At 71.9% G+C, this 56,225-nt stretch carries 55 protein-coding genes and 1 riboswitch (1 of these 56 only partly in view); of the genes, 27 read left to right on the top strand and 28 right to left on the bottom strand.

All coding sequences use genetic code 11. From position 1 onward, the window contains the following. Positions 1 to 211 precede the first annotated feature (211 nt). On the top strand, positions 212 to 1,735 hold the full coding sequence (locus ACNKF0_RS11955; protein WP_416952390.1) for a PucR family transcriptional regulator: 1,524 nt from the start codon (positions 212 to 214) through the stop codon (positions 1,733 to 1,735). On the opposite strand, the gene ACNKF0_RS11950 is transcribed toward ACNKF0_RS11955, so the two are convergent. After that, positions 1,721 to 2,959, bottom strand: a complete 1,239-nt coding sequence (locus ACNKF0_RS11950; protein ID WP_416952388.1) for an NAD(P)/FAD-dependent oxidoreductase — start codon at positions 2,957 to 2,959, stop codon at positions 1,721 to 1,723. The two genes, ACNKF0_RS11955 and ACNKF0_RS11950, sit on opposite strands and share 15 nt — an antisense overlap. Before the next feature lie 222 nt (positions 2,960 to 3,181). Here ACNKF0_RS11950 and ACNKF0_RS11945 point away from each other — a divergent pair, with 222 nt between their 5' ends. From ACNKF0_RS11945 to ACNKF0_RS11935, 3 genes are all read left to right on the top strand, one after another. Next, entirely contained in the window at positions 3,182 to 3,379 is a 198-nt protein-coding gene (locus tag ACNKF0_RS11945) for a hypothetical protein (protein WP_416952386.1), read from the top strand. Between the two features lie 272 nt (positions 3,380 to 3,651). Next, positions 3,652 to 3,933, top strand: coding sequence for a TraR/DksA family transcriptional regulator (locus ACNKF0_RS11940; RefSeq protein WP_416952384.1), 282 nt, complete (start codon positions 3,652 to 3,654; stop codon positions 3,931 to 3,933). Positions 3,934 to 3,938: 5 nt separating this feature from the next. Further along, positions 3,939 to 4,172 (top strand): hypothetical protein, encoded by a 234-nt coding sequence (locus ACNKF0_RS11935; protein ID WP_416952382.1) that lies wholly within the window; start codon positions 3,939 to 3,941, stop codon positions 4,170 to 4,172. 59 nt (positions 4,173 to 4,231) lie between these two features. Here the strand turns inward: ACNKF0_RS11935 and ACNKF0_RS11930 are convergent, their stop codons facing one another. Further along, on the bottom strand, positions 4,232 to 5,056 hold the full coding sequence (locus ACNKF0_RS11930) for a hypothetical protein (protein ID WP_416952380.1): 825 nt from the start codon (positions 5,054 to 5,056) through the stop codon (positions 4,232 to 4,234). Continuing rightward, positions 5,053 to 6,243 carry a cation:proton antiporter gene (locus tag ACNKF0_RS11925; RefSeq protein WP_416952378.1) on the bottom strand — a complete coding sequence of 397 codons (1,191 nt, stop codon included), beginning with the start codon at positions 6,241 to 6,243 and terminating at the stop codon, positions 5,053 to 5,055. Before ACNKF0_RS11925 ends, ACNKF0_RS11930 begins: the two co-directional genes overlap by 4 nt. Before the next feature lie 153 nt (positions 6,244 to 6,396). Between ACNKF0_RS11925 and ACNKF0_RS11920 the strand changes: the two genes are divergently transcribed. The 4 genes from ACNKF0_RS11920 to ACNKF0_RS11905 all read left to right on the top strand — a co-directional run bounded on the left by ACNKF0_RS11920 (position 6,397) and on the right by ACNKF0_RS11905 (position 10,152). Continuing rightward, the gene (locus ACNKF0_RS11920) at positions 6,397 to 8,748 is read left to right on the top strand and encodes a sulfatase-like hydrolase/transferase (RefSeq protein WP_416952376.1); all 2,352 of its coding nucleotides are present in this window, start codon (positions 6,397 to 6,399) and stop codon (positions 8,746 to 8,748) included. Positions 8,749 to 8,840: 92 nt separating this feature from the next. Then, positions 8,841 to 9,410, top strand: coding sequence for a hypothetical protein (locus tag ACNKF0_RS11915; protein WP_416952374.1), 570 nt, complete (start codon positions 8,841 to 8,843; stop codon positions 9,408 to 9,410). Positions 9,411 to 9,518: 108 nt separating this feature from the next. After that, positions 9,519 to 9,989 carry a DUF6325 family protein gene (locus tag ACNKF0_RS11910; RefSeq protein WP_416952372.1) on the top strand — a complete coding sequence of 157 codons (471 nt, stop codon included), beginning with the start codon at positions 9,519 to 9,521 and terminating at the stop codon, positions 9,987 to 9,989. Position 9,990: 1 nt separating this feature from the next. After that, positions 9,991 to 10,152, top strand: coding sequence for a hypothetical protein (locus ACNKF0_RS11905; protein WP_416952370.1), 162 nt, complete (start codon positions 9,991 to 9,993; stop codon positions 10,150 to 10,152). Positions 10,153 to 10,437: 285 nt separating this feature from the next. Here ACNKF0_RS11905 and ACNKF0_RS11900 read toward each other — a convergent pair whose 3' ends face one another. The 5 genes from ACNKF0_RS11900 to ACNKF0_RS11880 all read right to left on the bottom strand — a co-directional run bounded on the left by ACNKF0_RS11900 (position 10,438) and on the right by ACNKF0_RS11880 (position 13,817). Then, a complete protein-coding gene (locus ACNKF0_RS11900; protein WP_299928231.1) occupies positions 10,438 to 10,866 on the bottom strand; it encodes a DUF7144 family membrane protein in 429 nt (142 codons plus the stop codon). 100 nt (positions 10,867 to 10,966) lie between these two features. Further along, a complete protein-coding gene (locus tag ACNKF0_RS11895; RefSeq protein WP_416952368.1) occupies positions 10,967 to 12,268 on the bottom strand; it encodes a threonine/serine ThrE exporter family protein in 1,302 nt (433 codons plus the stop codon). A 40-nt stretch (positions 12,269 to 12,308) separates the two neighbouring features. After that, the gene (locus ACNKF0_RS11890; RefSeq protein ID WP_416952366.1) at positions 12,309 to 12,842 is read right to left on the bottom strand and encodes a DUF1269 domain-containing protein; all 534 of its coding nucleotides are present in this window, start codon (positions 12,840 to 12,842) and stop codon (positions 12,309 to 12,311) included. Positions 12,843 to 12,964: 122 nt separating this feature from the next. Continuing rightward, a complete protein-coding gene (locus tag ACNKF0_RS11885; protein ID WP_416952364.1) occupies positions 12,965 to 13,372 on the bottom strand; it encodes an ATP-binding protein in 408 nt (135 codons plus the stop codon). A 55-nt stretch (positions 13,373 to 13,427) separates the two neighbouring features. Beyond that, positions 13,428 to 13,817 (bottom strand): DUF1622 domain-containing protein, encoded by a 390-nt coding sequence (locus tag ACNKF0_RS11880; protein ID WP_416952362.1) that lies wholly within the window; start codon positions 13,815 to 13,817, stop codon positions 13,428 to 13,430. Between the two features lie 516 nt (positions 13,818 to 14,333). Between ACNKF0_RS11880 and ACNKF0_RS11875 the strand changes: the two genes are divergently transcribed. From ACNKF0_RS11875 to ACNKF0_RS11865, 3 genes are all read left to right on the top strand, one after another. Next, the gene (locus ACNKF0_RS11875; protein ID WP_416952360.1) at positions 14,334 to 15,650 is read left to right on the top strand and encodes a phospholipase D-like domain-containing protein; all 1,317 of its coding nucleotides are present in this window, start codon (positions 14,334 to 14,336) and stop codon (positions 15,648 to 15,650) included. A gap of 194 nt (positions 15,651 to 15,844) precedes the next feature. Continuing rightward, entirely contained in the window at positions 15,845 to 17,320 is a 1,476-nt protein-coding gene (locus ACNKF0_RS11870; protein ID WP_416952358.1) for a phospholipase D-like domain-containing protein, read from the top strand. Positions 17,321 to 17,469: 149 nt separating this feature from the next. Further along, entirely contained in the window at positions 17,470 to 18,762 is a 1,293-nt protein-coding gene (locus tag ACNKF0_RS11865; protein ID WP_300639430.1) for an ISL3 family transposase, read from the top strand. A 225-nt stretch (positions 18,763 to 18,987) separates the two neighbouring features. Here the strand turns inward: ACNKF0_RS11865 and ACNKF0_RS11860 are convergent, their stop codons facing one another. Further along, complete coding sequence (locus tag ACNKF0_RS11860; protein ID WP_416952356.1) at positions 18,988 to 20,097, bottom strand: SLC13 family permease; 1,110 nt, start codon at positions 20,095 to 20,097, stop codon at positions 18,988 to 18,990. A 4-nt stretch (positions 20,098 to 20,101) separates the two neighbouring features. Next, entirely contained in the window at positions 20,102 to 21,634 is a 1,533-nt protein-coding gene (locus ACNKF0_RS11855) for a sulfatase (protein WP_416952354.1), read from the bottom strand. Between the two features lie 257 nt (positions 21,635 to 21,891). On the opposite strand from ACNKF0_RS11855, the gene ACNKF0_RS11850 reads away from it, so the two are divergent. The 13 genes from ACNKF0_RS11850 to ACNKF0_RS11790 all read left to right on the top strand — a co-directional run bounded on the left by ACNKF0_RS11850 (position 21,892) and on the right by ACNKF0_RS11790 (position 34,456). Then, complete coding sequence (locus ACNKF0_RS11850; protein ID WP_416952352.1) at positions 21,892 to 23,241, top strand: hemolysin family protein; 1,350 nt, start codon at positions 21,892 to 21,894, stop codon at positions 23,239 to 23,241. Next, the gene (locus tag ACNKF0_RS11845) at positions 23,231 to 24,295 is read left to right on the top strand and encodes a hemolysin family protein (RefSeq protein ID WP_416952350.1); all 1,065 of its coding nucleotides are present in this window, start codon (positions 23,231 to 23,233) and stop codon (positions 24,293 to 24,295) included. The genes ACNKF0_RS11850 and ACNKF0_RS11845 overlap by 11 nt, the downstream gene beginning before the upstream one ends. A gap of 14 nt (positions 24,296 to 24,309) precedes the next feature. After that, positions 24,310 to 24,915, top strand: coding sequence for a CDP-alcohol phosphatidyltransferase family protein (locus tag ACNKF0_RS11840; RefSeq protein WP_416958494.1), 606 nt, complete (start codon positions 24,310 to 24,312; stop codon positions 24,913 to 24,915). Next, positions 24,908 to 25,816 carry a DUF881 domain-containing protein gene (locus tag ACNKF0_RS11835; RefSeq protein WP_416952348.1) on the top strand — a complete coding sequence of 303 codons (909 nt, stop codon included), beginning with the start codon at positions 24,908 to 24,910 and terminating at the stop codon, positions 25,814 to 25,816. Before ACNKF0_RS11840 ends, ACNKF0_RS11835 begins: the two co-directional genes overlap by 8 nt. Next, positions 25,813 to 26,145: a small basic family protein gene (locus ACNKF0_RS11830; RefSeq protein ID WP_172261349.1), complete on the top strand. Its 333-nt coding sequence runs from the start codon at positions 25,813 to 25,815 to the stop codon at positions 26,143 to 26,145. The genes ACNKF0_RS11835 and ACNKF0_RS11830 overlap by 4 nt, the downstream gene beginning before the upstream one ends. A gap of 108 nt (positions 26,146 to 26,253) precedes the next feature. Beyond that, a complete protein-coding gene (locus ACNKF0_RS11825; RefSeq protein WP_416952345.1) occupies positions 26,254 to 26,871 on the top strand; it encodes a DUF881 domain-containing protein in 618 nt (205 codons plus the stop codon). A 51-nt stretch (positions 26,872 to 26,922) separates the two neighbouring features. After that, on the top strand, positions 26,923 to 27,309 hold the full coding sequence (gene gcvH / locus ACNKF0_RS11820; protein WP_416952343.1) for a glycine cleavage system protein GcvH: 387 nt from the start codon (positions 26,923 to 26,925) through the stop codon (positions 27,307 to 27,309). Between the two features lie 141 nt (positions 27,310 to 27,450). Beyond that, positions 27,451 to 27,963: an FHA domain-containing protein gene (locus tag ACNKF0_RS11815; protein ID WP_299928288.1), complete on the top strand. Its 513-nt coding sequence runs from the start codon at positions 27,451 to 27,453 to the stop codon at positions 27,961 to 27,963. Positions 27,964 to 27,966: 3 nt separating this feature from the next. After that, entirely contained in the window at positions 27,967 to 28,707 is a 741-nt protein-coding gene (locus ACNKF0_RS11810; RefSeq protein WP_416952341.1) for a MerR family transcriptional regulator, read from the top strand. Between the two features lie 53 nt (positions 28,708 to 28,760). After that, positions 28,761 to 29,228, top strand: coding sequence for a bifunctional nuclease family protein (locus tag ACNKF0_RS11805; RefSeq protein WP_299928294.1), 468 nt, complete (start codon positions 28,761 to 28,763; stop codon positions 29,226 to 29,228). Positions 29,229 to 29,470: 242 nt separating this feature from the next. After that, a complete protein-coding gene (locus ACNKF0_RS11800) occupies positions 29,471 to 30,037 on the top strand; it encodes a MerR family transcriptional regulator (protein WP_416958492.1) in 567 nt (188 codons plus the stop codon). Between the two features lie 93 nt (positions 30,038 to 30,130). Next, positions 30,131 to 30,237: riboswitch (glycine riboswitch) on the top strand. A 159-nt stretch (positions 30,238 to 30,396) separates the two neighbouring features. Beyond that, on the top strand, positions 30,397 to 33,165 hold the full coding sequence (gcvP, locus tag ACNKF0_RS11795) for an aminomethyl-transferring glycine dehydrogenase (protein ID WP_416958491.1): 2,769 nt from the start codon (positions 30,397 to 30,399) through the stop codon (positions 33,163 to 33,165). A 1-nt stretch (position 33,166) separates the two neighbouring features. Beyond that, positions 33,167 to 34,456 (top strand): serine hydrolase domain-containing protein, encoded by a 1,290-nt coding sequence (locus tag ACNKF0_RS11790; RefSeq protein ID WP_416952339.1) that lies wholly within the window; start codon positions 33,167 to 33,169, stop codon positions 34,454 to 34,456. 12 nt (positions 34,457 to 34,468) lie between these two features. On the opposite strand, the gene ACNKF0_RS11785 is transcribed toward ACNKF0_RS11790, so the two are convergent. From ACNKF0_RS11785 to ACNKF0_RS11765, 5 genes are read right to left on the bottom strand one after another with little or no spacing between them, the layout of a single operon-like run. Next, complete coding sequence (locus ACNKF0_RS11785) at positions 34,469 to 35,866, bottom strand: metallopeptidase TldD-related protein (RefSeq protein WP_416952337.1); 1,398 nt, start codon at positions 35,864 to 35,866, stop codon at positions 34,469 to 34,471. Continuing rightward, positions 35,866 to 37,401 carry a TldD/PmbA family protein gene (locus tag ACNKF0_RS11780; RefSeq protein WP_416952335.1) on the bottom strand — a complete coding sequence of 512 codons (1,536 nt, stop codon included), beginning with the start codon at positions 37,399 to 37,401 and terminating at the stop codon, positions 35,866 to 35,868. The genes ACNKF0_RS11785 and ACNKF0_RS11780 overlap by 1 nt, the downstream gene beginning before the upstream one ends. A gap of 58 nt (positions 37,402 to 37,459) precedes the next feature. Next, positions 37,460 to 40,444, bottom strand: a complete 2,985-nt coding sequence (locus ACNKF0_RS11775) for an AAA family ATPase (RefSeq protein ID WP_416952333.1) — start codon at positions 40,442 to 40,444, stop codon at positions 37,460 to 37,462. Continuing rightward, a complete protein-coding gene (locus tag ACNKF0_RS11770; RefSeq protein WP_416952331.1) occupies positions 40,441 to 41,625 on the bottom strand; it encodes an exonuclease SbcCD subunit D in 1,185 nt (394 codons plus the stop codon). Before ACNKF0_RS11770 ends, ACNKF0_RS11775 begins: the two co-directional genes overlap by 4 nt. 59 nt (positions 41,626 to 41,684) lie before the next feature. Next, entirely contained in the window at positions 41,685 to 42,515 is an 831-nt protein-coding gene (locus tag ACNKF0_RS11765) for a formate dehydrogenase accessory sulfurtransferase FdhD (RefSeq protein ID WP_416952329.1), read from the bottom strand. A gap of 172 nt (positions 42,516 to 42,687) precedes the next feature. On the opposite strand from ACNKF0_RS11765, the gene ACNKF0_RS11760 reads away from it, so the two are divergent. Further along, positions 42,688 to 42,831, top strand: coding sequence for a hypothetical protein (locus ACNKF0_RS11760; protein WP_299928320.1), 144 nt, complete (start codon positions 42,688 to 42,690; stop codon positions 42,829 to 42,831). Positions 42,832 to 42,916: 85 nt separating this feature from the next. Then, a complete protein-coding gene (locus tag ACNKF0_RS11755; protein ID WP_299928323.1) occupies positions 42,917 to 43,348 on the top strand; it encodes an OsmC family protein in 432 nt (143 codons plus the stop codon). Here the strand turns inward: ACNKF0_RS11755 and ACNKF0_RS11750 are convergent. From ACNKF0_RS11750 to ACNKF0_RS11695, 12 genes are all read right to left on the bottom strand, one after another. Beyond that, positions 43,338 to 43,799: a GyrI-like domain-containing protein gene (locus ACNKF0_RS11750; RefSeq protein ID WP_416952327.1), complete on the bottom strand. Its 462-nt coding sequence runs from the start codon at positions 43,797 to 43,799 to the stop codon at positions 43,338 to 43,340. The two genes, ACNKF0_RS11755 and ACNKF0_RS11750, sit on opposite strands and share 11 nt — an antisense overlap. Before the next feature lie 114 nt (positions 43,800 to 43,913). Further along, on the bottom strand, positions 43,914 to 44,630 hold the full coding sequence (locus ACNKF0_RS11745; protein ID WP_299928329.1) for a peptidylprolyl isomerase: 717 nt from the start codon (positions 44,628 to 44,630) through the stop codon (positions 43,914 to 43,916). Between the two features lie 38 nt (positions 44,631 to 44,668). Then, a complete protein-coding gene (locus tag ACNKF0_RS11740; protein WP_416952324.1) occupies positions 44,669 to 45,508 on the bottom strand; it encodes an aldo/keto reductase in 840 nt (279 codons plus the stop codon). 24 nt (positions 45,509 to 45,532) lie between these two features. After that, a complete protein-coding gene (gene mnhG / locus ACNKF0_RS11735) occupies positions 45,533 to 45,898 on the bottom strand; it encodes a monovalent cation/H(+) antiporter subunit G (protein ID WP_416952322.1) in 366 nt (121 codons plus the stop codon). Continuing rightward, positions 45,895 to 46,200, bottom strand: a complete 306-nt coding sequence (locus ACNKF0_RS11730; protein ID WP_299928338.1) for a monovalent cation/H+ antiporter complex subunit F — start codon at positions 46,198 to 46,200, stop codon at positions 45,895 to 45,897. Before ACNKF0_RS11730 ends, mnhG begins: the two co-directional genes overlap by 4 nt. Then, positions 46,197 to 46,757 carry a Na+/H+ antiporter subunit E gene (locus ACNKF0_RS11725; protein WP_416952320.1) on the bottom strand — a complete coding sequence of 187 codons (561 nt, stop codon included), beginning with the start codon at positions 46,755 to 46,757 and terminating at the stop codon, positions 46,197 to 46,199. Before ACNKF0_RS11725 ends, ACNKF0_RS11730 begins: the two co-directional genes overlap by 4 nt. Next, the gene (locus ACNKF0_RS11720) at positions 46,754 to 48,448 is read right to left on the bottom strand and encodes a Na+/H+ antiporter subunit D (protein ID WP_416952318.1); all 1,695 of its coding nucleotides are present in this window, start codon (positions 48,446 to 48,448) and stop codon (positions 46,754 to 46,756) included. Before ACNKF0_RS11720 ends, ACNKF0_RS11725 begins: the two co-directional genes overlap by 4 nt. Next, positions 48,445 to 48,942 carry a Na(+)/H(+) antiporter subunit C gene (locus ACNKF0_RS11715; protein WP_416952316.1) on the bottom strand — a complete coding sequence of 166 codons (498 nt, stop codon included), beginning with the start codon at positions 48,940 to 48,942 and terminating at the stop codon, positions 48,445 to 48,447. The genes ACNKF0_RS11720 and ACNKF0_RS11715 overlap by 4 nt, the downstream gene beginning before the upstream one ends. Beyond that, positions 48,939 to 51,815 (bottom strand): Na+/H+ antiporter subunit A, encoded by a 2,877-nt coding sequence (locus ACNKF0_RS11710; protein WP_416958489.1) that lies wholly within the window; start codon positions 51,813 to 51,815, stop codon positions 48,939 to 48,941. The genes ACNKF0_RS11715 and ACNKF0_RS11710 overlap by 4 nt, the downstream gene beginning before the upstream one ends. 301 nt (positions 51,816 to 52,116) lie before the next feature. Beyond that, entirely contained in the window at positions 52,117 to 52,326 is a 210-nt protein-coding gene (locus ACNKF0_RS11705; RefSeq protein WP_416952314.1) for a helix-turn-helix domain-containing protein, read from the bottom strand. A gap of 32 nt (positions 52,327 to 52,358) precedes the next feature. Then, positions 52,359 to 52,721 carry a DNA polymerase ligase N-terminal domain-containing protein gene (locus ACNKF0_RS11700; RefSeq protein ID WP_416952312.1) on the bottom strand — a complete coding sequence of 121 codons (363 nt, stop codon included), beginning with the start codon at positions 52,719 to 52,721 and terminating at the stop codon, positions 52,359 to 52,361. Further along, positions 52,718 to 53,119 carry a PaaI family thioesterase gene (locus ACNKF0_RS11695; protein WP_416952310.1) on the bottom strand — a complete coding sequence of 134 codons (402 nt, stop codon included), beginning with the start codon at positions 53,117 to 53,119 and terminating at the stop codon, positions 52,718 to 52,720. The genes ACNKF0_RS11700 and ACNKF0_RS11695 overlap by 4 nt, the downstream gene beginning before the upstream one ends. 109 nt (positions 53,120 to 53,228) lie before the next feature. Here ACNKF0_RS11695 and helR point away from each other — a divergent pair, with 109 nt between their 5' ends. After that, positions 53,229 to 55,442, top strand: coding sequence for an RNA polymerase recycling motor ATPase HelR (gene helR, locus ACNKF0_RS11690; RefSeq protein ID WP_416952308.1), 2,214 nt, complete (start codon positions 53,229 to 53,231; stop codon positions 55,440 to 55,442). Between the two features lie 64 nt (positions 55,443 to 55,506). Here helR and mmuM read toward each other — a convergent pair whose 3' ends face one another. After that, a protein-coding gene (mmuM, locus tag ACNKF0_RS11685; protein ID WP_416952306.1) for a homocysteine S-methyltransferase crosses the window boundary here: on the bottom strand, positions 55,507 to 56,225 show its 3' portion. Its footprint extends 184 nt past the window's final position; 719 of the gene's 903 nt are visible here — the last part of the coding sequence; the start codon falls outside the window, past its right edge — the gene reads right to left on this strand; it ends in the stop codon at positions 55,507 to 55,509.

The following is a 56,225-nucleotide window of genomic DNA, read 5'->3' as shown; positions in this document are numbered from 1 at the left end:
GTCTCCGAGTCCACTACACGATCTATGGTGGAGGGTGCCTCAGCGGCACTCCAGCACAACATCGGGCTAGGTGGCTCGGCGGTGGTCACCGCCTACCGGCCGGCGAACCGCTGATGACCACTCGCGCGGCTTCCCGGTCCACGACCCCGTTCGGGGAGCGGAACACGCAGGGTTGGGCCCGAAGGCGACGGCCAGGTGGGAGGGTGGGTCGGTGATCACCGCATCCACCCTGTGTGACGCGTTGACTTCGGCGTTCGTCGAGGTGCTGCCGGGCGCAGAGCGCTCTGTAGTGGGACTCGAGCTGGTCGAGCCCGGAGACGCGGTGCTGCTCGAGGCCGGCGACCTGGTCGTGCTGGTCGGTGCCCGCACGGAGGACGACGTGGTGGGGGTCGTGCAGCGTGCCGCCCCCGCCTCGGGCATCGTGCTGAGGAGGCAACAGGCAGCAAGCCCGCGCGTGCGGGAGCTGAGCCAGCAGCTGGGCCTGTCCGTCCTGGTGGTGGAGGACGATGCGCCGTGGTCGTGGGTGGTGAGCTCGCTCCGCACAGCGGTGGACAGGCCGGCGGCGCTGGTGAGCCAACGTCGTGTCGACGTGTACAGCGACTTGTTCGAGCTGGCCGACGAGCTCAGCTCCGTCCTGGGCGCTCCGGTGACGATCGAGGACGCCACCTCACGAGTCCTGGCCTACTCGTCCGGCCAGGACGACGTCGACGAAGCGCGCAGGTCCACGATCGTGGGCCGGCAGGTGCCGCGCGAGGTGCGCTCCCACTTCCGAGCGCTGGGGGTGTTCCGAAGGCTCGCCAGCACGGACGAACCGTTCCTGGTCCCGGGGACCGACGCCGGGGTCCTCGCCCGCTACGTCGTGCCCGTCCGGGCGGGAGGTGAGTGGCTCGGTTCGATCTGGGCCGTGGTGGACCAGCCGGTCCCGCCCGAGAAGCAGCGTGAGGTGTGCACGGCCGCGCAAGTCGTCGCCCTGTACCTCCTTCGGTTGCGTACCCAGAGCGAGCTGCAGCGCCAGGTGCAGCTCGACAGCGTGCGGAACCTGCTGGCCACGCCGGCCGACGACAACCCGGGCTGGCTCGCTGCGGGACCGTGGCGGGTCGTCATCCTCCGCGGGCCGGCAGATCTCGACCCCGAAGCCCGATGCGAGGTCTGGCTCGCCCTGGCACGGCGGCACGGCTGGCGGCAGCCGCTCCTGGCTGATCTCGGAGGCGTCGTCTACGCCATCGTCGCCGCGGCCGGTGATGGAGCAGGAACCTGGCCGTGGTTGCGACGACTCGTGACCCAGGAGGCTCGCACCGGCATGCAGGCGAGCGCCGTCGGTGGACGCCCGACCGGGGCCGTGTCCGGTCTGCCGGCGTCGCGTGCGCTCGCTGACGAGCTCACCGCACAGCTCGGGGGCGAGCAGTCCTCGGTCGTCGCCGTCGAGGAACGGTGGTCGGACATGGTGGTCACCCGTGCGGTGGCCGGGCTCGAGGGGGCCACGCTGCTGTCGCCGGCGGCTGCCCTGCTCGGCAGCGAGCACGCCGCTCTTCGCGAGACGCTGCGCGCCGTGCTCGACCACTGGGGCAATCCCCGACGAGCCGCAGAGGTGCTCGGCGTCCACCCCAACACCGTCCGCTACCGCATGGCTCGGTTGGGTGAGGTGTGCGATCTCGACCTGCACGACCCGGTGCAGCGCCTGGCGGTACGCCTCGAGCTCGAAGCCGTCAGCCGGGGCGACCTAACGAACGGGTGAGAAGGGCAGGAGCTGCGGCGGCGTCGTGCCGGTGGCGACGAGGTCCGCGAGCAGCTTGCCGGTGACGGGGCCCAACGTGATGCCCCACATCCCGTGACCCCCAGCGGCGAACACCCGCGGAGTGCTGGTCGCCCCGATGAGCGGGAGACCGTCGGCGGTGCACGGTCGAGCTCCCACCCACTCGTCCTCGCGGTGGTCGAGGTGTGCGCCGCGGAGGAGCTGCCCGGCCTCGCCGACCAGGGCCTGGATGCGTCGCGGGTCCATGGGCGCCTCAGGGCGTCGGAACTCCATCATCCCCGCGATGCGAAGTCGGTCGCCCACGGGTGTGCAGGCGACCCGTTGCGTGGGGAAGTAGACGGGTCCGCTCGGCAGGTGGTCGATCTTGACGGTGAACGAGTAACCACGACCCGCCTGCACGATCTGACGGATCCCGTGGTGTCTGCCCAGCTCGTTGAGCCGGGCGCCGGTTGCCAGCACGACGGCGTCGTACGACTCGTCCCCCACCTGCACCCCGTGCGCCCGACGCTGCACCTCGGTGATGCGAACGTCCTCGCGAACGGTCCCGCCACGAGCGCGAACCGATTGCGCGATGGAGTCCACGTACGTGGACGGGTTCAGGAAGCGCTCCTCACGGATGCGGATGGCCAGCTCGATGTCGTCGCCCACCGCGGGTTCGTCCGCACGTGCTTGCGCGCCATCGATGACGTCGTGGACGACCTGCTGACCGGAGGCCTCGATGTGCGCGAACTCCTCCAGCAGCGCGTCCGCGTCACGGGCGTCGCGGAAGGCAGCCGTGAAGGGATCGGCCGCCTTGGTGCGCTCCTCGACCCCCGCGTCCTCCATCTGCTGGAAGGACGCCAGGGCATCCCGGTTCAGCGCGACGAGCGCGCGCATCGCCCCTTCCCACCTGCGGGTCGTGCAGTTGCGCGCGAACGTCACCAGGAAGCGCCACAGCCGAGGGTCGAGGGATGGGGGTACGAAGACGGGGGAGGACGCGTCAAGCACCGCTCTCGCGCCGTACCTCAGCACGCTCGGCTCGGGCAGCGGCACCGCGATGCTCGGCGTCAACCAACCCGCGTTCCCCCAGCTGGAGCCCGCGGCGACGCCGGCCTCGTCGAGGACGGTGACGTCCACGCCGTGTTCCTGCAGGTACCAGGCGGTGGACAGTCCGACCATGCCGGCGCCAAGGACAGCCACGCGCTTCGGCGTCGTAGTCGAGGTCATGGCGTCCATGGTCGACGACGCCCACGCCACGACGGTTGTTCAACGGACACGATCGGCGCCCCGGCGATTGTGTCCCGACCACAAACCGCATCGGGCTTGTTGCGGCGGGCTCGCGGGGACGGGAGACGAGTGGCTTTTCGTGCGGGAGTTGCCTATGGTCCAGCCATCGACCTCGGGTGAGGTCGCCCATCCCCGGGACGGAGGGCCGACATGGCACACGGCATGTCTGCTCGCGTCTCCGACGACGAGTGCAGCGACCCGCGCACGCTGGCCCACCTCCTCGGAGCCGTCGTCGTCCCTGGGCTCGTGCCCACCGGCGCCGCCCTCGCGGCCCTGAGGCTGAGTGAGGAAGCGCGCGGACTTCGTGGTCTCGACGTGCTGCGTCGCAGCGTCGACCGCGCCCCTCCCGCCGTGGCCTGATCGGAACGACCCACGACACCAGGTCCTGGCGACCTGATGTCGACGCTGCTCACCCCGAGCACGCAGGCACCGCGGCGACCCCGCGGCTGGTCGCCTGCGCCCACACGACTTTCGCGAAGGACATCCACGTGCGCACCCACACCTACCAGTACGCGTTGACCACCCCCGTGCCTGACTCCACCCCACCGGAGCACAGGCCGAACACGGACGACACGTCCACCCCGTCCCGTGAGCCGCGACGCTCGGTCCGTCGTCGGCCCACCGCGGCAGACGTGGCACGGATCGACGCGAGCCTGACCGAGCTCGAGCTCAAGCGTGAGGAGCAGCTGGCTTCTCTCCGCGATGCGCGGGGGGACCTGGTCGCCATCGCCTACCAGGAGTCGGTCGCGCGGATCCTGGCCGAGATCCGCGAAGCCCGGCGCAGGTTGCGCGAGGGGAAGCACGGGGTGTGCGTCGCCTGCCACGGCATGGTCTCCGAGGAGCGGATGGAGGCGCTGCCGTGGGCGACCCAGTGCGCCGACTGCGCCCGCCGCCACTCCAGCTGGTTGCGATGAACACCATGCAGGACCGCAAGAGCCACCAAGCTCGCCCACCCGCCCTCCTGCGTGTCCTGGGGCTCGGCGTAGCGGCGCTCGCGACGGGGCTCGTCGTCCCGGTGATGACCTGGGCGGGCCATCCCGTCTCGGACAGCACGTCCCTGCACATCGTCGTCGCGTGCGTGATGCCCGTGCTGGTCGGGACGACCTTCTGGTCCGCTGCGCGCACATTCACGTCCAGCGCGACGTCTCGATGACGAGCGCGCCGAGCGGGCCGGGGCGGGCCGGCGGGAGTCGCGGACGAGCAACCCAGCGCTCAGCGTGGGGTGGCCCGCAGCAGCGCCGCGATCTCGTCGTACCCGCGCTGCTCGGCGTGCTGCAGCGCCGTGACGCCGTCGTGGTCGGCGATGCCCGGGTCGACGCCGGCGTCGAGGGCGAAGGGGTCTCCGAAAGCCGGCCCAGAGTGCCGGTGCGGGGCCGCGCCCGGACTCCCTGGCGGCAGCGTGACCAGCACGGTCATCACGTCAGTGGGGGTCGGGACAGGAGGCGCTTCGGTCTTTTGCCAGCATCTCGACGATCGGGTCGTTGCCATCTGGCGGCTGAGGAATGTTGTCTGACATGAGGTCCTTCTCGGTCGGTTCGCACCCCGTCCGGAGCGCTCTTCGCCGGTCTGACCACAGGGCCGTTTCCGTTGTGACGAACGGCGCACCTTCGGCTTGGTGCACATCCTTCTGACGTCGACACACATCGACGCAGACACGTCACCTACCCGCTCAGCAGACCCGAGCGTCGTCCGGGCCGCCTCACCGCCGAGGAGGTAGTAGACGACGGGACCCCCGATCGTGAGGCTGCCGACGACGACGAAGACGATCAGGGAGACCACTGCGTCTGAGGTCGGCAGCCCGAGTCCCGCCAGCGCCGCGCCGGCGCCCGCCGCGAGGAGCAGGTTCTTCGGGTTGACGCCAGCGAGCAGTACGCCGAGCGCGACGGCCCAACCCACCAGGAACATCGGCCCGTTGATCTTCGCCCGGCCCGAGAAGAGCATCAGGATCACGGCGATGATCGGCACCGGGCTGATCGCGACGCCGATCGCGAAGGTGAGGACTTCGGCAATACCTTCCGTCATGGCGGACACCTTCACTTCGGGACGGGGGAGTGGGTGCGGCCGTAGCGTGCGGCCAGGGGAGCGGCGCTGAGTCCGTGAGCGATCACGCTGAGCAGCACGGTCACGCCGATCGCGGCAACGGCGTGCTCCACACCCGTCCCGAGCTCCTCGAGTGCGAGCAGCGCGAACACGAGGGAGGCCAGGCCACGGGGCCCGAACCAGCCGATGAAGAGGATCGTGCTGCGGTCGAAGCCCGCTCCCAGACAGGCCAGGGCGACCGAGAGCATCCGGATGAGCGTGAGGCTGAGCACGGCGTACACCACCATCATCGGTGTGACGAGGTCGAGCATGACGGGCCCGGCGACCGCCCCGAACGCCAGCCACACCAGGAGGGACACCAGGCCTGCCGACTGCTCCACGAACACGAGCTCGGCCGGCCCGCGAGGCCCGGCTGCGGCCCCGAAGGCGAGCCCGCCGCAGAAGGCGGCGACGAATCCGTTGGCGTCCACGGCGAGTGCTGCGGTGTAGGCGATCAGCGCCAGCGCGAGCACCGCGATCCCGGCGAAGTCCTCCGCAGCCCAGCCCCGCTGGCGAGCCCACCGGAGCGCGCGGCCACCGAGCAGGCCCACCACGCCGCCGACGACCGCGCCGGCGAGCAGCGACACCAGCGCCGTACCCAGCCCGGAGGCACCGGCGAGCTCCTCCTCGGCCGCCACGGCCGCGATCGCGAGCATCACGACCGGTGTGGCGATGCCGTCGTTGAGGCCGCTCTCCACGGTGATCAGTCGACGGACACGGGCGGGCACCACCGGGTTGGTCACGACCGGGATCCCGAGGGCGGCATCGGTCGGCGCGAGCGCCGCGGCGACGAGCAGCGCGCCCCACACCCCGGCGGCCGGGAAGAACCACCACGCGAGTCCCCAGCCCGCCAGCATGGTCAGCGGCAGCCCCACGGCGAGCAGCCGGACGTACGGCCCGAGGTCGTGGCGGAGCTCCTTCACCGGGACGCGGGCAGCGTCGGAGAACAACACCCACACCAACGTGATCTCGACCAGGATCTTCAATCCTTCGGGACCCTCCGGTGCCTCGACCAGGTCCAGTCCGGCCAGCAGCACACCGACGGCGACGAAGACGACCGGCGCGGTGAGGTCCGCGCGCTGGAGACGCACCGACAACGCGCCCCACAGGAAGATCGAGCCGGCGATGATGAGTGCCCCGGTCACGTCCACGGCGACACCTCTTCCGGCCGACGGTGGCGACGGTCTCGGTCCAGTCTCATCGCACTCGGCGACGCCGGCCCTCATCCCGTCCGGGTGATGCGCCGGGTGAGCCACCTCGCTGCAATGGCTGCACGTCTTCACGAGGAGTGGTGGGCCATGGCCTTGACCGAGTACGACCCGGGTTCGACCTTCCCGGGCACCGCAGGCCGTACGACCGACGAGTCGTCACCTGCCTGGCCCAGACCGACCCGCGCCGTCCCAGGCGCGCCCAACGTGCTGACGGTGGTGCTGGACGACACCGGTTTCGGGCAGCTGGGCTGCTACGGGAGCCCCATCGAGACCCCGACCTTCGACGCGCTCGCCGCCGACGGTCTGCGCTACAACAACATGCACACCACGGCTCTGTGCTCCCCGAGCCGCTCGTGCATCCTCACCGGACGCAACCACCACAGCAACGGCATGGCCTGCATCACCGAGTTCGCCACCGGGTTCCCCGGCTACGACGGCGTGATCCCGTTCGAGAACGGCATGCTGTCGGAGATGCTCCTCGGCCACGGCTACAACACCTTCATGGTCGGCAAGTGGCACCTGACACCGAGCCACCAGGAGACCGCCGCCGGGCCCTACGACCGCTGGCCCCTGGCACGCGGCTTCGAGCGCTTCTACGGCTTCCTCGGCGGGGACACCAGCCAGTGGTACCCCGACCTGGTCTACGACAACCACCAGGTCGAGCCCCCCGCCACGCCCGAAGAGGGCTACCACCTGACCGAGGACCTGGTCGACCGGTCGATTGAGTTCATCGCGGACTCGAAGCAGATCGACCCGGACAAGCCGTTCTACCTGCACCTGTGCTTCGGGGCCACCCACGCCCCCCACCACGCGCCCAAGGAATGGGCCGACAAGTACGCGGGCAGGTTCGACGACGGGTGGGAGGTCTACCGCGAGCGGGTGTTCGCCAAGCAGAAGGAGCTGGGCATCGTGCCCGCCGACGCGGTCCTGTCGCGCCACGATCCGGACGTCCCCGAGTGGGACGCCCAGCCCGCGGAGGCCCGTCGCCTGTACAGCCGGATGATGGAGGTCTTCGCCGGCTTCCTGTCCCACACCGACCACCACCTCGGCCGGCTGATGGAGTTCCTGCGTGAGGAGGGCATGCTCGACAACACCATCGTGATGGTGATCTCCGACAACGGGGCGAGCGCCGAAGGTGGTCCGACCGGCACCACGAACGAGGCACAGTTCTTCAACAACGCCCAGGAGCCGCTCGAGGACAGCCTCGCGCTGATCGACGAGATCGGAGGGCCCAAGCACTTCAACCACTACCCGTGGGGCTGGACCTGGGCGGGCAACACGCCGTTCCGGCGGTGGAAGCGCGAGACCTACCGGGGTGGCTCCTCCGACCCGTTCATCGTCTCGTGGCCGCAGGGGATCCGGGCGAGGGGCGAGGTGCGCCCGCAGTACGCACACATCATCGACATGGTCCCCACCCTCCTCGACCTGTTGGACATCGAGCCGCCCGCCACCATCAGGGGCGTGACGCAGTCGCCGATCCAGGGCATCAGCTTCGCCCACACCCTGGACGACGCCGAGGCGGCCACCAACCACCACACGCAGTACTTCGAGATGCTCGGCCACCGGTCGATCTACCACGACGGCTGGCGGGCGGTCTGCCCCTGGCCCGGGCCCTCGTTCGCCGAGGCCGGCGTCGGGTTCGGACAGCCCATCTCGGCCGATCGGCTCAGCGAGCTCGACGCCACGGCCTGGGAGCTCTACCACGTGGAGAAGGACTTCGCGGAGACCCACGACCTCGCCGGCGAGCACCGTGACAAGCTCATCGCCCTGATCGGTCTCTGGTACGCGGAGGCGGGGAAGTACGACGTCCTGCCCGTCGACGGCAGCGGCCTCGGTCGGCTCATGGCCGAGAAGCCCTTGGCAGCGGTGCCGCGGGACCGCTACGTCTACCGCCCGGGCACCCAGTCCGTGCCGTTCAACGCGGCACCGAGGGTCCTGAGCCGTCCGCACAGCATCACCGCGAAGGTCGAGATACCCGACGAGGGCGCAGAGGGGGTGCTGCTCTGCCAGGGCAGCGCCGCCGGCGGCTACTCCCTCTACGTGCAGGACGGGCGGCTGCACTACGTGCACAACTACGTGGGGCGCAGCCTGCACAAGGTGTCCTCGCCGGATCCGGTGCCTCCCGGGCCACACGAGCTCCGCTTCGAGTTCGAGCCGACGGGACAGCCTGACCTGGCCCGCGGGCTGGGGGCTCCCGGCCGCATCCAGCTCTACGTCGACGGCACGCTGGTGGCCGACGCGGAGGCCTCGACGACCACGCCCTTCATGCTCAATCCCGGCGCCCTGACGTGCGGCGCCAATCCGGGGTCGCCGGTGACCCCGGACACCCCGTCCCCGTTCCGGTTCACCGGCATCCTCCACTCGGTCACGGTGGACGTCTCGGGCGAGCTGATCACCGACCCCGAGGGGGAGCTACGAGCGGCGATGGCCCGGCAGTAGGGCAGTCGCCGGGGGCGCAGCGCGGGAGACTCACCACTCCGCGGTCAGCGGGCCTGGCGGGTGTCGTGTTCGCGGCCACGTTCAGCGCGAGCATGATCCTGCTCCGCACCTCCATGCCCGAGGACCCCCTGACCCAGCCCGAGTGGTCCGACGCCGCCGCGACCCGGCTCAAGATCGCGCTCGCGCTGGTGCCGATCGCGGGCATCGCCTTCCTGTGGTTCGTGGGTGTGGTCCGCGACCGGCTGGGCGACCTGGAGGACCGCTTCTTCTCGTCGGTGTACTTCGGCAGCGGTCTGCTCTTCCTGGCGATGGTCTTTGTCTCGATGGCGTTGGCGGGCGCCATCGTCGCCACCGCTGACTGGGACGCCAGCCGGTCCAGCCGTCCGGAGATCGTGGCCTTCGGCCGTGCCGTGATGCTCCAGGTCACGAACGTCTACGCCCTCAGGATGGCCGCGGTCTTCATGATCTCGCTGGGCACCACCTGGCACAGGTCCGGTACGGCGCCTCGCTGGCTGGTGATCACCACCTACGTCATCGCGCTGTGCCTGCTGGTGATCACGAGCCTGAGCCTGTGGGTCGCCCTGGTCTTCCCGGGCTGGGTCCTCCTGGTCAGCGTCTACGTGCTGGTCACCGTCCGGCGGGCCGGGTCGAGGCTGCTCTGAGCGGTCTGGGGTCACCCACATGGGATGACGCGTGCACCGGCGGCACCGCCGAGACTCGAGGAGACGCGGCGCCGCGGCGGCGCCCGCATGCAGAGCTGGAGGTGGTGCATGACAGACCAGATGACCGTGACGGAGGAGGAGACCCTCGACGAGCTCGGTCCCGTGGACTGGATCGTGGTGGAGTTCCCCGGCAGCCGGTTCGACGGAACGATCGCACCGACGCTGACCGACCTCGTCGACCGGGGGATCATCCGCGTCCTCGACCTGTTGATGATCCGCAAGGACGAGGACGGGGAGTTCGAGGCGTTCGAGATCAGCGACCTGGACGACAGCGAGATCGGTCAGATCCGGGAGCTCGAGACCGCGATGGCCAACCTGCTGAGCCAGGAGGACGTGCAGTCGGTCGCGGAGGCAGTCGAGCCGGGGAGCACCGCTGCCCTGCTCGTCTGGGAGAACCTCTGGGCAGCGCCCTTCGGGTCCGCTGTCCGCCACGCCGGGGGTCAGCTCGTGGCGAGCGGCCGGATCCCGGTGCAGGCGCTCATCGCCGCCGTCGAAGCAGATCTCAAAGAGGAGGAGTGACATGCCGATCGGACGCAGGGCAGGAAGAGGAGTCATCGGGCCGCGACCCGTGGCCAGGACCGCCGCGGTGGTCGGGACCGCGGCCGTCGTCAGCCACGGCGTACGTCGTCGGGGCGAGCGCCGCGAGGACCGCCGCGACGACCGTCGGGACCGGCGACGCTGACGGTCAGCGCCCCGGCGGCTCTCCACGTGGTGGGAAGCCGACCGGGGCGATCGGCGTGAGGGTGTCGACCACTGTCCCGTTGGACTGGAGCGAGGTGTGGTTCACCAACTGCCCGATGGTGTCGGCGAACAACGTCGACCAGGAGCTCGGCTGGTGCCGTGAGGAGCTCAAGAAGACCTGATCCGCCTCGGCGGCCTGAACCCGCCGATCCACGTGAACGCAGACATCCGTCGCACGGTGCTTCTCGGGGTGCCCTGGGTCTCCGGGCAGCGGAGGGTCGGGACGTCAGAGCCTGAACGCGCGCGCCTGGGTGGCCAGGGCCCAGATGACGAAGACGTCCAGGGCGATGATGGCAAGGGACCAGAACGGGTAGTAGGGGATGAAGGCGAAGTTCACCAAGGCACTCACGGAAGCAAGGATGATGCCCACCACGCGCGCCCAGGTCTGACCGGAGAGCAGTCCGTACCCGGCGAAGACCACGACCAGCCCGAGCACGAGGTGGATCCACCCCCACGCGCTGACGTCGAACTCGAGGACGTAGTTGGGGGTGACGGTGTAGAACTCGTTCTCGAAGATGGCCGCCAGCCCCATGATGGCCTGGAAGCCGCCGCCGACGAACATCATCACGGCGGCGAACAGGATCAGTCCCTGTGCCCCCACGCCGGGCTCCTCGCGAGCTCCGGTCTGCTGGTGCGACCCGGTCGATTCGGTCATGGTTGTCTCCTTGTCGCGTGACGGGACCCGTCTCATCGGCAACTTAGGACGCCCCGACGGGTCAACCCTCATCCTGCGGGGGTGAGATCTCGCGCGTCCGTCAGTTCCAGGTACGTCGGCCCTGGCGCCTAAGCAGTGGACCGACCAGCGGGGGACTGGTCAGCAGTCCATCCCGCCGGATGGGCTGGGCGAGGTACTGGCCGAGGATGACGCCGGCTGCGAGCGCGACGGCCGTGGCCCCGGCAGCCGCCAGGTCCAGGACCCCGTCCTCACCTTCGGCGAGCAACGCCAGCCCGCGGTAGATGGAGAGCCCGGGCAGCAGCGGCACGACGGCGGGGACGATGAGGACCAGTGGCGGCACGCGCACCGGGCCGGCGATCCCGTGGCTGAGCGTCCCGATCGCGACTGCGGCGACGGCGGCGGCCCAGGTCTGCCCCAGCGAGAGCCCCTCGACCGCCAGGAAGATCGCCTGGCCGCAGGCGCCCACGGCGGCTGCCGCGGCAGCCGCGCGGAGCGGCGCGTAGCACGCCAGGCCGTAGGCGGCGGCCGCGAGCCCGGCGCCGAGCGTCATGGCCGACCCCTGGGCCAGTCCGGTCGCCCCGGGCTCGACGCGACCGAGGTCGGCGCCGGAAAGCTCAGCGACCGTCAAGCCGGCGGCCACCCCGGCGATCACGCCGGTGGTCGCCATCAGGGCGTCGAGCAGCCGGGCGCTCGCCGTGAGGGGGTAACCGGTCAGCGCATCGGCCATGGCGCCCATGAGCCCGATGCCCGCAAGCAGGATGATGATGCCCGCGGTGACGATCAGGGAGGGGTCGGCGTCGACCTCCGTCGCAGCGGCGCCGACCGCGACGAGCGTGGCGAGGAACCCGCCGGCGATCTGCTGGTAGAACAGCGGGACCCGGCCCCGGGTGGAACGCCCGACGAGGTCGATGCCACACGCCGCGACGAACGCCAGGCAGCTCACCACCGCTCCGCCGCCGAGGGTGACCGCAAGCGATCCACCCACGGCGCCCCAGCTGACCGTCACCAGCCAGCGAGCCCGCCGGTGCTCGGAGGAGTCGATGTCGGCGATCCGTCTGCGTGCCTCGTCGCGCGTGGTCGTCCCGTCCAGGAGGTCCTGGACGAGCCGGTCGACCTCGATCAGCTCGGCGTAGTCCGCCGGCCGGCGCTTCACCCGCCGCACCAGGATCGACGCCGGCCTCCCGATGCCGTAGCGCTGCTGCAGCGACAGCTCCGTGAAGGTGACGTCGGCGTCGACACCGCTCAAGCCACAGGCGTGCGTGACGGCGAGCATCGTGGCCTCGACGTCGGCGGCGCCCCCTCCCGAGGCAAGCAGGAGGTCACCGATGCGGAGGGCCAGGTCGAGGGTGCCGTAGACCTCGCGTGGCGCGGACACGGCCATCCGACGCTCGGGGCCCGGTCAGCTCACCACGGCGCTGCCGCTAGGAGCCGACGGCATCGTGCGCGTCGCGTTCGAGAGCCTCCACGTCTGCCTCGAGCCGCTTCTTCTGGAGCTTCTCCGAGCGGCGCATGGACTCCTCGATCCTCGCCTCCATGTCCATCACACCGACGACGACCAGGCCCGCCTCTCCGCTGTCGAGGGACTCGCCGAGCTCCTTCAGGTCGTTCCTGCTCATGCCGGCCGCCGCATGACCCGCCACCGCCCCCAGGATCGCCCCGCCTGCGGAGGTCGCCGCGAGCAGGCCGCCGCCGACCGCCGCGAACGGGAAGAGCGCGACGACGAGCCCGGTGGCCAGGCCGGCACCCCCGCCGAGCACGCCACCGACCCGGGTCGGCGTCTCGTGCTTGCGCGTGATCTTCACCTTGCCGTCGTCGCGGCGGTGGATGACCGCGGCGTCGTAGGCATCCAGGAGGCCCTCCTGTGTGTGGAGCTCCTTCACCCGGTCGTAGTCGGCCTCCGCGGACGCGAGGTCGGGGTAGACGCCGGCGAACACCATGAGTGTGTCGAATGCCATGTGAGGTTCTCCCAGTCGATCAGGCCACGAGGTCGCCGCCCGCAGGATCCGGAAGCGGGCGGTCCGCGCCCAAGGTCCCACCACGACAGCGGAGGTGCCTCCTCCGCGACGGGTGACTCCGGCTAGGGCGACGCGTGCTCGTCGACGGCAAAGGACGCCCACACCGCCTTGGGGGACCGGCGATCCGCATCGACACCCCAGTCCCGGCTCGTCGAGGCGACGATCTCCAGCCCGCGACCGGTCGACTCCGTCACTGCCGTCGCTCTCCGGACCGGTGCCTCGGGGGAGTCGTCGATGACGGTCAGCACGAGCACGTCCTCGACCCGCTCGAGCGTGACCGTGAAGGACGTGCGCGCGTGGACGATGGCGTTGGTGGCGAGCTCGCTGGTCACGAGCCGTACCGGATCGATCAGGTGGGGCAGCTCGTGCTGCAGGAGCCGGTCCGCGACGAACGAGCGTGCCAGGGAGGCGCTGGCCGGGTGCGGGTCGAAGCGCTCGCGATGGGTCCAGACCGGCCCACGGTGTTCCATCTTCACCCCACCCTCCGAAGGGCGTCGCTGAGCGGGTTGGCCGACGCCCGTCGGGTCACGACGATACGCCGGGCGAGCCGTCCACGCGCGGGGCCTCCCGGGACCGCCGCCACGGCAGCGTGCCCTCCAGCTCCACCTCGAGGGAGAAGCTGAGGAACGTGCGTACGACGACGATGAGGCCCAGCGCCAGCGCGCTCTCCAGCGTGGGGTCGACCGTGATCGTGAGGACGATGTCCGCGATGATCAGCAGCTCGAGGCCGAGGAGGATCGCGCGTCCCACGCCGCGGCGGACCCGTTCGTAGGCCACCGCTGCTCCGGTGCGTCTCGCCGTGACCAGCGCGGAGACGAAGGCTGCCACGGCCCCGACCACGAGCACCGCGACTCCTGCCACCTCGAACCCGTGGACCACCAGCTCCATGAGCGCGTCGAAGTCTTCGTCCTCCATGTGGCCCAGACTGACACGCTCGCCCGTGCTGCCGACACGGGTGCCGCGGATGCGACGCGGCCAGCGCGTCGCGGCCTAGACAGCGTGGCGGGCCGTGGGGGTCCGGCGTAGCGTCGATCGCGGCGGGTGCAGGAGCCCTTGGACAGCAGATCGGGGCTACGGGGAACTGCCCGTGGGGCTCGTCCAGCCAGCCCCGCGGGCAGCCGCACCCCGTCGTCCCACTGGCGTCGTCCACCTCCGTCGTCGACGCAGTCACTCTCGGTCCGTCGGCCGATCTCGGGTCGTGCCGCGGTCCTGCCCGTCTGGGTCGCACGTCCCGGTTGCCACCGGGATCGCCAGGACGGGAGGACCCGGGCGCGGTCACCGGTGCCCGCGCCCGGAGACGGCCTTCCCGGGTGCGTGTCGAAGGATCCCGTCGTGGTCGAGATCCCGGGCCCGGGCCCCCGGAACGTCCTCGGCGTGACGGTCGATCCACGAGGCGGGAGTCCTCCCGCCGGACGGGATCGGGTGATCGAGATGCGGACCTCTCTCCTGGTGGGAACTGCGGTGCTGGGTGTGGCCGCGGCGGTGGCGGCACCGGTGCTGGCCGTTGCGGTCGGCGGCGAGTCGTCGAAGACGTCGTACGTCGTCGAGCACGCGGCGCGCCTGGCGGTCGCCGGCGCGGTCGAGGCTCCGGTCGCCGACGTCGTCTTCAACGACCCGACGGGCGACGAGGCCGCGCAGGACCGGATCGCCGACCACGTCCGACAGGCGATCGACGCGACGCCCGACCACGGCACGATCCGCATGGCGGCGTACAGCTTCGACCGGCCCGACATCGTCGACGCCCTCGAGCGGGCGTGCACCCAGCGACAGGTCACGGTGCAGGTCGTGCTGAACGACAACTTCGTGGCTGCGCCCGTGCGGCGCCTGCGGCGCCTGGTCGGGCCGGACGGGGCCACGAGCAGCGGAGCCTGCCACGCCCGCGGCGAGTCGCGGGGGAGGAGCACGGAGCCGAGCTTCGTCACGGTCTGTCACGCCAGCTGCCGCCTCGGCGACCGCGGCAACCAGCACATGAAGCTCTACCTGTTCTCCGGGGGAGGCGGCGCCGCGCCGGTCGTCATGCTGGGCTCCGCCAACCTCACCGGCTACGCAGCCGGCGTGCACTGGAACGACCTGGTCACCTTCACCGGCAGCCAGCCGCTGTACGACGACTACAGCTCGGTCTTCGCCGAGCTCGCGGCCGATCGCCTGGTCTCCGAGCCGGCCGTGGACGTGGCCCACGGCGACGTGACGACGAGCGTCCCGCCCGGCCGGTCGGACACCGCTGACGACGACACCGTCGCCCAGCGACTGGCCAAGGTCGACTGCCGTGCGCTGCCCGGGAGCGGGATGGGCGGTCGGACCGTCGTCCGGATCAGCATGTACGGCTGGCGCGGGGAGCGCGGCGCCGACCTGGCCCGGCGGGTGGCCGGGCTGCACCGCCAGGGGTGCCGCGTCCAGGCGCTGGTGAGCGCCGCCGGTCCGGACGTGGTCGAGACCCTTGTCGCCGCCGGCGTCCGCGTGCGGAGCGCGTCGCTCGACGTCGACGGCGACGTCGCGACGGGTTTCGAGGACTCGGGGTGGGAGCACTTCGTGCACGAGAAGTGGATGTCCGTCGACGGGACCTGGGACGGCTCGCCCACCCGGGCGGTGTGGACCGGCTCGGAGAACTGGTCGGACGTCTCCCTCCTCAACGACGAGCTGGTGGTGATGATCCCGCGGGACCGCGTCCACGACGCGTACGTCGAGCACTTCGACGACGTCTGGAGCGACCACTCGAAGGCGTTCGCACCGGCGGCCGGTCGGATGTGAGCCTCGTCTCCAGATCTGTACCCCCCGGCCCGACAACTTTGTCGGGTCGGGGATCGTCACCCCTTGGACGGGACCGGACCTGCGGACTGCGCGGGTCCGGTCGACATGCCCTTCCCATGCCCTGACAGCAGGGTCGTGGGGCCGGGCCTGAACGTGACGACGCCACCGACGGTGGCGGTCGGGAAGGCGAGTTCGTGCCGAGGTTGTTGGTCCTGTTCTCTCTGTGCCTGGTCCTGGGCACCCCGCTGGCAGCGGTCCCCGCCGCAGCCGCCCCCGCCGGCGTGACTGCCTCGGCCGGGACCGCGACGACTGCCTCGACGGCGGCCGCCGCCAGGACGACGCAGTCGGCCCGCAAGCGCTGGAAGGCCCCGCAGGGCCCGTTCTTCAACGACCCGCGCCGCAAGAAGGGCTGGTTCCGCATCGAGCGGAAGGTCATCGACACGATCAAGCACACGCGGAAGGGCTCGACGATCCGGATCGCGGTCTACTCCTTCGACCGGATGCCGGTGGCGAAGGCGCTCATCGCCGCGCACCGGCGCGGCGTCAAGGTGCAGATGATCCTCAACGACCACCAGTACACGAGGGCGATGCGGGCGGTCCGCAAGGAGATCGGGGCCAAGCGCTATCGCTCGAGCTTCATCTACCGGTGCACGGCCGGGTGCCGCAGCAAGCAGAACCAGTACAACAACATGCACACGAAGTTCTACTCCTTCTCCCGGGCCGGCAGGTCGAAGGACGTGCTGGCCGTGGGGTCGGCCAACCTGATGCTCAACGCCGACAAGCACCAGTGGAACGACCTCTACTTCACCTCCGGTGACCACGAGCTGTTCCGCCAGTTCGTCCGGCTGTTCAACGACATGCGCAGGGACTACGACACCCGGCAGCCCCCGCAGCTCTTCTGCGGCACGCCCGCCAACGGCGTCGCGTGCGACGACTCGGTCGACAAGCACACGGTCTGGGCCTGGCCCAAGCCGTCCGGCCCGAAGAACGACCTCGTGCTCGACCTGCTCGGCAAGGTCCAGTGCCTGACCCCCGACGGTGCGGGCGGGCAGAAGCGGAGCCGCATCGCGGTGTCGATGCACACCATGCGAGGCAACCGCGGTGACTACCTGGCCTCGGCGATCCGGCAGAAGTGGATCGAGGGGTGCAAGGTGCGCGTGATGTACGGCCTGATCGGCTACCACACCAAGCGCGTCGTGGGTGCTCCGACGCCGCGCGGACGGATCCCGCTGCGCTCGACCGGCCTGGACTTCAACCCCGACGACGACTACGACCTGAACAAGGACGGCAAGGACGACCTGATCCTCAGCGTCTACAGCCACCAGAAGTACGTCGCGATCCAGGGCACCTACAACGGCGTCCCCGACACCCACATGACCGTCACGGGCTCGGCCAACTGGGCGAGCCTGAGCCCGGGCAACGACGAGCTCTGGATGACCATCCGCGGCAAGAAGCTGACCCGGAAGTACGTCAAGAACTTCAACTACCAGTGGCGCAACAAGCGCAACTCGCGCAACGCCTACACAACGACGTACGTCAACTTCCGCGTCGCGCGGACCGTGGTCGACGAGGACGGCTCGCCCCGCACCGTCTGGCGGACCGTCCGGCGTCCGGTCACGACGATCGAGCGCGACCGCTACCGCAAGGGTCCCTACTGGGAGTCCGACTGAGGGGTCGGGAAGCGGCGGACCAGCTCGGGAAAAATTCTGGCTCATCTGATGCTTCCGTGGGTGGTTGATCGCGTCTGAATGGCCGCACGCCGTTCCCGCTCTAGGTTTCTGGCTTGTCGAGAGTCAGGAACCACGGAACGGAGAACGGCGTGCGAAACGCCAGCCTATGGCGCGCCCTCTTGGGCGTCGAGAACACCGTCATCGAGGCAATCGAGTTCAGCGAGGTCGAGGACATCGTGATCGCGCACGTGCGACCACGGCGAGCTGCTCGGGGCCGCTGCGGACGATGCGGCACCAGAGCCGCCTGGTACGACCACGGAGAAGGACGCCGACGGTGGCGAAGCCTGGATCTCGGAACAGTCGAGGTCTTCCTCGAGGCCGACGCGCCAAGGGTCAACTGCCCGGTCCACGGGCCGACGGTGCGGCATGTGCCCTGGGCGCGTCACGCGGCCGGTCACACGTTCAGCTTTGACCAGCAGGTCGCCTGGCTGGCCACCCAGTGCTCGAAGTCCGCGATCACCCAGTTGATGCGGATCGCGTGGCGGACCGTGGGATCGATCATCGCCCGGGTCTGGGCCGACACCGCCGAAGGGATCGACGCCTTCGCCGGACTGCGCCGCATCGGCATCGATGAGATCTCCTACAAACGCAACCACAAGTACCTGACCGTCGTGGTCGACCACGACACCGGCCGGCTGGTGTGGGCCAAGGCCGGACGCGACCGCGCCACCCTCGAGGAGTTCTTCGACGCACTGGAAGCCTCCGGCGAAGGCAGGTGCGCCCAGATCACCCATGTCACAGCCGACGGCGCGGACTGGATCGCGGACGTTGTGCGGCGACGCTGCCCAGCCGCGGTCCGGTGCGCCGACCCCTTCCACGTCGTCGGCTGGGCCACCGATGCCCTCGACGCCGTGCGACGAGACGCCTGGAACCAGGCCAGACGCGCGGGCCACACCCGCCCCGCCGGTTGGCAGAACGGCCGGGCGGTTACGGTCGCAACCGGACACGCTCGCGCTCTCAAGCACGCCCGCTACGCACTGTGGAAGAACCCCGAGAACCTCACCGACAAGCAGCAGACGAAGCTTGCGTGGATCGCCAAGACTGATCCTCGGCTCTACCGCGCCTATCTGCTCAAAGAAGGCCTGCGTACCGTCTTCAAGCTCCCAGCAGACGAGGCCGCCGAGGCGCTGGACCGATGGGTCGCGTGGGCACGGCGCTGCCGGATCGCATCGTTCGTCAAGCTCCAGCAGCGCATCACCAAGCACCGCGCCGAGATCCTCGCCGCCATCGACCACGGCCTATCCAACGGCCTCATCGAATCGGTCAACACCAAGATCCGGCTCATCACCAGGGTGGCCTTCGGATTCCGCTCACCCGACGCCCTCATCGGCCTCGCGATGCTCAACCTAGGCGGACACCGACCGCTGCTGCCCGGCCGATGACCCACGGATCAGTCAGAAGAGCCAAAATTCTCCGCCGACCCCGTAACACCAGGGAACGGTCCGGCGCTGAGCAAGTAGCGGCCGCGTTCCGCTGGGTCCAACACCGCTCACCCGTGCCTCGACCTCCCGCCGTGGCACGGATCCCCCCAGATGCGGTGGGACGGCCCGTTCAACGCGCAGACCAGCGGTGTGGCCCTCCGGGGCCACGCCGCTGCTGCGTCTGGCTCAGTGGATCGCGAGGGTCGCAGCGGTGACGCAGAGCGTCGCGCACACCGCACCCCACCCGGCGAGGCGGAGCAGCGGGATGCGCAGACCGGCGGAACGACAGCGCTGGAGCCAGAGCAGCGTCGCGAGCGAGGCCCAGGGCGTCACCAGCGCTCCGGTGTTGACCCCCACCAGCGTGGCCATGAGACGGCGTACGTCGTCGGCTGCCGCGGGCTCGACGAGCAGGTAGGCCGGAAGGTTGTTGACGAGGTTGGCCGCGACCGCGGACGTGGCGGAGAGGTGGAGCAGGTCGAGCGGGCGGATGCCGGAGCCGACCGCGGGCGCCAGCCAGTCGAGGAGGCCCTCGCCCTGGGCGAGGCGCAGCGCCCCGGCCACGACCACGAAGCCGCCCGCCATCAGCCAGGGTGGGCGGACCTCGCGCAGCAGACCCGGTGCCCGCCACAGCAGCGCTGCGAGCAGGACGCTCGCCGACCCGAGCGCCACGACGGCAGGTTCGACGCCGACGGCGAAGAGCGGCCCGACCACGACGCACACGACGGAGCCGATGACGAGCAGCACGCGGTCGTGCGGATCCGCCGGAGGCTCGACGGCGTAGGTCCCGCGCAGCGCGCGACGCTGCAGGACGGCGATCAGGACCAGGGTCACGACGATGGCGGTCACCGCGGGCGCGGCCGCCGTACGGACGTAGTCGCCGTGGTCGGCCCCGAGGTCCTCGAAGCGGTACACGGCCAGCAGGTTCGTCAGGTTGGACACGGGGAGCAGCAGCGAGCCGGTGTTGGCGATCCAGAGGGTGGTGAGCGCGAAGGGCAGGGGCGCCACCCCGGTCTGGCGGGCGATGGCGAGACCGACGGGCGTCAGCAGGACGGCGGTGGTGTCGAGGCTCAGCACGATCGTGCAGCCGACCGCCAGGGTGGCGAAGGTCAGCCACAGCAGCACGACCCGGTGCCGGGCGCGGCGCGCGAGCGCGTGCGCGGCCACGTCGAACACGCCCGCCAGCTGTGCGACCTCCGCGGTCACCGTGATCGCGAGGAGGAAGACCGCGACCGGCAGCACCTGGGCCAGGACGGGCGTCAGGTCGGGGTGGAGCAGGGAGCGCAGGGCCTCGGTCACGCCGTCACGACGAGCCGCGGGCCACGTCGGACGCCGTTCCCGTCACCGGCTCGGGGACCGGACCGAACTGCTGGTTGCAGGTCCAGCCCGCGCAGTCGACGAGCTCGCGGTGGCGCATCTCGAGCGTGGACCGCACGCCGGCGTAGGCCGGGTCGTCGGCGAGGTTGACCATCTCGTAGGGGTCGAGGAGCCGGTCGTAGAGGAACGTGTCGGCGCCGTCGGTGCCGTAGAGGTAGCGCTCGGTGCGCACGCCCCGGTGCGACCAGCCGTTGCCCAGGGTGCGCCCGGTCTGGATCAGGGTCGTGTCACGGAACGACTGGGGCTCGCCGCGCAGGGTCGGCGCCAAGGACGTGCCGTCGACCTGCCACTGCGGGGTGACTCCCGTCAGGGCGGCGAAGGTGACGGGGAGGTCGACCAGCGTCGCGGGCAGCGAGGACGTGGCACCGGGGACCACGCCGGGACCCCGCACGAGCAGCGGGACCTGCAGGGCCTCGTCGGTCAGGACGTCCTTGCCGACGAAGCGGTGCTCACCGAGGGAGTAGCCGTTGTCGGACGTGAAGACGATGTAGGTGTCGTCGAGGACGCCCTCGTCGTCCAGCGTCTGGACCAGGGACCCGACCGCACGGTCGACCGCCTGCAACGACTGCAGCCGGGCGGTGTTCTCCGCGGCCACCTCGTCGCGCGACACGGGGGCGCGGTGCCGCAGGTAGGCGGGCTGGTCGGTGACGTCCTCCTCGTTGAAGGAGGGGTCGTCGAACGCGGACGGGCGCTCGTCGAGGAACAGGTCCTGGTCCTGCGGCGCCGCGGGAGGCAGGCTGCGTCCGCCCTCGGGGCTGATCCGGTAGTGCGGCGCGAGGTGCCACGCGTAGACGACGAAGGGGTCGCCGGTGCGCGCGAAGTCGCGCACGGCGTCGTTGGTGCGGTCCTCGATCACCGAGGTGATGTAGCTGTCGGTGTAGCGGCGGGGGTCCCCGTCACCGGTCATCGTGAAGTCGACGTAGTCGTAGACCCCGCGGGTCAGCGCGTCCCACCGCGACCACCCGGCGGGACGCACGTCGCCGGGGTGGTAGCCGTTGAGGAACTTGCCGGCGAACGCGGTGCGGTAGCCGTCGGCGCGGAACCAGACGCTCGCCTCCTGCGTCGGGTCGAGCGCGTCGAAGCCGCCGTGCACGCCGCGGTTGTGCTGGACGCCGTTGTTCTGCGCGTACTGGCCGGTGGCGAGCTGGGCGCGGGCCGGGCAGCAGAGCGGGTGCGGCGAGATCGCGTCGGTGAACTCCATGCCCTGGTCGGCCAGGAGGCGCCGGGTGATCGGCATGTGGTCGAGGTCGTCGTCGCGCATGTCGTCGGTGAGGACGAACACCAGGTTGGGACGGGTCGTCTCGTCGGCTCCGGTGCCGGGGGACTGGGTGCCCTGCACCATCCGCACCGTGCCCGCCTCACGTGCCTCGCCCGTGTCGCCGGTCGCCGTGACCGTGGCCAGGGTGGCGACGAGGACGACCAGGAGGGCAGCCGTGATCGACTGTGCCCACGCTCGCATGCTGCCCCTCGCCGAGACCCTGAGGGCCTGCTCGTCCACCCGTGTCGGCGCAAGAGTAGGGCGCCGGGGGCCGCCTCCCCAAGGCGACACGACGACTGGGGTGACAATGGACCCGACCGCTACCCTGTGGACTCGCCGACGCCGCTCACCACGGCTCGGCGCATGCCCCGATCGCACGAGATGAAGGAACCCGCAGCAGCCGCCATGGACGAGAGTCAAAGTCCCCGCACGACCGCACTGACCACCGGGTGCGCGTCGTGACCCCCCTCCTGCTCCTGCTCGTGTCGCTGGCCCTCGTGGCCGCCTGCGGCCTCTTCGTGGCCGCGGAGTTCTCCTTCGTCACCGTCGACCGGCCCAGCGTCGAACGCGCCGCGGCCGCCGGCGACGAGGGCGCCCGCGGCGTCCAGCTGGCTCTTCGCTCGCTGTCGACGCAGCTGTCCGGAGCCCAGGTCGGCATCACCGTCACCAACCTGGCCATCGGCTTCCTCGCCGAGCCGGCGATCTCCGACCTGATCGACGGCCCGCTGGCGTCTGCGGGGGTGCCCGAGAGCGTCGTGACACCTCTCTCGCTCGCGCTCGGCCTCGCGATCGGCACGGTCGTCACGATGATCTTCGGCGAGATGGTGCCCAAGAACATCGCCATCGCCCGCCCGCTGGAGACCGCCCGCAACACCCAGGGCTTCATGCGCGGCTTCACCGCTCTCACCCGCGGCCCCATACGGGCGCTCAACGGGTCGGCAAACGCGATCGTGCGCCGCCTCGGCATCGAGCCGCAGGAGGAGCTCCGCTCCGCCCGCAGCTCCCAGGAGCTCTCCTCGCTCGTCCAGCGGTCCGCCGACCAGGGCACGCTCGACGCCGACACCGCCGAGCTCGTCGAGCGATCGGTCGAGTTCGGCACCCGCACCGCGGGCGAGATCATGACCCCCCGCGTGCGGACCACGACCGTCGAGGACGGCGACCGGGTCTCCGCGGTGATCGAGCTGGCCCGCCAGACCGGGCACTCCCGCTTCCCGGTCCTCGACGCCGAGGACACCGTCGTCGGCACCGTGCACGTCAAGCACGCGGTCGCCGTGCCGGTCCACGAGCGCGCGACGACCCGCATCAAGCACGTCATGGTCCGCCCCGTCGTCGTGCCCGACAGCCTGCGGCTCGACCCGCTGCTGGCCCTGCTGCGCCAGGACGGCTTCCAGATGGCCGTCGTCCTCGACGAGTACGGCGGCCACGCGGGCATCGTCACGCTCGAGGACGTCGTGGAGGAGATCGTCGGCGACATCTCCGACGAGCACGACCGCCTCGGCGCGCGGATCCGCCAGCGCCGCGACGGCAGCTGGACCCTGTCGGGGCTGCTGCGTCCCGACGAGGTCGAGGACGTCACCGACATCGAGCTGCCCGACCACGACGACTACGACACCGTGGCCGGCCTCGTCATGCGCGAGCTCGGCAAGATCCCGGAGCCCGGCGACCGCGTCGAGCTCCCGGTGCCCGACCGCAGCGACCCCCACGAGGTGCGCGAGCGCCTGGTGACCCTGACCGTGCAACGGATGGACGGCCTGCGCATCGACCGGCTCGACCTCGTGCTGGTGGGGGAGGCCGACCATGAACAGTGACCTCCTCGGCGTGGGCCTCGCCGTCGTGCTGCTCGCCCTCAACGCCTTCTTCGTGGGCGCGGAGTTCGCCTTGCTCGCCGCTCGCCGCAGCCAGATCGAGCCGCGCGCCCAGGAGGGTTCGCGGGCCGCCCGCACCACCCTGCGCGCCATGGAGAACGTCTCGCTCGTCATGGCCGGGGCACAGCTCGGCATCACCGTCTGCTCGCTCGGCCTGGGTGCCATCGGCGAGCCGGCCGTCGCCCACCTGCTCGAGCCGCTCTTCCACGCCGCCCGGTTGCCCGACGACCTGCTGCACCCGGTGTCGTTCGTGGTTGCGATGTCGATCGTGGTCTACCTGCACGTCGTGCTCGGCGAGATGGTGCCCAAGAACATCGCGCTCGCCGGGGCCGACCGGGCCGCGATGGTGCTCAGCCCGCCCATGATGGCGATCGTCACCGTGCTGCGCCCGGTCATCGCCGGCATGAACATGGCCGCCAACGGGGTGCTGCGCCTCCTGCGCATCGAGCCCAAGGACGAGGTCCACTCCAGCTTCACCCGCGAGGAGGTCGCCGCCCTCGTCGAGGAGTCGCGGGGCGAGGGACTCATCGAGGCCGACGAGTACGACCGGCTCGCCGGCGCGCTCGGCTTCACCGAGAAGTCCGTCGCCGCCATCGTGATGGCGCCCGACACCCTGTCCACGGTGGCCCCGGGCTCGACCGTGGCCGACGTCGAGGCCGTGTGCGCGGCCACCGGCTTCAGCCGGTTCCCGGTCGCCGGCGACGACGGCACGCTGCTGGGCTACCTCCACATCAAGGACGCCCTGGAGTCCGACGACGACAAGCGCTCGCGCGTCATCGAGGACAAGTGGATCCGTCCCTTCGCCTCCATCCACCCCGACGACCTGCTCCACGACGCCCTCGAGAGCCTGCAGGTCAAGGGCGCCCACATGGCGCGGGTCGTGGAGCGCGACGGGAGCGTCATCGGCCTGGTCACGCTCGAGGACGTGCTCGAGGAGCTCGTCGGTGAGATCCGCGACGCCGCGCACCACGACGTGTCCGGCGTCGAGGCTCACTGAGCGCTGGATAGGGTCTGACCGTGTCCGAGGGAGCATCTCGCGTCTGGACCGTGCCCAACATCATCAGTGTGGTGCGGCTCGCCGGCGTACCCCTCTTCCTGTGGTTGGTGCTCGGTCCCGAGGCCGACGCGATCGCCCTCGTCGTGCTCATGGTCGCCGGGTTCACCGACTTCCTCGACGGGTGGCTGGCGCGCCGGCTCGACCAGTACTCCACGCTGGGCGAGATCCTCGACCCGGTGGCCGACCGGCTCTACATCCTGGCCGTCGTGGTCGGCCTCTTCCTGCGCGACATCATCCCGTGGTGGGTCGCCATCGCCCTGCCGCTGCGTGACCTCTTCCTGTGGGGCCTCGTGCCGATCCTCCGCACCCGCGGCTTCTCGGCGCTGCCGGTGCACTTCCTCGGCAAGGCGGCCACGTTCAACCTGCTCTACGCCTTCCCGCTGCTGCTCCTCGGCGAGGGTGACGGCATCGTCGCGACGCTCGCCCGCAACTTCGGCTGGGCCTTCGCCTGGTGGGGGATCGGGCTCTACTGGTGGGCAGGGGTCCTCTACGCCTGGCAGGTCCGCACCCTGGTGCGCGAGACACCGCGTCGTACGTCCCCGGCGACCGACCATGGCTGAGTCGCAGCCGCGTCCCGGGCCGGGAGCGGCGCACCCCGAGACCGACCGCCCGCTGCCCGAGCACGTCACGACCCCGCTCCTGACGTTGATCACCGCGCGGTCGATGGACGAGGACTACGCCCACGTGGCCCAGAAGCGGGCCGCAGACGGCGACGTACGCCCGCAGGTGGCGCGACCGCACTGGTCCAGCCTGCTCGCGGTGGCGGCGCTCGGCGTGATGGCGGCCGTCGTCGCCGTGCAGACCGACCGCGAGGCGCCGGCCAACGAGCTGAGCCGGACAGCGCTGGTCGAGCAGATCGACAGCCGCAGCGAGGAGGTGCGCGGCCTGCAGGGGGAGGTCGCGGAGCTGAACCGGTCCAATGCCGCGCTCGCGAGCAGCAGCACGAGGAACCAGGCGAAGCTCGACGACATCGAGACGCGTCTCAGGCGCGCCGAGCTCGTCTCCGGCTTCTCCGCCGTCCACGGTCCCGGAGTACGGATCACGGTGGACAACCGGCCCGGGGGCGACGTGGACGGGGAGGTGCTCGACGAGGACCTCGCCACGCTGGTCGACGGGCTGTTCGCGGCCGGGGCCGAGGCCGTGGCGATCAACGACCAGCGGATCAACGCGCTGGGAGGCATCCGCAACACCAACCGCGCCGTCCACGTCAACGGCCGCCCGGTCAACGCCCCCTACGAGGTCTCGGCCATCGGTGACCCCCAGACGCTGCAGGCCCGCCTCGTCGAGAGCTCGCAAGGTCAGCAGTGGTTCGCCCGCGTCTCCAACTACGGATTTGTCTACGACGCCCAGAATGTCGATGACATCCGCTTGCCGGCTGCGCCCGAACGCGTCCTTCGTGATGTGATCGAGCTCGACGCCGATCCCAACAACGGGCCTGAACGAGAAGGGAGCTCGCCGTGATAGCCGCCCTCGGCCTGCTCCTGGGCATCATCGCCGGGCTGGTCTTCGCCCCCGACGTGCCGCTCAGCCTGCAGAACTACCTGCCGATCGCCGTGGTGGCCGCGCTCGACGCGGTCTTCGGTGCGCTGCGCGCCTACCTGGACGGCATCTTCGACGACAAGGTCTTCGTCGTCTCCTTCGTCAGCAACGTCGTGGTCGCGGCGGCGATCGTCTACCTCGGCGACCAGCTCGGTGTCGGCTCGCAGCTCAGCACCGGCGTGATCGTCGTGCTGGGCATCCGTATCTTCTCCAACGTCGCAGCCATCCGCAGGCACGTCTTCCATGCCTGAGCACCGCACCGATCCCGAGCCCGAACCCGGTCGCGACCGGCTGCGGAAGGCCGTGGTGCGGCCGTCGCGGCGCTCCTGGCCGTCCTGGGCTTCGCCTTCGTCGTCCAGGTGCGCGACACTGCGGCCAACGACACCTATGCGGGTCTCCGCGAGAGCGAGCTCGTCGAGGTGCTCGACGGGCTCACCGGCACCGCCGAGCGCGCACGCCGCGAGGTCGACCGGCTCGAGGCACGGCGCGACGAGCTCGCCAACGAGAACCAGGCCAGGTTCGCGGCCCTCGACGAGGCCGAGCAGCGGGTGCGGACCCTCAACATCATCGCCGGCCTCGTGCCGGTCACCGGACCGGGCATCCGGATGACCATCAACGAGTCGTCCACCCGCGTCAACGTCGGGTCGCTGCTCGACACGGTGCAGGAGCTGCGCACGGCGGGTGCCGAGGCGATGGAGCTCAACGACTCGATCCGGCTCGGCGCGGACACCTCCTTCGACAACGGCGTGGGTGGCATCGAGGTCGACGGCCAGCTCCTCGAGCCGCCCTACGTCCTCGAGGTGATCGGCGACCCGCACGTGCTCCGTACGGCTCTCGAGTTCTCCACCGGACCCATCGAGACCCTGGAGACCTACGACGGCGCCACGGTCGACGTGGAGGAGCTCGAGGCCGTCCAGATCACCAGCGTCCGCGAGCCCACCCGACCGGAGCAAGCAGAGTTCGGCACCGGCCAGTAGCCTGCCGCACACCCGCGCAGCCACCCACCACCACTGCACCTAGGAGTCCCCGTGTATCCGGAGAACCTCAAGTACACCAGCGAGCACGAGTGGGTCCGCACCCCCGGCGACACCGAGGGCTCGGTCCGCATCGGGATCACCGACTTCGCCCAGGACGCCCTCGGCGACATCGTGTACGTCTCCCTCCCGCAGGTGGGCGACCAGGTGACCGCGGGGGAGACCTGCGGCGAGCTCGAGTCCACCAAGTCGGTCAGCGACATCTACGCCCCGGTGACGGGGGAGGTGGTGGCGACCAACGCCGCCCTCGACTCCACGCCCGAGCTGGTCAACAGCGACCCCTACGAGGCGGGCTGGCTGTTCGAGGTCGGGGTCGCCGACGGCTCGCAGGTCGACGGCCTCATGGACGCCTCGACCTACCAGGCCACGCTGGACGGCTGACCCGCAACCCCTGTCCCACCACCTGCCCACCCGTGTTCCCCGACCGCCCGCCGTCGCCAACGGCGGGCTGGTAGGTTCGGGGAAACCGTCAACCTCAACTCTCGGCTGAGGGTTGGGCGTCGATCCGTCGAGGAGCTTTCCATGCCGTTCTGCACCGCCTGTGGCAAGCAGAACCCTGACGATGCCCGCTTCTGTGCCCAGTGCGGCACCAAGCTGCTCGCTGGGGAGGACACGGGCGCGAGCCCGGTCGAGTCCACTGCGACCATCACCTTCGGGGTCCCCGACCAGCGGGAGTCGTCCGACCGCCAGCTGAGCGCCGTCGACGCGGCAGCGGTGGACGCCCTCCCCGAGGGCCACGCCCTCCTGGTCGTGCAGCGCGGACCGAGCGCCGGCAGCCGGTTCCTCCTCGACGTCGACGTCGTGGGCGCCGGCCGCCACCCCGACAGCGAGATCTTCCTCGACGACGTCACCGTCTCGCGCCGCCACGCGGAGTTCCGCCGGTCGGGGTCGGGCTACACCGTCAGCGACGTCGGCAGCCTCAACGGCACCTACGTCAACCGTGACCGGATCGACTCCGTCGAGCTCAACGACGGCGACGAGGTGCAGATCGGCAAGTACCGGCTGGTGTTCTTCTCCTCCCACCCGGACAGCTGATCCGTGAGTGCCTCGACGGCCTCGGGTGCGAGTCGCGGCGCCCGCTACAACATCGGGCAGGTGCTCGACCAGCTGCGGGCCGACTTCCCGGGGGTGACCATCCCCAAGATCCGCTTCCTCGAGGACCAGGGCCTCGTCAAGCCCGAGCGGACGGCCGCCGGCTACCGCAAGTTCTCCACCGACGACGTGTCGCGGCTGCGCTACATCCTGACGATGCAGCGTGACCACTACCTCCCGCTCAAGGTGATCGGCGACCACCTCGACGCCATCGACCGCGGGCTCGAGCCGCCGGCGATCGAGTCGGTCGTGCCGACCGTGCCCAAGGTCGCGCTCAGCGCCGACGGACTGCCGAGCCCCGAGTCGTTCCGGCGTAGCAGCGACCTGCGCCTCTCACGTCGCGAGCTGCTCAAGGTGGCCGAGATCTCCGAGGACCTGCTGACCGATCTCGAGCAGTACGGACTGGTCAGCGCCCGCAGCGGCACGGGCCACTTCGACAGCGACGCGCTGGTCGTCGCGCAGACCGCCCGTGAGCTCGCCGACTTCGGTTTCGAGCCGCGCCACCTGCGTGCGTTCAAGACGGCCGCCGACCGCGAGGTCGGCCTGGTGCAGCAGGTGGTCGCCCCCCTCGCCCGCGGCCGTGACGCGGCTGCGCGGGGCCGGGCCGAGGACGCCACGTCCGAGATCGCGGCCCTGTCCGTACGCCTGCACGCGACCCTCGTGAAGGCCGGTCTCGACCGCGGCTGAACCGGCCGCCCCACCCACGCGATCGCGTCAGGACACGTGAGTAGGGTGGGCGCATGCGCGAAATGGACGTCGTGGGAGTCCGCGTCGAGATGCCCTCCAACCAGCCGATCGTGCTGCTGCGCGAGGTGACGGGTGAGCGCTATCTCCCGATCTGGATCGGGGCGGTCGAGGCGACGGCCATCGCCTTCGCCCAGCAGGGCGTCACGCCCCCGCGCCCGCTGACGCACGACCTGATGCGCGACGTGCTGGAGGCCACCGGGCAGCGCCTCGACGAGGTGCGCATCGTCGACATGAAGGACGGGGTGTTCTTCGCGCAGCTCGTCTTCGACGGCGGCGCCGAGGTCGGCGCCCGTCCCTCGGACTCGATCGCGCTCGCCCTGCGCACCGGCACGCGCATCGTGTGCGCCGAGGCCGTCCTCGACGAGGCCGGCCTGGCCGTGCCCGCCGAGCAGGAGGACGAGGTGGAGCGGTTCCGCGAGTTCCTCGACCACGTGTCGCCCGACGACTTCGAGTCTCCCTGACCCTCGCCGAGACCCTCACCCTCAAGTGAAGGTTGAGGGTTGCGACACGCCGCTCGATGGATGGACAACCCGTCGGATCGGGCTTACGTTGAACTGTCTCTGTTGTAACTCCACCGTTGTGGTTGTCGGTCCTCCGGCGCCGGGCGGGCCCTTCCCCCAGGAGTTACCGCTCAGCGGAGGAACTGACCTGGAGGGTCACTGTGGCTAGCAACGAGAACGAGAACGGCGCCGACGCCGCCCGCATGAAGGCTGCGGCCGAGGCGACCGACCTCGCCGAGGAGCAGGGCCTGCTCTTCGACGACGACGTCTCGCCCCTCCCGAGCGACACCGGCTACCGCGGCCCGACGGCGTGCAACGCCGCCGGCATCACCTACCGCCAGCTCGACTACTGGGCGCGCACCGGGCTCGTCGAGCCCAGCGTGCGGGGCGCGGCCGGCTCGGGCTCGCAGCGTCTCTACTCCTTCCGCGACATCTTGATCCTCAAGGTCGTCAAGCGACTCCTCGACGCCGGCATCTCGCTGCAGCAGATCCGCACCGCGACCGCCCACCTCCGCGAGCGGGGCACCGACGACCTGACCCGCGTGACCCTCATGAGTGACGGCGCCTCGGTCTACGAGTGCACCAGCAACGACGAGGTCATCGACCTCCTCCAGGGCGGCCAGGGCGTCTTCGGCATCGCCATCGGCGGAGTCTGGCGCGAGATCGAGGGCACCCTCGCCGCGCTGCCGTCGGAGCGCACCGCGGAGCAGGCCGCGCCGTCGCCCAGCGACGAGCTCGCCGCCCGTCGCGCCGCGCGGCAGACCGGCTGACCCCACCCGACCCTCCCGTTCCACCCACAGGCCGCCCGTCCACCGGGCGGCCTCGGGCATTTCGGGGCCCTCCCGCTAGACTCGGTGCCGCCGACATCCCATGCGGGAGAGTCGCGGCGCACGGTCCCCGACCGGACGTCGTGCGCCGAAGGGGCAATTCCTCCCCGGAACCTCTCAGGCACCCGGACCGCACTGGGTTGGCACTCTGGAGGTCACCGGGCTGACAGAGGGGGAGGTCAAGCGTCGCGACCTCAGGAGCCCTCGTGCCCGACACCACCCCGACCGCCGCCGGCCCCGCCGACTCGCTGGGCGAGTTCGTCGCCCGCCACATCGGTCCGGACGACGCGGCCGTCGCCCACATGCTCGAGGCGATCGGTCACGAGTCGCTCGAGTCGCTGATGACGGCCGCGGTGCCGGGCGGCATCCGCTCGGCCGCGGCGCTCGACCTGCCGGACCCGCTCGACGAGGAGGCGACGGCCCGCGCACTGCGCACCCTGGCCTCGCAGAACCGCCCGGCGGAGGCGATGATCGGGCTGGGCTACCACGCCACCATCACGCCTGCGGTGATCCGGCGCAACGTGCTCGAGGACCCCTCCTGGTACACCGCCTACACGCCCTACCAGCCCGAGATCTCCCAGGGCCGCCTCGAGGCGCTGCTCAACTTCCAGACCGTCGTGGCCGACCTGACCGGCCTCCCCACCGCCAACGCCTCGCTGCTCGACGAGGGCACCGCCGCTGCCGAGGCGATGACGCTCGTACGTCGCGCGCAGCGCAACGCGACCGGTCCGTTCGTCGTCGACGCCGACGCGCTGCCGCAGACGATCGACGTGGTCCGCACCCGCGCCGAGGGGATGGGCATCGAGGTCGTCGTGGCCGACCTCGCCGACGGCCTGCCCGACGGCGACCTCTGCGGCGTGCTGGTCCAGTACCCCGGCGCCTCGGGCGCGGTCCGCGACCCGCGGCCGGTCATCGACGCCGCGCACGAGCGCGGTGGCCTGGCGGTCGTGGCGGCCGACATCCTCGCCCTCGCGCTGCTCGAGGCCCCCGGCACCTTCGGCGCCGACGTCGTGGTGGGCTCGTCCCAGCGCTTCGGCGTACCCCTCTTCTACGGCGGCCCGCACGCCGGCTTCATGTCGGTGGCGGCCGGCCTCGAGCGGCACCTGCCCGGGCGCCTCGTCGGGGTGTCGGTCGACGCCGAGGGCCGCCCGGCCTACCGCCTGGCCCTCCAGACGCGTGAGCAGCACATCCGTCGCGACAAGGCCACGTCCAACATCTGCACCGCGCAGGTGCTCCTGGCCGTGGTGGCCTCGATGTACGCCGTCTACCACGGCCCCGAGGGGCTGCGCCGGATCGCCCAGCGCACCCACGACCACGCGAGCCGCATCGCCGACGCGCTGCGGGCCGGGGGAGCGGAGGTCGTCAACGACACGTGGTTCGACACCCTGACGGTGGCCGTGCCCGGCCGTGCCGGCGAGGTCGTGGCGGCCGCCCGCCAGGTCGGGCTGCACCTGCGGCTCGTCGACGCCGACCACGTCGGCCTGTCGACGTCCGAGCGCACCAGCCCGTCGACCGTCGCGGCCGTGCTGCGTGCGTTCGGTGTCGCGCCCGGTGGCGACGACGCCGTCTCGGGCCTGCCCGAGGACCTGCGCCGCACCACCGACTACCTCACCCACGAGGTCTTCAACTCCCACCACAGCGAGACGCAGATGCTCCGCTACCTGCACCGGCTGTCCTCGCGCGACTACGCCCTCGACCGCGGCATGATCCCGCTCGGGTCGTGCACGATGAAGCTCAACGCCACCACCGAGATGGAGCCGATCAGCCTGCCCGGCTTCGCCGACCTGCACCCCTTCGCACCCGCCCAGGACGCCACCGGCTACCGCGAGCTCGTCGACGACGTCGAGCGGTGGCTGGCCGAGGTCACCGGCTACGACAAGGTCTCGGTGCAGCCCAATGCCGGCTCCCAGGGCGAGCTCGCCGGCCTGCTGGCGATCCGTGGGTACCACGTGGCCAACGGCGACGGCGGCCGCAACGTGTGCCTCATCCCGTCGTCCGCGCACGGCACCAACGCGGCGTCCGCCGTGATGGCCGGGATGAAGGTCGTCGTGGTGAAGGCCTCCGACGACGGCTCGGTCGACCTCGACGACCTGCTCGCCAAGTGCGACCAGCACGCCGACACGCTCGCCGCGATCATGGTGACCTACCCCTCCACCCACGGGGCCTACGAGGACACCATCACCGACCTGTGCAAGATCGTCCACGACCACGGCGGACAGGTCTACGTCGACGGCGCCAACCTCAACGCGCTCCTCGGCTGGGCACGTCCGGGCGAGTTCGGTGGCGACGTGTCCCACCTCAACCTCCACAAGACCTTCTGCATCCCGCACGGCGGCGGTGGCCCGGGCGTCGGCCCGGTCGCCGTACGCGCCCACCTGGCGCCGTACCTGCCCTCGCACGGCTGGCACCCGGAGACCGACAAGCGGCAGGGCATCGGCCCCATCAGCGCGGCGCCCTACGGCTCGGCCGGCATCCTGCCGATCACGTGGGCCTACATCCGGATGATGGGGGCCCAGGGTCTGACCCGGGCGACCGCCGTCGCGGTCCTGTCGGCCAACTACATCGCCACGCGGCTCGAGGGCCACTTCCCGGTGCTCTACCGCGGCCACGGCGACCTCGTCGCCCACGAGTGCATCCTCGACCTGCGGGGGATCACCAAGGCCAGTGGGGTGAGCGTCGACGACGTCGCCAAGCGGCTCGTCGACCACGGCTTCCACGCACCCACGATGTCGTTCCCGGTGGCCGGGACGCTCATGGTGGAGCCCACCGAGTCGGAGGACCTCGCCGAGATCGACCGGTTCTGCGACGCGATGATCGCCATCCGTGCCGAGATCGCCCGCGTCGAGGCGGGGGAGTGGAGCCCCGAGGACTCGCCGCTGCGCCACGCGCCGCACACGGCCCGCGCGCTGGTCGGCGACTGGGACCGCCCCTACTCGCGCGAGGTCGGCGTCTTCCCGGGCGGGATCGACCCCGACAAGTACTGGCCGCCCGTGGCCCGCATCGACCAGGCCTACGGCGACCGCAACCTCGTGTGCGCGTGCCCGCCGCCGGAGGCGTTCGCGCAGGACTGACATGAGTGACCAGCGCCAGCGGCTGCTCGACGTCGCGCAGGCCGAGGGGCGCCTGACCTCGGTGGTCGGTGCGGTCCTCGACCGCTACGGCGCGGTGTGGGCGGGCGGGGCCGGGCAGGCGCCCGGACTGGACGGGCAGTACCGGATCGGCTCGATCACCAAGACGATGACGGCCGTCCTGGTCGTGCAGGCCCGCGACGAGGGGCTGCTCGACCTCGACGACACGCTCGCCGCCCACCTGGGCGACGTCGGCTACGGCGAGGTGACGATCCGCGACGCCCTCGCGCACTCGTCGGGCATGCAGAGCGAGCCCCGGGGACCGTGGTGGGAGCGCACCCGCGGTGGCGACTTCGCCGCCCTGGCCGCAGCCAACGACGGACGCGGCCGCGTCGCGCCCCCGGGTGCCTGGTTCCACTACTCCAACCTCGGCTACGGCCTCCTCGGCGAGGTCGTGGCCCGCCGGTTCGGGGCTCCGTGGCGCTCGCTGATCAGCGAGCGGCTGCTCCGGCCCCTCGGTATGCGGGCGACGTCGTACCTGCCGCGTCCCGGAGCCCAGCCCGGCTGGAGCGTCGACCACTTCACGGGTGTCCGGGTCCACGAGCCGCTCACCGACACCGGGGCGATGGCTCCAGCGGGACAGCTGTGGTCGACGCTCGCCGACCTCGTGACCTGGGGCCAGGTGCTCGGCGGGGCCCGTCCCGACCTGCTCGCGGCGTCCTCGCTCGCGGAGATGCAGCGGCCCGTCACGCCCGACTACGGACTCGGGCTGATGCTCGGCATCCACCCCGGGGGACGGCTCGTCGGGCACAACGGCTCGATGCCGGGCTTCCTGGCGGCGCTCCACGTCGACCCCGACAGCGGCATCGGAGCGGTGGTGCTGGCCAACGCGACCACCGGGATCGACCCGCGCGAGCTCGCCGTCTCGCTCATCGACGGCGACCCCGACGCCGAGGACGCACGACCGGCTCCGTGGCGCCCGACCGTCGCCGTCCCGCGCGAGGCCGACGGCGTGCCGGGGGTGTGGTTCTGGGGCAACACGGCCTACGACGTCCGCTGGCACAACGACGGGCTCGAGCTGCGCGCGATGGCACGAGGCAACGTGGTGACCGACCGCTTCGAACCGGTCCACGGGGGGACGCTCGTCGGCGTCTCGGGCTACCACCGCGGCGAGCGGCTCGACGTCGTACGCCGTCCCGACGGGTCGGTCCACCACCTCGAGTGTGCGACGTTCGTCTACACCCGCACACCCTACGACCCGGACGTCGACGTGCCGGGCGGGCACCCGCGCTGACCCGAGCCCGCCTCAGACGCCCTGGGACACGCTCGACATGTTGAAGTCGGGGATCCTCAGCGCCGGGGTCGCGGTGCGGGAGAAGTAGTCGTCGCCCCACTCGCGGCTGAAGCTCGGCTCGGTCGCGGTCGCGGCGTTGAAGCGGTTGAGCAGGTCGATCGGGCTCTCGTTCCAGCGGAAGTTGTTGGCCGCGCCGACGATCTCCCCGTCCTCCACGACGTAGACGCCGTCGCGGGTCAGCCCGGTGAGGAGCATCGTCTGCGGGTCGACCTCGCGGATGTACCACAGGCAGGTCAGGAGCAGGCCGCGCTGCGTGCCGGCGACCATGTCCTCGACCGTGCCGGCACCGTCGCCCACCTCGAGGACGAGGTTGTCGATCATCGGGGTGACCGGCTGGCCGGTCATCCCGGCGGAGTGGCGGGTCTGGAGCAGCCCGGTCAGCAGGCCGTCGCGGATCCAGTCGGTGCGCTCGAGCGGCAGGCCGTTGTCGAAGACCGAGTCGGTGTTGTCGGACGCCCCGGCGATGGCGAACGGGGCGCACTCGAGCCCGGGGTAGGCCGGGTCGGAGAACAGGCTGACGCCGGGGGCGGCGACCTTGTCACCGATCCGGGTGCCGCCGCCGCGGCGGCTGTAGACCGACTCGCCCTCGTGGGCCACGCGCGCGCCGGCACCCCAGTAGGCGTCGATCATCAGGTCGGCGACCGACGACGGCGGCAGGATCGTGTCGTACCGCCCGGCGGGGAGGTCGATGCGCCGCTCGGCCCAGGCGAGCCGCTGCGCGACCGTCGCGGCCATCGCCGCGGCGTCGACGTCACGGAAGTCGCGGGTCGCACCACCGGTCCAGGCGCTGCGGGTGAGCGAGGTGTCCTTGCCGGTGCACGCGTAGTGGCCGGTCGGCTGCACGTGTCGCAGCCGCAGTCCGCGGCTCGACCCGAGGTAGGTGGTGGCGACGTCGTGGTTGACGAAGCCGTAGAGCAACCGGTCCTCGGCGGTGGCTTGCACGAACGCCTCACCCAGGGCGGGTGCGAAGGCGTCGTACACCCCGATGTCGGTCGTCTCCGCCTCGGTGTCCCAGTCGGGCGAGGTCGCGTCGGACACGAGGTCGGCCGCGTCCTCCGCCGGCGAGCCGGCCCGTGCGGCGGCGTCAGCGGCGTCCACGAGAGCGGTGACCTGCTCGGGGGTCGAGGCGCTGCCGGACACCGAGCCCGTCGCGACGCCGCCCTGGACGGCGGCGAAGCTGACCACGGTGACCGACACCTCGGTCATCACGCCGTTGGTGGTCAGCGTGTTGTTGGCCCAGCGGAGGTTGGCGCTGGTGACGTCGCGGACGATCGCGATGCAGTCGTCGGCGGTCGAGGTCGCGAGTGCGTGCTCGACCAGCTGCTGCGGAGTGTGCCGGGTGGAGGTCATCAGTGGCCCGCCTCGTCGAGGGTGTTGAGGATGTTGACGCCGCGGAACAGCGCGCTGGGGCAGCCGTGGCTGACGGCGGCGACCTGCCCGGGCTGGGCCTTGCCGCAGTTGAACGCGCCGTGCAGCTCCCACGTGCCGGGACCGCCGACGGCCTCCATGGAGCCCCAGAAGTCGGTCGTGGTCGCCTGGTAGGCCACGTCACGGAGCATCCCGTCCAGCTTGCCGTCGGTGATCGTGTAGAACCGTTGGCCGGTGAACTGGAAGTTGAAGCGCTGCATGTCGATCGACCACGACTTGTCGCCCACGACGTAGATGCCGCGCTCGACCCGCGAGATGAGGTCGTCGGTGCCGAGGTCGTCGGCACCGGGCATCAGCGACACGTTGGCCATCCGCTGGATCGGGATGTGGCCGGGGGAGTCGGCGTACGCGCAGCCGTTGGACCGGCCCTGCCCTGAATCGAGCCCAGCAAGCTCCGGCTTGAGGTGAGCCATGGAGCGGTCGAGCTGGTAGCCCACCAGCACGCCGTCGCGGACGATGTCCCACTCCTGCGTCTGGACGCCCTCGTCGTCGTAGCCGACCGTCGCGAGACCGTGCTCCTGCGTGCGGTCACCCCGGACGTTCATCACCGGGGAGCCGTACTGCAGGTTGCCGAGCTTGTCGTAGGTCGCGAAGGACGTGCCGGCGTAGTTGGCCTCGTAGCCCAGCGCGCGGTCGAGCTCGGTGGCGTGACCGATGGACTCGTGGATGGTCAGCCAGAGGTTCGAGGGGTGCACGACGAGGTCGTAGGTGCCCGCCTCCACGGTGGGGGCCTTGAGCTTCTCGGCGAGCAGCTCGGGGACCTCGGCGAGCTCGGTGTCCCAGTCCCAGTGCGACCCGGTGAGGTACTCCCACCCGCGTCCGACCGGCGGTGCGATGGAGGCCATCGAGTCGAAGATCGCGGTCTGGTCGTCCTCGCCCGTGGCCTCGAAGCCCGGCTGCAGGCGCACCCGCTGCTGCGTGGTGCGGGTGCCGCTGAGGTCGGCGTAGTACTTGTTCTCCTGCACCTGTTGCAGGAAGGCCGTGGCGTGGGCGACGGCCGCGCCCGTGCGCAGCCGCTCGGTCCAGTCGACGAGGAGGGCCGCCTTCTCCGGGGTGGGTACGTCGAGCGGGTTGACGTCGTAGCCCGACACCCAGGTGACGTCGTCGTGCACCGGCTCGGGGGCGAGCTCGACCGCAGTCGTCGTCATCGCCGCGGCGACCTGGGCGACCGCGACGGCGGTCTCGGCGACCCGGCGCGCCTCGTCGTCGGTCAGGACGATGCCGGCGGCGAAGCCCCACGCGCCGCGGTGGACGACGCGGACGGCGAAGCCGAGGTCCTCGGCGTCGCTCGCGGTCTGGAGGACGCCGTCGCGTGCGCCGAGGTACTGGTAGCGGTTGCGCTCGAACCGGAAGTCCGCGTGGCTGGCCCCGAGCTCCTGGGCCCGGGCGAGGGCCACCTCGCCGAGCCGGCGGTGCGGCAGGTCGCTGAAGGTCGGGTCGAGCCCGGGCGCACTCATGGGGACGAACCTAGCCGAGCCGCGCGTGGACGAGCGGCAGCGACTCCGGTGTCGTGGGTCAGGCGAGGGAGAGCGAGGTGTGGCTGCCGGTGCGACCGCGGTGGACCCGCAGCTGGGTGGGGATGCGCGTCTGCAGCTCGGGCACGTGGCTCACCACGCCGACCACGCGGCCGCCGTCGCGCAGCGTGTCGAGGGTGTCCATCACGTCCTCGAGGGTCTCGGCGTCGAGCGAGCCGAAGCCCTCGTCGACGAAGAGCGTGTCGAGGTCGGCGCCGCCCGCCTCCTGGGTGATGACGTCGGCGAGCCCGAGCGCCAGCGCGAGCGAGACCACGAACGTCTCGCCGCCCGAGAGGGTCGCCGGATCGCGGCTGTCGCCGGTCCAGTCGTCGCGGACGAGCAGGCTGAGTCCGCCGCGGGTCTCACCCGCACCGCGCTGTCCGGTGTGGACGAGGGAGTAGCGCCGGTCGCTCATCGTGGAGAGACGCAGGTTGGCGGCCTCGACGACCTGCCCGAGGCGGTGGGCCAGGACGTAGGCGGACAGACGCATCTGGTGGCGGTTGTCGGGGTGCTTGCCCTCGACCAGCGCCGCCAGGTCGGCGACCAGGTCGAGGTCGGAGCGGACCGGAGCCCACGCGTCGAGGGCGCTGCGGACCTCACCGGTGAGGCCGCCCAGGCGGTGCACGCGCTCGCGCAGGGCGAGGTCACGGTGGCGTGCCGCCGCTGCCGCCTCCTCGGCGCGCCGGTGGGCGTCGGCGAGCATCACGAGGTCGGGCGCCGGCGCGGCGGCAGCCCGGACGAGGTCGTCGTCGCCGAGCAGCTCCGCGGTGCGCGCGAGCTCGCGCTCGTGCCGGTCGATCGTCGCGAGGAGGGCGGCGAGGTCGGCGTCGGAGAGCCAGGCGGCCGCTGCCTCGGTCGAGGAGACGAACCCCGCGTCGGCAGCCGCCCGGTCCGCGGCCTGCTGGGTGCTCTCGGCCGTGGTGCGTGCGCGTCGGAGATCGGCGGCCGTGTCGGTGCAGCGCCGGGCGAGGTCCTCGACCTGCTGGTGGTGCGCGGTCAGCGCGTCGAGGTCGGCGTCGTCGGGCACGACTGCTCGGACCTGCTCGGCCAACGCCTCGAGGCGCGCGTCGAGCACAGCGGTCTCGGTGTCGAGCTGCGCCGCGGACGAGGTGAGTGCGTCACGCTGGCGCGCGAGGTCGTCGCGCTCGAGGAGGAGGGCGTCGTGCCGCGCGACCAGGGGCGCGACGGTGGCCGCAGCGGCCCGCGCCGCGGCGGCGCGCGTCAGCACGTCAGCCTCCGCGGCGACGAGCCGGTCGATCGTGTCTCCGGCCTCGGCGCGGGCGGTGGCGAGGCGGGTCTCGAGCCCCCGCACCTGCTGGGCGTGGGCCTCCACGACGACCTCGAGGTCGTCCACCTCCCGACGGGCGTCACGCTCGGTCGCCTCGTCGGGGGCGCCTGACGCGGGGGCGGCGGGGGAGGGGTGGTCCGCCGAGCCGCACACGGGACAGCACGCACCCACGGCGAGCTTGCGCGCGATCTCGGCGGCCATGCCGTCCAGCCGCTGCTCGCGGATCTCGACGAGGGCCTCGCGGGCGAGGAGCCGCGTCTGCGTCGCCGCCGCGAGGTCGAGCTGGGCGGCCGTGAGCTCGGTGGCGAGCTCCTCGGCCGACCGGGCGGCCAGCACCCGTGACCGGACGACCTCGAGCTCGCGGTCGAGGGTCGCGACCTCCGCGGCCGCGTCGCGGGCGGCGGTGAGACGGGGCTCGAGGTCGGCCAGGGACTGCGGCACCTCCTGCTCGCGGACCGCCAGGCGGTCGAGCTCGGCCGTGACCTCGTGGCGGGCCGCAGTCGTGCGGTCGAGCCGGGCCTGGAGCTCGGCAGCCTGTCGGCGGAGCGGACGCACCCGTGCGAGGTCGTCGAGGACGCGGGTGGCCGCGCGGTGGTGCTCGGCCACAGCGTCATCGTCGGTCGTCGGCGCGCCCACCAGCTCGGCGAGCTCGGCGAGGGCCGCGTGGTGCCGCCGCTCGATCTCGTCGGCTGCGGTGCTCGATGCGAGGGCGAGGTCGTGGAGGAACGCGCCGCGGCGGCGCGCTGCGCCCGATCGGCGCGCCGGACCCGGTCCGCGTGCTCGGGGCCGGCGGCATCCAGCGCGTCCCGGTCGCGCCGGGCTGCGTCGTGGGTGGCCTGGAGCGCCGCGAGGCTCGACGCCCGCGGACTCGGCGACGGCCGCAGCGGTCTCGGCCGCCGCCAGCGTCTCCGTCAGGGTCGCCTGGGCGGCCGAGGCCGACGCGGCGGCCTCACCCAGCCCGGTGGCCCAGCCGTCGAGGACGGCGGGGTCGGCCTGCCAGTCGTCGGGGGCCTGGTCGTCGCCGACCTCGCTCACGCGGCTGACCAGGTCGGCGACCGTGCTGCGGTGGGTCTCGGAGTCGCGTCGCAGGGCGACGCGGCGGTCGCGCAGCCAGCGCTCGGTGCGGTCGAAGCGACCGGTCTGGAAGACCTGCTGGAGCAGCGCGTGGCGCTCCTCCGACCGCGCACGCAGGAACGCCTGGAACCGGCCCTGGGGGAGCATCGCGACCTGGCAGAACTGCGGCAGCGTCATGCCGACCAGCCGGGTGACGAGGTGGCCGGTCTCGTCGAGGCGGGTGCTGAGGGGGTGCCAGAGGTGCTGGCCGTCGTCGGCCGGGCGCCGCTCGGCGATGACGACACGTGCCTGCTCGGTGGTGGTGCCGGTGCCGCGCTTCTTGAGTCGGGTCCATGCGGGCGAGCGGTCGATGCGGAACCGTCGCCCGGACAGCGTGGCCTCCAGGACGACGCGGGGCGCGACGTCGTCAGCGGCGTGGTCGGAGCGCAGCCGCTTGGCTGCGGAGCGGTCGCCCGGGACGTCGCCGTAGAGCGCGAAGCAGACCGCGTCGAGGATGCTGGACTTGCCGGCCCCGGTGGGGCCGCTGAGCAGGAAGAGGCCGGCATCGGACAGCGCGTCGAAGTCGATCGACACGGGGTCGGCGAACGGGCCGAAGCCGACGACGCGGAGGTGGTGGAGCCTCACGCGGCACCGCCCGTCGCGCTGTCGGGGGAACCGACGAGGACGTCCTGGTCGGGGTCGTGGCAGCAGGCGTCGATGGCCTCGCGCAGGAGGGCCGACTCCTGCGGTGTGGCCATCGACCCCCGGACGTGGCGCACGAAGTCGATCGCGATCGCGTGGTCGCTGGTGCCGGCTGCCGGCCGCGGCGGGGTGCGGACGTCAGGGGCGGGCGTGGGGAACTGCAGCACGAGCGTGTGCGGGAAGCGGCGTCGCAGCAGCTCCATCGCGCGCAACGGGCGCCGCTCGTCGGTGAGGGTGGCCTGCACCCAGTCGCCTTCGTGCGCGGCGAGCGCGGGGTCGCCCAGCAGCGCCTCCAGCGTGCCGGTGAGCCGGGACAACCTGCGCGGCACCGGGGCGTCGATCCAGGTCGCGGACGCGAAGCCGGCGGCGTCGAGGTCCACGAGCCACGAGCCCTTGACCTGGTCGGCCTCGGAGAACGAGTAGGCCAGCGGGGAGCCGGAGTAGCGCAGTCGCTCGCCGAGGACGTGCGGGCCGTGCAGGTGGCCGAGCGCGGTGTAGTCGATGCCGTCGAACACGCTGGTCGCGACCCGGGAGACGCCGCCCACGCTGATGTCGCGCTCGGACTCCGACGGTGTCGCCCCCGCCACGAAGGCGTGGGCGAGGACCACGCTGCGAGTGGTGGCGGGGCGTGCGGCGAGGTCGGCGCGGACCCGGGTCATCGCCTCCGACAGGGCGGCCTCGTGGCTGCGGCGGGCCAGGCCCCAGGGCTCGAGCAGCGCCGAGGGGTCGAGGTAGGGGACCGCATGGATCGCGACGTCGCCGTGCCGGTCAGCGAGCACGACGGGGGTGCCGACCGAGGACGCGTCGGTGCGGACGAAGACACCGGCGGCGTCCATCAGCCGCGAGCCGAAGCCCAGGCGCCGGGCGCTGTCGTGGTTGCCGCTGCTGACCACGACCCGGGCGCGGGAGGCGGCGAGCCGTGCGAACGTGTCGTCGGCCAGCGCGACCGCGTCGACGTGGGGGAGAGCCCGGTCGTAGACGTCGCCCGAGACCACGACGACGTCGACCCCCTCCTGCGCGACGACCTCGAGGAGGTGGTCGACGAACGCACCCTGGTGGCCCAGGAGGTCCTCGCGGTGGAAGGACCTCCCCAGGTGCCAGTCGGAGGTGTGGAGGATGCGCACGTGACGAACGTTAGATCGCGACACCGACAGGGCGGGTCCACCACGCCGCCCGGGTCCGGTCAGTAGCGCACGGTGCGCCCTGCGGAGGTGAAGCCCCACAGGTCGATGCCCGCCTCGGCGGCCAGCCGGGCGGCCAGGCTCGTCGGTGCCCCGACCGCCACGATCGAGCCGATGCCGACGGCCGCGGCCTTCTGCACGAGCTCGAACCCGACGCGTCCGCTGAGCACCAGGCACGCGGCGGCGGGCGGCTCACCGGCGAGCACCCTCGCGCCGACGACCTTGTCGACGGCGTTGTGCCGCCCGACGTCCTCGCGGACGACCGACAGCATGCCGTCGGCGTCGGCGTCGGCCAGCCCGGCCGCGTGCACCCCGCCGGTGCGCGCGAAGAGTGTCTGGCGCTCACGCAGCGCCTCCGGCAGCCGTCGTACGACGGACGCGTCGGGGCGCGGACCCGACCACGGACGTGCCGTCCGGGTGGCCAGCGCCTCCAGCACGCTGTCCTTGCCGCACACGCCGCAGGCCGACGACCCTGCCGACGAGGCCTCGTGCCGGTGGGGCAGCGCGGTCGTGCCGGCGACGGCGACGGTGACGACGTTGAACTCCTGCTCGGGAGCGAGGTCCGCGTCCGTGCAGTAGGCGACCTGGGCGATCGCGGCAGGCGCGGCCAGGCCCTCGTTGACCAGCCAGCCGGCGGCGAGCTCGAAGTCGTGTCCGGGCGTGCGCATCGTCACCCAGGCCCGCTGCGGTGCGAGCGACCCGGAGCGTACCCGGATCTCGAGCGGCTCCTCGGTGATGAGCCGGTCCTCGCGGCGCACCTCGGAGCCGTCACCGTGCTCCACCACCCGCGTCCGGACCGAGGGCCCGGGACGTCGCACTCGCTCGGTCGTCACGCCTCGACACTAGCCCGCGACCGGCTCCGGCTGGTGGCCGAGATCACCCCTTCGAGGATGCCCGGCCGGATGCTACTGATCCGTAGGATGTAAGAGCCGCAACGGAGCGGTTAGTTCTTACACCAGTTGCTCACCACGGGAGGGCCGGATGCCCTCGGAAGGACAGATCTCCATGAACCCGCAGCTGCACCTGGCTCTCAGCCTCGTCGACTCGCGAGCGCGCTCCGCCCAGGACCGCGCCCTCCTGCGCCACGTGGAGATCGCCCGCCGTGAGGAGCGCCGTGCCCGGCGCGCCGCGCGTCGTACCATCCGCTGACCCCCCTCAGCAGGACGTTCGCGGAGACCCCACCGTCGGGGACCGAGCACCCTGTCGGAGCCTGCGCTCTGGCAGGGTGTTCGTCATGACGGACGACACGCTGCGCAGCGTCGAGCTCACCCGCATCGGGCCGACCCGGTTCAAGGCGACCAACGCCCGGGGCGGTGAGACCTTCTTCGGGACCGGGGGAGAGGACCCCGACTTCACGCCGGTCGAGCTCCTGCTCGCTGCCATCGCCGGGTGCAGCGCGCTCGACGTCGAGGCGATCACCCACAAGCGCACCTCCAGCACGACCTTCGACGTCCACGCCGAGGGGCACAAGGTGCGGGACGCGGACGGCAACCACCTCACCGGGCTCCGGCTGTCCTTCGACGTCGACTTCCCCGAGGGCCCGGACGGCGACGCCGCACGCGACCGCGTGCAGGCGGCGATCGAGATGTCGCGCGACCGGCTCTGCACGGTCTCGCGGACCGTGCAGCTCGGCGCCGGGATCACCTACGAGACGGTCAGCCGCTGACCCGGGTGCACGGCATCAGGATGAGCGTGCGCGGCTCGGCCACCGCGGGCTCGTCCAGGTAGCTCTCCCAGGGAGCGTCGGTCGCGACGTAGCCGTGCTCCTCCAACCACGTCGACGCCTCGCTCCACGCCTCGCCGAGGGTGTCGTAGGGCCCCGTGTGCACCAGCCGCGCCGCCCGGCACGCCGGGAGGCTGGACGGTTCGACCTCGGAGGCTGCCACGAGCGGTGCGTCGACCGGGAAGCCGGCCTCGAGGTCCCAGCCCGACGCGTCCATCGTGCGGTAACGGGCGAACGGGGGACCGGCGAGTCGGCGCCCCTGGTCGGCGGCTGCGCGGGCGACGGCCTCGAAGGCGCGGCCGAGGACGTCGGAGATGCTGTCCGGTGACGCCGGGCCCCTCACGACGGCCGTCGGCTGCTCCGCCAGGTCCACCACGGTGATCTCGTGCTCCATGGCACCGACCCTGCGCGACCCGGGTGGCGGGCGGGAGGGCCCAAGGTCCCACCCGCCCGAGGATCGCCGACCGGGACCCTCCCGCCCTGCGGACCTCGCGGGCGAGCGGACCGATCAGCCGATCGTGACGCTCTCGATCGTGACGTCCTTGTTGGGCGCGCCGCCGCCGGCCGGGTGGGCGTTGTCGTTGCCCTCGGCCGCGATCGCGTCGATGGTCTCCAGGCCGGTCTCGTCGATGGTGCCGAAGACGGTGTAGTTGGGGGCGAACTGCGAGTCGCGGAACACCAGGAAGAACTGCGAGCCGTTGGTGTCGGGCCCGGCGTTGGCCATCGCCAGGGTGCCGGCCGGGTAGGTCTCGTCGCCGCTCAGCTCGTCGGCGAAGGAGTAGCCGGCGCCGCCGGAGCCGGTGCCGGTCGGGTCACCGCACTGCAGGATGCCGAAGCCCTCCTGGTCACCGATGCGCGGGCACGGGGTGTCGTCGTAGAAGCCCTGCTCGGCCAGCGAGACGAAGGAGTTCACCGTGCACGGCGCGGTGGCCGCGTCGAGGGTGAGGCCGATGTCGCCGAAGTTGGTGGTGATCGTCGCCGGCACCGTGCCCTCCGACGGGGCCTCGGCGTCCGGGGCCTCCACCTCGCGCGCCGGCTCCTGGCCGTCCTCGGGGTACTCGCACGTGGTGGTCTCGCCCGAGGCCTCCGACGACTCGCCCGACGACTCGCTGGACGTCTCGGACGAGGGGTCGGACGCGGTGTCCGACCCGTCCGCTTCGTTGCCGCAGGCAGACAGGGCGAGGACGGACAGGCAGGCGGCCACAGTGGCCAGTCGCTTCAGCATGCCGGTGATGGTAGCCAGCGCCCCTCCAGGTCCCGGCGTCACATCTCCTCGTGGGTGTCGGGGTCGCCGCCGAAGAGCCGCCCGTCGGGCTCGGCGAGCGCAGAGATCGCGGCCACCTCCTCGTCGCTGAGCTCGAAGCCGAAGACGTCGAGGTTCTGGGCCTGGCGGCCGGGGTCGGCCGACTTGGGGATGGGGAGCGAGCCGAGCTGGACGTGCCAGCGCAGGATGACCTGGCCGGGGGAGACGCCGTGTGCTTCGGCGGCCGCGCGGACGGCGTCCTCCTCCAGCGGCGCCCGCCGCTTGCCCATCGGGCTCCACGCCTCGGTGCGGATGCCGAGCCGCTCGTGCACCTCGCGCATGTGCTCCTGCGGGAAGCGCGGGTGCAGCTCGACCTGGTTGACCGCCGGCGTGACGCCGGTGTCGTCGATGATGCGGGCGAGGTGCTCCTCGGTGAAGTTGGAGACGCCGATGGACCGCACCAGGCCGTCCTTCTGCAGCTGCACGAGTGCCCGCCACGCCTCGACGTACGTGCCCTGGCTCGGGTTGGGCCAGTGGATGAGGTGCAGGTCGGTGCGCTCGAGCCCGAGGCGGTCCAGCGACTCGCGCACGGACCGGATCGCGTCGTCGTACGCGTGGTGGCGGCCCGGGATCTTGCTGGCGACGACCAGCTCGTCGCGCGGCACCCCCGAGCGCCGGATCGCCTCGCCGACCTCGACCTCGTTGTCGTAGTTCACCGCGGTGTCGACCAACCGGTAGCCGGCCTCGATGGCGGTGCGGATCGCCTCGGTGCCGTCGTCCCCGCGCAGGGGGTAGGTGCCGAAGCCGATCGCGGGGATGCTCGTGCCGTCGTTGAGGTCGTACGTCGGGATGTGGGCCATGCCCTCACGGTAGGCGCACCCGGGTCAGGGCGCGCCGCGCGGCTCCTCGTGGGCAGGTCCGTCGCTGAGCTCGTCGACGACGAGCAGGTCGTGGCGGACCTGCCCCGCGCGGAACGAGGCCCGGGCGACCATGTGGCTCGACACCACGCTGGTGGCCATCTGCAGCAGCACGATGAGCGCGAGCATGCCGACGACGCCGGGGTCGCGCAGGCGGAGGGCGACCCCGGTCATCACCAGCACCGTGCCCAGGACCTGCGGCTTGGTGGCGGCGTGCATCCGGGTCAGCAGGTCGGGCAGGCGGACGACGCCGATGGCGGCGATGAGCGCGAGCAGCGCGCCGAGGAGGATGCACACGGCGGCGGCGAGGTCGGCGACCTGGGTCCAGCTCATCGCGCACCGCCCGTGCCCGGGTCGTCGCGATCGGCAGCCTCGAGGTCGTCGCTGCGGCTGGCGTAGCGGGCGACGCTGACCGCGCCGACCATGCCGCAGCCCGCGAGCACCACCAGCATCGGCAGCGCGTACGTCGCGCCGGAGTGGGCGACGTACAGGCCCGTCGCGCAGACCGTCACCGCCACGAGGACGTCGAGCGCGACGCTCCGGTCGAGGATCGTCGGTCCGATGGTGAGGCGCACGAGCAGGAGCGCGGCGGCTGCTGTGAGCAGCGCGGCGCCGACGACGAGCACGAGGGTCATGGGCGCTCCCGGTCGGTCGGTCGGGGCGGGAGCGCGCGGAGCAGGCGCTGCTCGAGGTCCAGCGCGGTGCGGCGGAACTCGTCGGCGGCCTCCGCGTCCGGTACGTCGATGACGTGGAGGTAGAGCGTGTGGGTGGACCGGCGGGCCTCGACGACGACCGACCCCGGGATCAGCGACAGCATCGAGGCCACCAGGGTCATCAGGAAGTCGGACTTCGTCTCGAGGTCGACCGCGACCACGGCGTTGCGCACCGGGCGCCGTCTCAGGACGACGCCCGCGACCTGGATGCTGGCGCGCACCACGTCGAGCAGGAAGTGCGCGACGACGCCGAGCAGCGGAAGGGGGCGGACGGCCGACCCGAGGTCGACCGGCGGCAGCGGGAAGGTCAGGCAGACCAGCACGGCCACCAGCACCCCCCCGACGACGAGCAGCGGCGTGACGGCGCCCCACAGGGCCAGCCAGACCAGCAGCAGCCAGACGACCGCGAGCGGCTGGACGGCGCGATGCCGGGCGGGGCGCGTGGACCCGTCGCGGCGGGTGCGCATCACCGGGCTCACGGGTGCTCCTCGGTGAGGACGGAGGAGAGGTAGGGGGTGCGCTCGTGCAGGTCCCCTGCGGCCCGGTCACCCAGCGCGTAGAGCGGCCCGGCGACGACGGACAGGAGCACGCTGGCCGCGACGAGGGCGCCGGCGGGCAGCAGCATGCCGAGGGGGGAGCGGCGGGCGTCCTCCCCGGCCTCGATCAGGGTGTGGAAGTCGCGATCGGGCTCGTCGTCGTCGCCGAGCCGGCGGGCCTCCTCGATGTCCCTGCGCGACACGGTGCCCGCGGCGGTGTGGACGTGCCCGCGGTGCTGGTGGACCGCACCGGTGTCGTGGCCCGGCACCGGGTCGGCCGCGGCGCCGCCGATCGCCTCGAGCGCCTCGTGGGCCTCGCGCGGGGTGCGCCAGAACGCGACCGCCCACGTCTTGGCGACGGCGTACAGGGTGAGCAGGCTCGTGGCGGCGCCGGCGCCGACGAGGGTCCAGGCAAGCGGGCTGCCGTCGATCTGCGCCGCCTGGAACAGCCCGACCTTGCCGATGAAGCCGGAGAACGGCGGGATGCCGGCGAGGTTCATCGCCGGCACGAAGAACAGGACAGCCAGCACCGGGGCGATCCGGGCGAGCCCGCCGATGCGCATGAGCGCCGTGCTGCCGGCGCGCCGCTCGACGAGGCCGAGGACCAGGAAGAGCGCGGTCTGGATGGTGATGTGGTGGACGACGTAGAAGGTCGTGCCCGCGGTGCCCGTGCGGCTGTCGAGCGCGATGCCGAGGATGAGGTAGCCGATGTGGCTGACCAGGGTGAAGGACAGCATGCGCTTGATGTCGGACTGGGCGATCGCGCCGAGGATGCCGATGATCATCGTGAGCAGGGCGGCCCACAGCAGCAGGTCGGTGAGCGGGCTGTGGGGGAACAGCAGGGTCTGCATCCGCAGGATGGCGTAGACACCGACCTTGGTGAGCAGGCCGGCGAAGACCGCCGTCACGGGCGCGGGTGCGGTGGGATAGCTGTCCGGGAGCCAGAGCGACAGCGGGAAGACGGCCGCCTTGATGGCGAACGTCGTGAGCAGGAGGAGCTGGATCATGAGCGACACGTGGTCGGGCAGCTCCGCGAGCCGCTGTGCGAGGTGGGCGAGGGTGAGCGTCCCGGTGGCGGCGTACGTCACCGCCAGGCTGATGAGGAAGAGGGTCGAGGACAGCAGGTTGACCAGCACGTAGATGGTGCCGGCGCGCACCCGGGCGGCCGTCCCCCCGAGTGTCAGCAGGACGTAGCTGGCGAACAGCAGCATCTCGAAGCTGACGAACAGGTTGAACAGGTCGCCGGCGAGGAATGCGTTGGCGACGCCGGCCACCAGCACGAGGAAGGTCGGGTGGTAGACCGAGATCGGGGCGCCCTCCTCGTCCTCGGTCATGCCCTGCCCGACGGAGTAGGCGAGGACCGCCAAGGTCACGATGGCGCTGACGAGCAGCATGAGCGCTGCGAGCCGGTCGGCGACCAGGACGATGCCGAGGGTCTCCGGCCACGACCCGATCCACACGGTCTGCGGGCCGTGGCGGTCCGCCTGCACCAGGAGCACCGCCGCCACGGCGACGACGGAGCCGAGCACGGCGAGGCTGAGCCACCGCTGGATGCGCGGGTGGTGCAGCAGCGCCAGGGACGCGCCTGCGCCGAGGATCGGCAGGAGCACGGGGAGAGGCACGAGGGAGTTCACGTCGTCCTCCTCTCGATCTCGGCGGCATCGGCGGCGAGCGGGTCGTCGTCCGGGCCCTGCCCGGGGTCGCCGCTGGAGTCGTCACCGGGGTAGTCCGAGGTCGTCGCGTCGTAGGCCTCGGAGGTCACGTCGCGGAGGGCGAGCCGGCGGATGGTGTCGTCCTCGATGTCGTCCTGCACGTCGTCGTGGCCGTTGAGCTGCCAACTGCGGTAGGCCATGGCCAGCACGAACGCCGTGGTGGCGAGCGTGATGACGATGGCGGTCAGCACCATCGCCTGGGGGAGGGGGTCGGTGAGACCGGTCGTGTCGCCGCCCTTCGACACGATCGGGGCGCGTCCGGCGGGCCCGCCCGCGACCATGAAGGACAGGCTGACGCCGTTGCCGATCATCACGATCCCGACCAGCACGCGCGACAGGCTGCGCTCGAGCACCAGATAGACGCCGCAGCCGAGGAGGGACGCGGCGACGAGGACGAGGGTGAGGTTGACGCTCATGCCGCCTCCGCCTCGGCCACGGCCTCACGCCTGGCGCGCTGGATGTCGCGGTCGATGTGCGAGCCGAGCGCGCGCAGCAGGTCGAGCACGAGACCGACGACGACGAGGTAGACGCCGACGTCGAAGAGCACCGACGAGACCAGGTGCAGGTCGCCGAGCAGCGGCAGGTGCACGTCGATGACCGCCGACTGCAGCACCACGCCCCCGAAGGCCATCGGCAGGAGGGCCGCCAGCGCCGCGACGGCGAGGCCGGCCCCGATGAGGCGTCCGGCGTCGACGGGTGCGGCCTCGTCGAGCTCGTAGCGACCCCCGGCGAGGTAGCGCACGACGAGGGCCAGGCCGGTGGTCATGCCCGCGGCGAAGCCGCCGCCGGGCTCGTTGTGGCCCACGAGGAGCAGGTAGATGGAGATGACGACCAGCGTGTGGAAGAGCAGCCTGACGATGACCTCGAAGATGATCGAGCGCTTGTCGGGCGGCAGCGTGCGTGAGCCGGGGAGCCAGGCGCGTCGACCGGGCGCGGTGGCGACCTTCTTCACGCCGGCCGGGTACGGGATGTCGTGGACGCGGCGGATGTCAGCGCCGCGGGCGTTGACGTACACCAGGCTGGCGACGCCCGTGGCCGCGGCGACCAGCACGGCGAGCTCGCCGAGCGTGTCCCAGGCGCGGGTGTCGACGAGGATGACGTTGACGATGTTGCCGCCGCCGCCGAACTCCAGAGCCTGCTCCGGCAGCGCCAGCGAGACCGGGTCGGCGGTGCGTGCGGCACCCGCCACGAGCAGGAAGCCGGCCGTGACGACGGCGACCGCGACGCCGAGCGCGATGCGCAGGTAGCGCTGGCGGCTCAGCGGGCGGTCGGTGAAGTACTCCGGGAGCCGGCGCAGGGCCAGGACGAAGACCACGACGGTGAGCGTCTCCACCAGCGCCTGGGTCAGCGCGAGGTCGGGCGCGCCCTGCAGGACGAAGAGGAAGGCCGTGCCGTAGCCGGTGACGCCGACCAGCAGGACGGCGCGGATGCGGCGCCGCGATCGTGCGGTCAACACCGCCGACGCGACGATGACGAGGCCGACGACGGCCTGCGCCGGGTTGTCCCACGCCGTCACCCGGAGGCCGTCGAGGTTCCCGACGAGGGTCGATCCCGGGAGCAGGACGAGGACGACCAGGATGACGGCGAGGTACGCCGCGGCCGAGCCGCGCTGCACGACACCGGTCACCTCCACCGCCGTGCGGTCGAGCACGCGCATGCCACCGCGATAGGCGCGCTCCAGGCTCCAGTCGTGGGCCAGCGCCGCCTGGGCGCGGGCGACGGGCTCCCGGGCGACGAACAAGGCCGAGGCCGCAGCGAGCGTGACGAGCGTGAGGACCAGGGGAAGCCCCGGGCCGTGCCACAACGTCAGCTCCGGCTCGTGGGCTCCGGCCGGGAACGCCTCTGCCTGGCGGCCGAGCAGGGTCGTCAACGGTGCGCCGAGCAGCCCGAGCACCAGGGACAGCACGGCGAGGACGACGGGCGCCGCGACGAACGCCGGCGAGGGGGAGTGGACCGCCACCGGGGCATCGACCTCGCGGGTGCCGAAGGCCCCCCAGACGAACCGTGCGGAGTAGGCGGCGGTGAGGATCGAGCCGACGATCACGCCGATGACCAGCAGCCACCCGGTCGTCGTACCGATCCCGGTGCCGTCGCCCTCGCGGGCGATGTCGACGAGCGCGACGAGCACGCTCTCCTTGGCCACGTAGCCGAGCAGCGGGGGGAGGCCTGCCATCGACGCGGCGGCGAGCGTCGCGGTCACGGCGAGGACGGGGAGCCGGCGGGCGAGCCCGGTCAGCTCGCGCAGGTCGCGGGTGCCGGTGCTGTGGTCGATGATGCCGACGACCAGGAAGAGGGTCGCCTTGAACAGGGCGTGGGCGACGAGCAGGGCGAGGCCGGCGAGCATCGCACTGCGGGTGCCGGCACCGAGGACGAGCACGAGGAAGCCGAGCTGGCTGACGGTGCCGTAGGCCAGCAGCAGCTTGAGGTCGTGCTGGCGGAGCGCGCGGACCCCGCCGAGGACCATCGTGGTGAGGCCGAGCACCAGGAGCACCGTGCGCCAGCCCGCGACGCCGGCGAACGCGGGGGCGAGCAGCGCGACGAGGTAGACGCCTGCTTTCACCATCGACGCCGCGTGGAGGTAGGCGCTGACGGGCGTCGGCGCCGCCATGGCCGACGGCAGCCAGAAGTGGAAGGGGAGCAGGGCGGACTTGCTGACGGCACCCACCAGCAGGAGGTGGACCCCGACCGTCACGGCGGTGCCACCGGGCGGGTCGGCCAGGATCTCGGTGATCCGGAACGTCCCGGCCGCGCGGCCGACGACGAGGGCGCCGACGAGGAGGACCAGGCCGCCGAACGTGGTCACGACCAGCGCCTGGATGGCGGCGCGCCGGCTGGCCCGCCGCTCGGAGTCGTGGCCGATCAGCAGGAAGGAGAAGACCGTCGTCAGCTCCCAGAAGACGTAGAGCAGAAGCAGGTCGTCGGCGAGGACCAGGCCGAGCATCGAGGCGATGAAGGCGACGAGGACGCCGCCGAAGCGGGGCACGCCCGGCTCGTCGTCGCCGAAGTAGGCCGCGCAGTAGCCCAGGACGAGCGTGCCGATGCCCAGCACGATGAGCGCCATCACCCACTGGAGGGTGCCCATGGCGAGGGCCAGGTCGAGACCGAGGCTGCCGACCCACGGGCGGACCTCGAGCAGGGTCTCGCCGTCGCGGACGACGACGCCCTGGGCGGCGACCCACACCGTGCCGGCGAGCGGCACCAGCGCGATCGCCAGGAACGCACGTCGGCCGGCGCGCAGCAGCAGCGACGGGGACATCACCGCCGCCGCGAACAGCGCGGCGATCAGCATCAGCACAGGCGGTGGTCCTCGTCGTCGATCTGGCGGTGCGGCAAACCTATCGAGAGCCCGCACGGGAAAGATGGGGGACGGACCCCATCTGTGCGGATCACACCGGTGTAAGCCCCGGACCCACGCTATCTGACATAATGTCAGTTATCGGCGATATGGCACGAGGAGCGTCAGGGGTGCCGCTGCGGCCTGCTGAGTCGCGGGCCGTCGAGTCGCACCACGTACTGGGGAACCCTGGCTCGCCCTGGGCGAGCTGTCGTTCCCCGATCCTCCGCCTGGAGCCTCCGAGTCGACCGCGGCGTCAGGCGAACTTGCCGTACTTCTTGTGCATGGCCTGCTTGGACACGCCGAGCATCGTGCCGATCTCGGCCCAGGAGAAACCGTGGATGCGGGCGCGGCGCACCGCGACGGCCTCGGCCGCCGCGAGGTCGTGCTTGGCGCGGGCGATGCGCATGAGCTCCTCGAGCGGGCTCTCCTCGCTCGGTTCCTCGGCGTCGACAGCAGTCCTCATGCGTCAACCTTCGTTGACATAACGCCCCCTTGTCAACCCTCGTTGACGGCGGACTGCTGCTTGGTCAGGTGCAGCAGCCACTGGGAGCCTCCGGTGTGGATCAGGGCGTAGCGACGTACGCCCTCGCGGCCGTGCAGCGAGAACACCAGACGCCGGTCGTCACGGGAGTGCTCCTCCCAGGTGCCGGTGTCGGCGACGGACTTGTGCTCGTCCTCGAAGTCCACGTGGTCGAGGTCGTGGTCGTCCACCGCGATCGCGAGACGGTCGTGGCGGGTGTCGGCCGGCAGCCCCTTGGGCACCGCCCAGCTGCGCAGCACGCCGTCCTCCTCGAGCCGCAGGTCGAAGTGCGGGCTGGGCCGGCGGTGGTCGTGCAGGACGAACCTCGGCGCGCTCACCCGAGACGTCTGACCTGGTAGGTCCCGGTGGTCGACGCCACGACCTCGCCGGCAGCGTCGGTGAGAGTCGCCTCGAGCACGAACTCCCCCTTGCCGGTCGCCAGCGCGTCGGCCCGCACCCGTGCGACCTCGTCGTCCGGCAACGACGCCGAGGCGCGTACGACGCCGAGCGCGGGTCGTCGGAACCGGATCGTCGACTCCTTCACGAGCGGCACGAACCCGGCGAGCTCGCCGCTGTCGTCGAGGTCGAAGGTGGCCAGGCTCAGCAGGCCACCGAGCATCTCGGCCACGCTGAAGAGGGACCCGGCGTAGGTGACGCCGAAGTGGTTCACGTTGGGCTCCGGCGGCAGCTCGGCGGCGGCGAAGCCGGGACGGACCTCGACGACACGGATCCCCATGGCCTCCAGGATCGGGACCGAACCGACGGCCTGGACTGCCTCCACTCTCAACGTATAGGCCATCCGGGGGCTTGCCGCAAGACCCCGTGCAGCGCTCACACTGCACGGCGTGACGCAGCACGACAGCTCCCGGGACAGCTTTCCGGACACCGCACCGTTCGCCCTTCCCGACGCCCTCGCGGCCAAGGCCGACCCGGGTCTCATCGCCCGCGACCGCGACCACTTCACCCGCATCGCGAACGGCCTGGAGCGTGCGGTGGCCGAGCTCGAGGAGCGCCTGGCGGAGACCAGGCGGACGCCGGTGCGGCACGGCACGGCCGCCCTCGAGCGCGACCAGGAGGTGCACCGGCTGACCTCCCGGTTGCGGGCCCTGCGCCGCTACGACCTCGATCTCTGCCTCGGCCGCATCGTCCACCAGGACGTGGACGAGCCGACCTACGTCGGCCGCTTCGGCCTGGCCGACCCGGACGGACGCCGCCTGCTCGTCGACTGGCGCTCCCCCGCCGCCGAGCCGTTCTTCGCCGCCACCCACGCGCACCCGCAGGGACTGGTGAGCCGCCGGCGCTACCGCTGGGTGGGCGGGCGCATCGTCGACTACTGGGACGAGGCGTTCACCGAGGAGGGGCTCACCCACACTGCGGCCCTCGACGACCAGTCCGCCTTCATCGCCACCCTCGGCGGCAGCCGTACGCCCCGGATGCGCGACGTGCTGGGCACCATCCAGGCCGACCAGGACGCCATCGTCCGGGCCGGGTCACGGGGCACGCTCGTGGTCGACGGTGGACCCGGCACCGGCAAGACCGTCGTCGCGCTGCACCGCACCGCCTACCTGCTCTACGCCGACCCGCGGTTGGGGCACCGGCGCGGCGGTGTGCTGTTCGTCGGCCCGCACGAGCCCTACCTCGCCTACGTCGGCGACGTGCTGCCGAGCCTCGGCGAGGAAGGTGTCCAGACGTGCACGGTCCGCGACCTCGTGCCCGAGGTGGCGCAGGGTCCGGAGCCGGACGACCGGGTGGCAACGCTCAAGGCCGACCTGCGGATGGTGGCCGCGATCGAGCCGGCGGTCGCCCTCTACGAGGAGCCGCCCACCGAGTCCTACCTGGTCGAGACCGCGTGGGGCGACGTGCCGATCACCGCGGCGGAGTGGGCGGAGGCCTTCGGCTCCCCCGACCCGGGCACGCCGCACAACCTCGCCCGCGACGACGTGTGGGACGAGGTGCTCACCATCCTCGTCGACAAGGCCGCGGACGCGTTCGAGGACCTCTCCCCCGTCGAGCTCCGCCGGGTCCTCGAGCGCCACGCCGGGCTGCGCGACACCTTCGACCGCGCCTGGCCGCTGGTCGAGCACACCGACCTCGTCGGCGACCTCTGGACGGTGCCGGCCTACCTGCGCCACTGCGCCCCGTGGCTCGGCCCCGACGACGTGCGCCTGCTGCGCCGCACCGACCCCGAGGCGTGGACGTACGCCGACCTCCCGCTCCTCGACGCGGCCCGGCTGCGGCTCGGCGACCCCGAGGCCTCGCGGCGCCGACGTCGTACGCAGGCGGCCGAGGCCCGCGAGCGCGCGCGGATCGGCGAGGTGATCGACGACCTGCGCACCACGGCTCGCGAGTCGGGCGCCGACGAGTTCGGGGACGGGCTGGTGTCGATGCTCGTCCACGACGACCTGCAGACCGCGCTGGTCGACGACGCAGCGCTCCCGACGTCGGACGTGGACCTGCTGGCCGGGCCGTTCGCGCACGTCGTCGTCGACGAGGCGCAGGAGCTCAGCGACGCCGAGTGGGCGATGCTGCTGCGGCGTTGCCCCTCGCGCAGCCTGACCGTCGTCGGTGACCCGGCGCAGGCACGGCACGGCTTCTCCGGGTCGTGGACCGAGCGCCTGGCGCGCGTCGGGCTGGAGGAGGTCACGGTCGCGCCGCTGACGGTCAACTACCGCACGCCCGCCGAGGTGATGGCCGAGGCCGAGCCGGTGATCCGCGCGGCGCTCCCGGAGGCCAACGTGCCCACGTCGGTCCGCGAGAGCGGGGTCCCGGTGCTCCACGCCCCGGTCGCCGAGCGCGACACGATCATCGGCGACTGGTTGGCCGAGCACGTCGAGGGCACGGCGGTGGTCGTCGAGCGTGGCGGTCATCGAGGCTCCTCCCTCGACCAGGCGTGGCGCGACCGCGTGCGGCGGCTGGACCCCGAGCTGGTCAAGGGTCTCGAGTTCGACCTCGTCGTGCTCGTCGACCCCGATCGCTTCGGCGACGGCGTGGCCGGCGCGGTCGACCGCTACGTCGCGATGACGCGGGCCACCCAGCGGCTGGTCGTGCTGACGTCATGAGAACTGCCGGCTCGAGCCCCGCATTCTCATGACGTCCCGGCGGGACGTCCCCCGGCCGGGGCGGTCAGCCGCCGAGCGTGGCGCGCAGGGCGGTGATGTCGGCGGTGCCCACCCGGCAGCATCCCCCGACCAGCCGGGCGCCCGCCTCCACCCAGGCGGCGACGTCGGCGGGGTCGAACGCCGACCGTCCCTCCCACGACCTCGTCGCGGCGTTCCAGCCCTGCCCGGAGTTGGGGTAGACGACTGCGGGGCCATGCGCTCCGGCCACCAGCACGGCGGCACCGGCGTCGGCGGGCGAGGTGCAGTTCACCCCGACGGCGACCACCTCGGCGACGTCGGCCGCCATCGCGAACGCCTCACCGATCGGCTCGCCGGCGCGGGTCATCCCGTCGGCGGCCGACAGCGACAGCCAGGCCGGTACGCCGCTGCCGTCGAGCTCGGCGAGCACGGCCTCGACCTCGGCCAGGCACGGGATCGTCTCCACAGCGAGGACGTCGGCGTGCTCACCGACGGTCGAGGCCAGGACGTCGAGCCGCCGGCGGTGGAACGCCCGCAGGCCGGCGACGTCGAGGTCGTAGTCGCCGCGGTACTCCGAGCCGTCGGCCAGCACCGCGCCGTACGGTCCGACCGAGGCGGCCACCCAGCCGTCGGGGGCGACGTCGTCGCGTGCGGCAGCGGCCAGCTGGACGCTCCTGCGCAGCAGCCGCTCGACATCGTCACGGTCGGCACCCTCGGCGCCGAAGCCCTCGAACGACACCTGGTAGGACGACGTGGTCGCGACCT

The sequence above is a fragment of the Nocardioides sp. T5 genome, assembly GCF_048161455.1.
Lineage (GTDB): Bacteria > Actinomycetota > Actinomycetes > Propionibacteriales > Nocardioidaceae > Nocardioides.
Note: the sequence above shows the minus strand (reverse complement) of the source record. Positions and strands in the feature narration are given on the sequence as shown.

Coding starts and splice junctions, on each gene's coding strand:
- ACNKF0_RS11710 (WP_416958489.1), bottom strand. CDS start 51,815: ATGCTGATCGCCGCGCTGTTCGCGGCGGCGGTGATGTCCCCGTCGCTG.
- ACNKF0_RS11715 (WP_416952316.1), bottom strand. CDS start 48,942: ATGAGCGTCAACCTCACCCTCGTCCTCGTCGCCGCGTCCCTCCTCGGC.
- ACNKF0_RS11835 (WP_416952348.1), top strand. CDS start 24,908: ATGGCTGAGTCGCAGCCGCGTCCCGGGCCGGGAGCGGCGCACCCCGAG.
- ACNKF0_RS11920 (WP_416952376.1), top strand. CDS start 6,397: ATGGCCTTGACCGAGTACGACCCGGGTTCGACCTTCCCGGGCACCGCA.
- ACNKF0_RS11705 (WP_416952314.1), bottom strand. CDS start 52,326: ATGAGGACTGCTGTCGACGCCGAGGAACCGAGCGAGGAGAGCCCGCTC.
- ACNKF0_RS11750 (WP_416952327.1), bottom strand. CDS start 43,799: ATGGAGCACGAGATCACCGTGGTGGACCTGGCGGAGCAGCCGACGGCC.
- ACNKF0_RS11895 (WP_416952368.1), bottom strand. CDS start 12,268: ATGGCCGTGTCCGCGCCACGCGAGGTCTACGGCACCCTCGACCTGGCC.
- mnhG (WP_416952322.1), bottom strand. CDS start 45,898: ATGAGCTGGACCCAGGTCGCCGACCTCGCCGCCGCCGTGTGCATCCTC.
- ACNKF0_RS11855 (WP_416952354.1), bottom strand. CDS start 21,634: ATGCGAGCGTGGGCACAGTCGATCACGGCTGCCCTCCTGGTCGTCCTC.
- ACNKF0_RS11780 (WP_416952335.1), bottom strand. CDS start 37,401: ATGAGTGCGCCCGGGCTCGACCCGACCTTCAGCGACCTGCCGCACCGC.
- ACNKF0_RS11695 (WP_416952310.1), bottom strand. CDS start 53,119: ATGGGGATCCGTGTCGTCGAGGTCCGTCCCGGCTTCGCCGCCGCCGAG.
- ACNKF0_RS11785 (WP_416952337.1), bottom strand. CDS start 35,866: ATGACCTCCACCCGGCACACTCCGCAGCAGCTGGTCGAGCACGCACTC.
- ACNKF0_RS11800 (WP_416958492.1), top strand. CDS start 29,471: ATGAAGGCTGCGGCCGAGGCGACCGACCTCGCCGAGGAGCAGGGCCTG.
- ACNKF0_RS11950 (WP_416952388.1), bottom strand. CDS start 2,959: ATGACCTCGACTACGACGCCGAAGCGCGTGGCTGTCCTTGGCGCCGGC.
- ACNKF0_RS11815 (WP_299928288.1), top strand. CDS start 27,451: ATGCCGTTCTGCACCGCCTGTGGCAAGCAGAACCCTGACGATGCCCGC.
- ACNKF0_RS11790 (WP_416952339.1), top strand. CDS start 33,167: ATGAGTGACCAGCGCCAGCGGCTGCTCGACGTCGCGCAGGCCGAGGGG.
- ACNKF0_RS11880 (WP_416952362.1), bottom strand. CDS start 13,817: ATGGAGGACGAAGACTTCGACGCGCTCATGGAGCTGGTGGTCCACGGG.
- ACNKF0_RS11730 (WP_299928338.1), bottom strand. CDS start 46,200: ATGACCCTCGTGCTCGTCGTCGGCGCCGCGCTGCTCACAGCAGCCGCC.
- ACNKF0_RS11890 (WP_416952366.1), bottom strand. CDS start 12,842: ATGGCATTCGACACACTCATGGTGTTCGCCGGCGTCTACCCCGACCTC.
- ACNKF0_RS11755 (WP_299928323.1), top strand. CDS start 42,917: ATGACGGACGACACGCTGCGCAGCGTCGAGCTCACCCGCATCGGGCCG.
- ACNKF0_RS11885 (WP_416952364.1), bottom strand. CDS start 13,372: ATGGAACACCGTGGGCCGGTCTGGACCCATCGCGAGCGCTTCGACCCG.
- ACNKF0_RS11745 (WP_299928329.1), bottom strand. CDS start 44,630: ATGCTGAAGCGACTGGCCACTGTGGCCGCCTGCCTGTCCGTCCTCGCC.
- gcvP (WP_416958491.1), top strand. CDS start 30,397: ATGCTCGAGGCGATCGGTCACGAGTCGCTCGAGTCGCTGATGACGGCC.
- ACNKF0_RS11875 (WP_416952360.1), top strand. CDS start 14,334: ATGCGGACCTCTCTCCTGGTGGGAACTGCGGTGCTGGGTGTGGCCGCG.
- ACNKF0_RS11945 (WP_416952386.1), top strand. CDS start 3,182: ATGTCTGCTCGCGTCTCCGACGACGAGTGCAGCGACCCGCGCACGCTG.
- ACNKF0_RS11905 (WP_416952370.1), top strand. CDS start 9,991: ATGCCGATCGGACGCAGGGCAGGAAGAGGAGTCATCGGGCCGCGACCC.
- ACNKF0_RS11760 (WP_299928320.1), top strand. CDS start 42,688: ATGAACCCGCAGCTGCACCTGGCTCTCAGCCTCGTCGACTCGCGAGCG.
- ACNKF0_RS11845 (WP_416952350.1), top strand. CDS start 23,231: ATGAACAGTGACCTCCTCGGCGTGGGCCTCGCCGTCGTGCTGCTCGCC.
- ACNKF0_RS11935 (WP_416952382.1), top strand. CDS start 3,939: ATGCAGGACCGCAAGAGCCACCAAGCTCGCCCACCCGCCCTCCTGCGT.
- ACNKF0_RS11910 (WP_416952372.1), top strand. CDS start 9,519: ATGACAGACCAGATGACCGTGACGGAGGAGGAGACCCTCGACGAGCTC.
- ACNKF0_RS11915 (WP_416952374.1), top strand. CDS start 8,841: ATGATCCTGCTCCGCACCTCCATGCCCGAGGACCCCCTGACCCAGCCC.
- ACNKF0_RS11740 (WP_416952324.1), bottom strand. CDS start 45,508: ATGGCCCACATCCCGACGTACGACCTCAACGACGGCACGAGCATCCCC.
- ACNKF0_RS11900 (WP_299928231.1), bottom strand. CDS start 10,866: ATGACCGAATCGACCGGGTCGCACCAGCAGACCGGAGCTCGCGAGGAG.
- ACNKF0_RS11805 (WP_299928294.1), top strand. CDS start 28,761: ATGCGCGAAATGGACGTCGTGGGAGTCCGCGTCGAGATGCCCTCCAAC.